Annotated in this window: 48 protein-coding genes (1 of these 48 cut by a window edge); 27 read left to right on the top strand and 21 right to left on the bottom strand. The window is 46.9% G+C overall.

Features of this window, described 5'->3' with window-relative positions:
* The first annotated feature begins 22 nt into the window (after positions 1-22).
* From ABIO93_RS25410 to ABIO93_RS25390, 5 genes are all read left to right on the top strand, one after another.
* Positions 23-367, top strand: coding sequence for a SymE family type I addiction module toxin (locus tag ABIO93_RS25410; RefSeq protein ID WP_348072808.1), 345 nt, complete (start codon positions 23-25; stop codon positions 365-367).
* Positions 368-949: 582 nt separating this feature from the next.
* A complete protein-coding gene (locus ABIO93_RS25405) occupies positions 950-2,644 on the top strand; it encodes a tetratricopeptide repeat protein (RefSeq protein ID WP_348072807.1) in 1,695 nt (564 codons plus the stop codon).
* 173 nt (positions 2,645-2,817) lie between these two features.
* On the top strand, positions 2,818-3,426 hold the full coding sequence (locus ABIO93_RS25400; protein ID WP_348072806.1) for a dihydrofolate reductase family protein: 609 nt from the start codon (positions 2,818-2,820) through the stop codon (positions 3,424-3,426).
* 97 nt (positions 3,427-3,523) lie between these two features.
* Complete coding sequence (locus tag ABIO93_RS25395; RefSeq protein WP_348072805.1) at positions 3,524-4,756, top strand: alpha/beta hydrolase-fold protein; 1,233 nt, start codon at positions 3,524-3,526, stop codon at positions 4,754-4,756.
* A gap of 100 nt (positions 4,757-4,856) precedes the next feature.
* Positions 4,857-5,807: a bifunctional helix-turn-helix transcriptional regulator/GNAT family N-acetyltransferase gene (locus tag ABIO93_RS25390; RefSeq protein WP_348072804.1), complete on the top strand. Its 951-nt coding sequence runs from the start codon at positions 4,857-4,859 to the stop codon at positions 5,805-5,807.
* A gap of 11 nt (positions 5,808-5,818) precedes the next feature.
* Here ABIO93_RS25390 and ABIO93_RS25385 read toward each other — a convergent pair whose 3' ends face one another.
* Positions 5,819-6,442 carry a helix-turn-helix domain-containing protein gene (locus tag ABIO93_RS25385; RefSeq protein ID WP_348072803.1) on the bottom strand — a complete coding sequence of 208 codons (624 nt, stop codon included), beginning with the start codon at positions 6,440-6,442 and terminating at the stop codon, positions 5,819-5,821.
* A gap of 145 nt (positions 6,443-6,587) precedes the next feature.
* Between ABIO93_RS25385 and ABIO93_RS25380 the strand changes: the two genes are divergently transcribed.
* The 11 genes from ABIO93_RS25380 to ABIO93_RS25330 all read left to right on the top strand — a co-directional run bounded on the left by ABIO93_RS25380 (position 6,588) and on the right by ABIO93_RS25330 (position 18,601).
* Positions 6,588-8,831, top strand: a complete 2,244-nt coding sequence (locus tag ABIO93_RS25380) for a transferrin receptor-like dimerization domain-containing protein (RefSeq protein WP_348072802.1) — start codon at positions 6,588-6,590, stop codon at positions 8,829-8,831.
* 100 nt (positions 8,832-8,931) lie between these two features.
* Entirely contained in the window at positions 8,932-9,675 is a 744-nt protein-coding gene (locus ABIO93_RS25375) for a hypothetical protein (RefSeq protein WP_348072801.1), read from the top strand.
* An 81-nt stretch (positions 9,676-9,756) separates the two neighbouring features.
* Positions 9,757-10,266, top strand: a complete 510-nt coding sequence (locus ABIO93_RS25370; RefSeq protein ID WP_348072800.1) for a sigma-70 family RNA polymerase sigma factor — start codon at positions 9,757-9,759, stop codon at positions 10,264-10,266.
* Positions 10,267-10,271: 5 nt separating this feature from the next.
* Positions 10,272-10,913, top strand: a complete 642-nt coding sequence (locus tag ABIO93_RS25365) for a hypothetical protein (protein ID WP_348072799.1) — start codon at positions 10,272-10,274, stop codon at positions 10,911-10,913.
* 169 nt (positions 10,914-11,082) lie between these two features.
* Positions 11,083-11,532, top strand: coding sequence for a YMGG-like glycine zipper-containing protein (locus tag ABIO93_RS25360; RefSeq protein WP_348072798.1), 450 nt, complete (start codon positions 11,083-11,085; stop codon positions 11,530-11,532).
* A gap of 208 nt (positions 11,533-11,740) precedes the next feature.
* Positions 11,741-12,319, top strand: coding sequence for a hypothetical protein (locus ABIO93_RS25355; protein ID WP_348072797.1), 579 nt, complete (start codon positions 11,741-11,743; stop codon positions 12,317-12,319).
* A gap of 73 nt (positions 12,320-12,392) precedes the next feature.
* The gene (locus ABIO93_RS25350) at positions 12,393-13,304 is read left to right on the top strand and encodes an alpha/beta hydrolase-fold protein (RefSeq protein WP_348072796.1); all 912 of its coding nucleotides are present in this window, start codon (positions 12,393-12,395) and stop codon (positions 13,302-13,304) included.
* 34 nt (positions 13,305-13,338) lie between these two features.
* On the top strand, positions 13,339-14,031 hold the full coding sequence (locus ABIO93_RS25345; RefSeq protein ID WP_348072795.1) for an aspartate/glutamate racemase family protein: 693 nt from the start codon (positions 13,339-13,341) through the stop codon (positions 14,029-14,031).
* A 70-nt stretch (positions 14,032-14,101) separates the two neighbouring features.
* Positions 14,102-15,646 carry a M81 family metallopeptidase gene (locus tag ABIO93_RS25340; protein WP_348072794.1) on the top strand — a complete coding sequence of 515 codons (1,545 nt, stop codon included), beginning with the start codon at positions 14,102-14,104 and terminating at the stop codon, positions 15,644-15,646.
* The gene (locus tag ABIO93_RS25335) at positions 15,643-17,181 is read left to right on the top strand and encodes a glycosyltransferase family 39 protein (RefSeq protein WP_348072793.1); all 1,539 of its coding nucleotides are present in this window, start codon (positions 15,643-15,645) and stop codon (positions 17,179-17,181) included. Before ABIO93_RS25340 ends, ABIO93_RS25335 begins: the two co-directional genes overlap by 4 nt.
* A gap of 55 nt (positions 17,182-17,236) precedes the next feature.
* Positions 17,237-18,601, top strand: a complete 1,365-nt coding sequence (locus tag ABIO93_RS25330) for a hypothetical protein (protein WP_348072792.1) — start codon at positions 17,237-17,239, stop codon at positions 18,599-18,601.
* Between the two features lie 25 nt (positions 18,602-18,626).
* Here the strand turns inward: ABIO93_RS25330 and ABIO93_RS25325 are convergent, their stop codons facing one another.
* Genes ABIO93_RS25325 through ABIO93_RS25310 form a run of 4 tightly spaced genes read right to left on the bottom strand, consistent with a single transcriptional unit; the run spans position 18,627 to position 23,606 of the window.
* On the bottom strand, positions 18,627-19,496 hold the full coding sequence (locus ABIO93_RS25325; protein ID WP_348072791.1) for a beta-1,6-N-acetylglucosaminyltransferase: 870 nt from the start codon (positions 19,494-19,496) through the stop codon (positions 18,627-18,629).
* 16 nt (positions 19,497-19,512) lie between these two features.
* Positions 19,513-20,415, bottom strand: a complete 903-nt coding sequence (locus ABIO93_RS25320) for a DUF6625 family protein (protein ID WP_348072790.1) — start codon at positions 20,413-20,415, stop codon at positions 19,513-19,515.
* A 20-nt stretch (positions 20,416-20,435) separates the two neighbouring features.
* On the bottom strand, positions 20,436-21,206 hold the full coding sequence (locus tag ABIO93_RS25315; RefSeq protein ID WP_348072789.1) for a glycosyltransferase family A protein: 771 nt from the start codon (positions 21,204-21,206) through the stop codon (positions 20,436-20,438).
* A 9-nt stretch (positions 21,207-21,215) separates the two neighbouring features.
* Entirely contained in the window at positions 21,216-23,606 is a 2,391-nt protein-coding gene (locus ABIO93_RS25310) for an outer membrane beta-barrel protein (protein ID WP_348072788.1), read from the bottom strand.
* A 243-nt stretch (positions 23,607-23,849) separates the two neighbouring features.
* Between ABIO93_RS25310 and ABIO93_RS25305 the strand changes: the two genes are divergently transcribed.
* On the top strand, positions 23,850-25,355 hold the full coding sequence (locus ABIO93_RS25305) for a DUF6734 family protein (RefSeq protein ID WP_348072787.1): 1,506 nt from the start codon (positions 23,850-23,852) through the stop codon (positions 25,353-25,355).
* On the opposite strand, the gene ABIO93_RS25300 is transcribed toward ABIO93_RS25305, so the two are convergent.
* The 13 genes from ABIO93_RS25300 to ABIO93_RS25240 form a co-directional block, all read right to left on the bottom strand.
* A complete protein-coding gene (locus ABIO93_RS25300) occupies positions 25,352-26,068 on the bottom strand; it encodes a hypothetical protein (RefSeq protein WP_348072786.1) in 717 nt (238 codons plus the stop codon). The genes ABIO93_RS25305 and ABIO93_RS25300 overlap by 4 nt on opposite strands.
* Positions 26,069-26,080: 12 nt before the next feature.
* Entirely contained in the window at positions 26,081-28,384 is a 2,304-nt protein-coding gene (locus tag ABIO93_RS25295) for a peptidase domain-containing ABC transporter (RefSeq protein WP_348072785.1), read from the bottom strand.
* Between the two features lie 8 nt (positions 28,385-28,392).
* Positions 28,393-29,601, bottom strand: a complete 1,209-nt coding sequence (locus ABIO93_RS25290) for a radical SAM protein (protein WP_348072784.1) — start codon at positions 29,599-29,601, stop codon at positions 28,393-28,395.
* A gap of 40 nt (positions 29,602-29,641) precedes the next feature.
* Entirely contained in the window at positions 29,642-29,815 is a 174-nt protein-coding gene (locus ABIO93_RS25285) for a hypothetical protein (protein ID WP_348072783.1), read from the bottom strand.
* Between the two features lie 14 nt (positions 29,816-29,829).
* Positions 29,830-30,042, bottom strand: a complete 213-nt coding sequence (locus tag ABIO93_RS25280) for a hypothetical protein (RefSeq protein WP_348072782.1) — start codon at positions 30,040-30,042, stop codon at positions 29,830-29,832.
* A gap of 199 nt (positions 30,043-30,241) precedes the next feature.
* On the bottom strand, positions 30,242-30,397 hold the full coding sequence (locus ABIO93_RS25275; RefSeq protein WP_348072781.1) for a hypothetical protein: 156 nt from the start codon (positions 30,395-30,397) through the stop codon (positions 30,242-30,244).
* A gap of 120 nt (positions 30,398-30,517) precedes the next feature.
* Entirely contained in the window at positions 30,518-31,660 is a 1,143-nt protein-coding gene (locus tag ABIO93_RS25270; RefSeq protein ID WP_348072780.1) for a histidine kinase, read from the bottom strand.
* An 11-nt stretch (positions 31,661-31,671) separates the two neighbouring features.
* Complete coding sequence (locus ABIO93_RS25265; RefSeq protein WP_348072779.1) at positions 31,672-32,514, bottom strand: response regulator transcription factor; 843 nt, start codon at positions 32,512-32,514, stop codon at positions 31,672-31,674.
* Between the two features lie 130 nt (positions 32,515-32,644).
* Positions 32,645-35,797, bottom strand: coding sequence for a lantibiotic dehydratase (locus ABIO93_RS25260; protein ID WP_348072778.1), 3,153 nt, complete (start codon positions 35,795-35,797; stop codon positions 32,645-32,647).
* A gap of 93 nt (positions 35,798-35,890) precedes the next feature.
* Positions 35,891-36,076, bottom strand: coding sequence for a class I lanthipeptide (locus ABIO93_RS25255; protein ID WP_348072777.1), 186 nt, complete (start codon positions 36,074-36,076; stop codon positions 35,891-35,893).
* A gap of 35 nt (positions 36,077-36,111) precedes the next feature.
* The gene (locus ABIO93_RS25250; protein WP_348072776.1) at positions 36,112-36,297 is read right to left on the bottom strand and encodes a class I lanthipeptide; all 186 of its coding nucleotides are present in this window, start codon (positions 36,295-36,297) and stop codon (positions 36,112-36,114) included.
* 77 nt (positions 36,298-36,374) lie between these two features.
* Positions 36,375-36,560, bottom strand: coding sequence for a class I lanthipeptide (locus ABIO93_RS25245; RefSeq protein ID WP_031529518.1), 186 nt, complete (start codon positions 36,558-36,560; stop codon positions 36,375-36,377).
* 300 nt (positions 36,561-36,860) lie between these two features.
* Positions 36,861-37,034, bottom strand: coding sequence for a hypothetical protein (locus ABIO93_RS25240; protein WP_348072775.1), 174 nt, complete (start codon positions 37,032-37,034; stop codon positions 36,861-36,863).
* Positions 37,035-37,289: 255 nt separating this feature from the next.
* Between ABIO93_RS25240 and ABIO93_RS25235 the strand changes: the two genes are divergently transcribed.
* Genes ABIO93_RS25235 through ABIO93_RS25210 form a run of 6 tightly spaced genes read left to right on the top strand, consistent with a single transcriptional unit; the run spans position 37,290 to position 46,043 of the window.
* Positions 37,290-38,486 carry a lanthionine synthetase LanC family protein gene (locus ABIO93_RS25235; protein ID WP_348072774.1) on the top strand — a complete coding sequence of 399 codons (1,197 nt, stop codon included), beginning with the start codon at positions 37,290-37,292 and terminating at the stop codon, positions 38,484-38,486.
* A 22-nt stretch (positions 38,487-38,508) separates the two neighbouring features.
* Entirely contained in the window at positions 38,509-39,735 is a 1,227-nt protein-coding gene (locus ABIO93_RS25230; RefSeq protein WP_348072842.1) for a lanthionine synthetase LanC family protein, read from the top strand.
* Positions 39,736-39,746: 11 nt separating this feature from the next.
* Complete coding sequence (locus ABIO93_RS25225; protein WP_348072773.1) at positions 39,747-40,667, top strand: LLM class flavin-dependent oxidoreductase; 921 nt, start codon at positions 39,747-39,749, stop codon at positions 40,665-40,667.
* Positions 40,668-40,687: 20 nt separating this feature from the next.
* Positions 40,688-41,590, top strand: coding sequence for an LLM class flavin-dependent oxidoreductase (locus ABIO93_RS25220; RefSeq protein ID WP_348072772.1), 903 nt, complete (start codon positions 40,688-40,690; stop codon positions 41,588-41,590).
* A 23-nt stretch (positions 41,591-41,613) separates the two neighbouring features.
* Complete coding sequence (locus ABIO93_RS25215) at positions 41,614-44,637, top strand: SusC/RagA family TonB-linked outer membrane protein (protein ID WP_348072771.1); 3,024 nt, start codon at positions 41,614-41,616, stop codon at positions 44,635-44,637.
* Between the two features lie 5 nt (positions 44,638-44,642).
* The gene (locus ABIO93_RS25210; protein ID WP_348072770.1) at positions 44,643-46,043 is read left to right on the top strand and encodes a RagB/SusD family nutrient uptake outer membrane protein; all 1,401 of its coding nucleotides are present in this window, start codon (positions 44,643-44,645) and stop codon (positions 46,041-46,043) included.
* Between the two features lie 750 nt (positions 46,044-46,793).
* Here the strand turns inward: ABIO93_RS25210 and ABIO93_RS25205 are convergent.
* A complete protein-coding gene (locus ABIO93_RS25205; protein ID WP_348072769.1) occupies positions 46,794-50,474 on the bottom strand; it encodes a T9SS type A sorting domain-containing protein in 3,681 nt (1,226 codons plus the stop codon).
* 92 nt (positions 50,475-50,566) lie between these two features.
* Between ABIO93_RS25205 and ABIO93_RS25200 the strand changes: the two genes are divergently transcribed.
* Positions 50,567-54,619: an ATP-binding protein gene (locus ABIO93_RS25200; protein WP_348072768.1), complete on the top strand. Its 4,053-nt coding sequence runs from the start codon at positions 50,567-50,569 to the stop codon at positions 54,617-54,619.
* 142 nt (positions 54,620-54,761) lie between these two features.
* Here ABIO93_RS25200 and ABIO93_RS25195 read toward each other — a convergent pair whose 3' ends face one another.
* Positions 54,762-55,169 carry an EthD family reductase gene (locus ABIO93_RS25195; RefSeq protein ID WP_348072767.1) on the bottom strand — a complete coding sequence of 136 codons (408 nt, stop codon included), beginning with the start codon at positions 55,167-55,169 and terminating at the stop codon, positions 54,762-54,764.
* A 124-nt stretch (positions 55,170-55,293) separates the two neighbouring features.
* Here ABIO93_RS25195 and ABIO93_RS25190 point away from each other — a divergent pair, with 124 nt between their 5' ends.
* Positions 55,294-56,166: a LysR family transcriptional regulator gene (locus tag ABIO93_RS25190; RefSeq protein WP_348072766.1), complete on the top strand. Its 873-nt coding sequence runs from the start codon at positions 55,294-55,296 to the stop codon at positions 56,164-56,166.
* Here ABIO93_RS25190 and ABIO93_RS25185 read toward each other — a convergent pair.
* The gene (locus ABIO93_RS25185) at positions 56,156-56,383 is read right to left on the bottom strand and encodes a GNAT family N-acetyltransferase (RefSeq protein WP_348072765.1); all 228 of its coding nucleotides are present in this window, start codon (positions 56,381-56,383) and stop codon (positions 56,156-56,158) included. The genes ABIO93_RS25190 and ABIO93_RS25185 overlap by 11 nt on opposite strands.
* A gap of 261 nt (positions 56,384-56,644) precedes the next feature.
* On the opposite strand from ABIO93_RS25185, the gene ABIO93_RS25180 reads away from it, so the two are divergent.
* Both ABIO93_RS25180 and ABIO93_RS25175 read left to right on the top strand, forming a co-directional pair.
* On the top strand, positions 56,645-57,073 hold the full coding sequence (locus tag ABIO93_RS25180) for a hypothetical protein (RefSeq protein ID WP_348072764.1): 429 nt from the start codon (positions 56,645-56,647) through the stop codon (positions 57,071-57,073).
* A gap of 221 nt (positions 57,074-57,294) precedes the next feature.
* On the top strand, positions 57,295-57,671 hold the 5' end (the start) of the coding sequence (locus ABIO93_RS25175; RefSeq protein WP_348072763.1) for a hypothetical protein. Its footprint extends 964 nt past the window's final position; 377 of the gene's 1,341 nt are visible here — the first part of the coding sequence; its start codon is at positions 57,295-57,297; the stop codon falls past the right edge of the window.

Genomic DNA, 57,671 nt, shown 5'->3' with positions numbered 1-57,671 from the left:
TATAGCAGTAAATTATGTTTTAATGCGTACTTATTTTGTTATTAGTATTTTTCGTAATACTATTGTAGCAAATAATTATGCTATGACACACCAAGAAAAAATTTCAAAATCAGGCGAAAAGCAACTAAAAATTTGCGAAAAGTACTATCAGCGGGAAAATTTCAAGGCCGTGTTTTTTCCGGAGATCAGGCTTGCCGGGAAGTGGCTGCAGGATTTGGGGTTTGAATGTGGGGAGGCGGTGACGGTAAAGTATTCTCAACATAAATTGGAGATTACTTTGGTGCCGCCGGTTGTTATTGAAGTTGTTCCGGTTCGGAAGAAGAGGGTTTCTAAGAAGGTTGGGTTTGTGGCGTTTGATGATAGGTAGGGTTGTTTTGGGCTGCCTGGTTGGTTGGTGTTAACTGGTTTATTGCTTTTTCTATCGCCTGCCTCCGGTTCTTTGTTCTTTTGTCTTGATACAAAAAGAACCGCGCGGCGACCGCCAAAAAATCAAGGCAAAATAATGCTTCCGCTCTCAGGGCCAGCGCGCACCCCGCTTTTTTGCCGGCCCCACGCACACATTATGCTTAAAGGAAGGTAGACTTTCTGTTTAATAGAGAATCAAGCAATCGAGTCACTGACAATAGAGCGTTGGCCTGGCGAAAAAGCGGGGGGAGCGTAAGGTATGAGCATGGAAGCTTTTTTTCGCCTTGATTTTTTTGCGGACGCCGCGCGGTTACTCTTTTGTATCAAGACAAAAAGTAAGGCAAAGAGAAAGTGGAATAAGCTATAAATTCTATTCAAAAGCAAAAAACCTTACTTCCCTCAAAACTACATTCATTATAAACAAACTAGATGAATGTGGATAACTGGCCTTGATCTGGGAACCAATTAATAAGAAGAAAATAGGAATTGACTGAAATACATTAAATTAGGAAACTAACTAAACGTACCTCGACTAATTCTTGAAATGAAAAAACTTCTCCTCTTCAGCCTCATGGCGGTGGCGACCGCCGGTTATTCCCAACACGACCATCACGTAGACGACAACAAAGCCAATCACAGCCATCTTGCCCATATGCAGGCGTCGCGGGCTACGACTTTTTACATTCACAACCTGCCTGCACCGAAACTGATGACCGGCATCGGGAAGTCGGCGATGAAGATTGTGACGACTTCTGAAAAAACGCAGGCTTACTACAACCAGGGGCTGAACCTGATGCATGATTTTTGGGATTTTGAGGCTTACCGGGCTTTCAAAGAGGCGATTGCGAATGATTCGGCTGCGGTAATGCCTTATGTCGGACTGGTGCAGGCGCTGGGGTCGGATGAAGACAGTGTACTCACGGCCCAGAAAAAGCTGGCGATCGGGAAGCTTAAAAGATTGGTCAAAAAAGCCAATGAGCACGAAAAGCTATACGCCGAAATTGCACTGCTGAGCGATTCGCTGAAAGACAAGGCTTATCCCGAAATGCTGAAAAAATACGAGGTTATCGTTCACAAATTCCCGGATGATATCGATGCTAAGTTAATGCTGGCCCTGGGTAAAATGGAGGGTTTCGATGATGATATGAACCCGAATGACGGGCAAATGTATGCAGAGTTTTTGTTGAAAGATGTCCAACGCATTGACCCACAAAATCACGCATTTAACCATTACTGGATCCATTTGATGGAGCATTGCTGTCCTGAACGGGCGCTCGAAAGTGCGGATGTGCTGGCGTCGCTCGCACCCGCTTCCGGGCACATCGTACACATGCCGGGGCACATATACAACCGGGTGGGGGATTACAAAAAGGCGCATGATGCATTTGTGGCGGCGGTGAAAACGGATTCGGCATATATGAAAAACGAGGGCGTGCAGGAGGTGGATAACTGGAACTACATTCACAACATCAACTACCTGATCAGCAACTGCGCCCACGACGGGAGGCATAATGAGGGGCTGTACTATGCCGAAAAATTGAAGAAAATGCCGATCACGAAGGAGCGCAAGAAGATTTATGACGGCACATTTTTCCGTCAGGGTATCCTGGCCCCGGCGCGGATGGAAATGGCTTTCGGGTATTGGGACAAGGCGGCGGCACAGCTGGAACTGATTGTGGACAAAGACTCGGTTTTCAACAATTCGAATATGGCTTTCAAGGACGCTATCCTGCAATTTGTAAAAGGCATGGACGCGATCAGCAAGGGAAAAACGGAGGAGGCTTTGCAGTATTCCAATGGCCTGGATGCGTTTTTGTGGCGCAATGAAAAGCAGGCCGGGAAGGATAGTATATTAAATAAAAGGAATCAAAGCATGCTCAATGTTTCGTCGCTGGAACTGCAGGGTTGCGTCAAAACTGCGCAGGGCAAATACGACGAGGCCATTAAGCTCCTCGAAAAAGCACAAAAAGGGGAGATCGCATTGGGTTACAGTGAGCCGCCAAATTACCCGCGCCCCGTGGCGATCAGTCTCGCTACGGCTTACGAAAAAGCCGGGAGACCGGATAAGGCCGTGGAGGTTTACGAAAGTGTTTTGAAAAGGTATCCGGGTAGCGGACTTGGATTGGCGGGACTGGTGAAGGTTTATACCAAAAAAGGTGACACCGCCAAGGCGAAGGAAAACGAGGTAAAGCTGAAAGAGGTGATGAAATTTGGGGATAAGGGGGTTTTTGGAAAGTAGTCAGGAGTTGTCAGGTATGGTCATTTGTTGTTCGGGATGGTTCGGCATTGTTTGGGAGATAAAATATTTGACGCAATTGGCCCATATGAATGTCGTTTTTACCACCTGTGGGTTTGTTAGAATGCATTTAGATTTGCATTATCAAACATTTACAAACTTTAACCAGCAACACAATGAGAAGGATCATCATCAATGAACATATAAGTCTGGACGGCGTGATACAGGCGCCGGGAGGACCTGACGAAGATACCACCGACGGTTTCAAACTGGGCGGTTGGAGCGCGAACTATGGGGACGATATATCAGGAAAAACGATCATTGATGCCATTCAAGAGGATTATGATCTACTTTTGGGGCGTGTTACCTATGACATTTGGGAGCCATATTGGCCATTTCAAACCGGCCCGATTGCGGACAAATTCAATGGTATCAAGAAGTACGTGGCTACCCGTACGTTGAAAGAATCCAGCTGGGAAGGCACTGTTTTGTTGAATGGCGATACCATCGAGCAAGTTAAAGAATTAAGAGCCAGCGACGGGATCGATTTGCATATGTGGGGTAGTGCCGATTTTATCCAATCCCTCTTCCAACATGGCCTGATCGATCAAATGAACCTCTGGATCTATCCGGTGGTGTTGGGTAAAGGCAAAAAACTATTCGCCGCGGGTACACTTCCGGGCGGTTTCAAATTGATTAAACATGCTATGGCTTCTACTGGGTTGATATTTGCCAGTTATGAAGCGAATGGAGAGGTGCAGGTTGGGCGCATCGGGGAAGAATAGGTTAACTGACAGGAAGTTTATTGGTTGAAAAAGGACAATTCCATATTGATCTGAAAATTGATAATTTAGGTCTTTCAATATATCCTTTCCGCCAGCCATGAAAAAAATTTTCTTTTTTATCCTTTTAACAACTTCCTACCTCGCTTCGGCGCAGGACAAAAACATCATCGCAATCGGCAAGATCGATAGCATTCAATCGAAAATATTGGGCGAAATGCGGAAGGTGTGGGTGCATGTGCCTGGTGGCGGACTTCATGGAAAAACACGCTACCCGGTGGTTTACTTGCTGGACGGCGATGCACATTTTACTTCGGTGGTGGGGATGATCCAGCAGTTGAGCTCGGTGAATGGCAATAACTTTTGCCCTGAAATGATCGTTGTGGCGATACCCAATACCGATCGCAGAAGGGATTTGACGCCGACGCATGTCGACAGTGACCCGCCATTTATGGATAGCACGTTTTCCAAAAATACCGGTGGAGGCAACAATTTCCTTTCTTTTATTGAAAAAGAACTCATCCCGCATATCGACTCATTGTATCCCACGGAACCCTATAAAATGCTCATTGGACACTCGTTTGGAGGTTTGGCGGTGATGAATGCATTAGTCAATCGTCCAAAGCTTTTCAATAGCTACATCTGCATTGACCCCAGCATGTGGTATGACCATATGAATTTTTTGAAAACGACGAAAAAAGCCCTCAGCACGCAAAAATTTGCGGGAACTTCGCTATACCTGGGCATTGCTAATACGATGAGCGAAGGAATGACGCTCGCCAAACTGCCGAAAGATACTACCGCCATGAACGGCCACATCCGCTCGATATTTGAGCTGGACAAACACGCGAAGGCCAATCCGCAAAACGGCTTGAGATATAAAAGCAAGTATTATCCCGACGACACCCACAGTTCCGCGCCGCTGATTACCGAATATGACGCGCTCCGGTTTATTTTCGATTTTTACCCGCTGAACCTGACCCAAAAGGATTTTAACGACAGTACCACTGCCCTCGCGGACAAATATCTGAAGCATTACACCCTGGTATCCAAACAGATGGGGCACAAAGTGGCGCCTCCCGAAAACGCAATCAATACAATGGGTTACCAGGCACTCGGCAGCAAACAATTCCGGAAAGCGGAGAGCTTGTTCAAACTCAACATCGCCAATTATCCTGAAAGCGGCAATGTCTATGATTCTTACGGGGATTATTTCGTAGCAAAAAAAGACAATGCTAGTGCCATTGCGCAATTTGAAAAAGCGCTGTCTGTCATGGAGAATGCGGATACCCGGAAGAAGCTGGATGAGCTGCGGACGAGGGGGGGGAAGTGATGTAAGCTCTATTGCCTGGAAGCTTCTGCCATTCAGAGCTTGTGTGGTAATTCTTTTTATTCTAAATTTGCATAACCAATTATGTAATTAGCTATACAAAATGAATTTCTTCAAAAAAACGGGCAAAATGGCGCTTGGGAGCCGTCTCAGGATGCTGACTGCGAAGATCACGGATGATGCGTCGTCGATTTACTATCTATATGGAATTGACATGCAGCCTAAATGGTTTCCGGTTTTTTACGTCCTTTCCGAGCAGGAAGATGTCACAATCACTGAAATCGCGACAGAGATCGGGCATTCGCAGCCTTCGGTGAGTAAGATCATCCGGGAAATGGCTGAGAAGGGGTTAGTGATTGAGAAGAAGGATCAAGCAGACGGGCGACGCAATGTGGTGCAGCTTTCGGACGCCGGGAAGGAAATTATCCTAAAAATTCAGTCGCAATATGATGATGTGAACAATGCGATAGAGGACATTTCGGCCCAGGCGAATCATGATTTATGGAAAGCGATTGAAGAATGGGAATTCCTATTGGAACAAAAATCATTGCTCCAGCGCGTGAAGGAGACGCGCAAGGCACGGGAAAGTGCTTATGTTGAAATTGTATCGTACGAGCCAAAATATCAGTCAGCGTTTAGGGAGTTGAATGTGGAATGGATCTCGACCTACTTTAAAATGGAGGAAGCGGACTATAAAACGCTCGATAATCCGCAACCGTATATCCTCGACCGTGGCGGAGACATTCTGGTAGCTTTGTATAAAAGTGAGCCGGTCGGTGTTTGCGCGCTGATCAGAATGGATGATCCTGAATTTGATTTTGAGTTGGCAAAAATGGCAGTTTCACCGAAAGCGCAGGGCATGAACATTGGCTGGCTGCTGGGTAATGCGGCCATTGAAAAAGCGAAATCAATGGGAGCCAGATCACTTTATCTTGAAAGTAATACCGTTCTGAAACCTGCGATCAGCTTGTATCATAAGCTGGGTTTTCAAAAAATAGCTGGCCGTGAGACGCCTTACGAGCGATCTAACATCCAGATGAAGCTGGTTTTGTAAATATTAAGGTTTTACTGAATAATCTTCAAACTAGTCGAATAAACGTCTTCCTCGCCTTTTGTGATTTTGAAGGTACTGGCAATAATAAAAATGCTGTTGGCAACATATAGGAATAAAATAATTTTCATGACCATCATCGCATCTATGAGATATCCATCAACAAGTAAAAGCCCCCACATCCCACCTAGCATGGTAAAAAACGCTAATCCGTAAACGATAATAGCCCAGGCAATCTGAACATTCAGGATGCGTTTTCCTAATTCTTTTACCCCTGCTATTTTATTTTTTCTATAAATCCAGAAACCCAGCGGAAGCAGAATGTTACCAAACGGAAAAACCCAAAACGATAGTGCGGAAAGGTTCATTAGTTTCAGAAATCCGAGATCTTCTTCAACGGGAACGTGTGGTTTCTCTATTAGTTCGGACAAGGAGTCTAGTTCAGACAATGATTCAATGGGTACTTCCAGCGCACGGGCAAGAAGTCTTACCGTTTCGCCTCTGGGTTCCGCATTTCCAGCCTCGATTCTTTGTAATGTGCGCAAGTTAATACCTGCTTGTTGAGCCAATGCTTCCTGCGAAAGGCCCTTACTCTTACGTAACGTACGGATTTGTTCGGCTATCGTTAGTTTGTTCATAGTGAAGTTTTTTTGAACAAATTTAATGTGAAATGTAATAAATGATAGCGGCGATTAGGCGGCATTGTCACGGCAATGAGGATTTTGTGATAAAATTTTTATCTTACACTGCCGCCACGATCCATAAAACACTCTTTCCTTTACTATGCTTCACATTTTCACAAAAACAACAACTTACATTGCCCTGTTTTGCCTGGTACTTTCAGGCGAAGTCGTCGCGCAGCAACTCATGGGTTTCAGCGTCGAAACTGCAAAAAAGGAACTGGATCTTGAAACAGCTTTCGACAAGCAGCTTCAAGCCAATAACCTTCGTGACTGGATGAAACACATGACGGCTTATCCACATCAGGTAGGGTCGGCCTATGGATTGAAGAATGCGCTCTTTATCAAAGACAAACTCACTTCGTGGGGATTTGAAACGCATATTGACACAGTCCATGTGCTTTTCCCGACTCCTAAAACCCGGATCGTTGAACTGACGGAGCCTACGAAATTCAAAGCTTCTTTAGTCGAAAAACCGTTTAAAGAAGATGCGACTTCGGCTCAGACAAAAGATGTTTTGCCGCCTTATCACGCTTATTCTGCCAATGGAGATGTTACCGCCGAACTGGTTTTTGTGAATTACGGCATCCCTGATGACTATGAAGAGCTTGCCAAGCTGGGTATTGATGTAAAAGGCAAGATTGTGATTGCCAAATACGGTAACTCGTGGCGTGGTATCAAGCCCAAAGTCGCTTACGAGCACGGGGCGATCGGCTGCATTATTTATTCAGATCCTAAGGAGGACGGTTATTTTCAGGGAGATGTTTATCCAAAAGGCGCTTTTAAAAACGAAACAGGTGCGCAGCGTGGCTCAGTCGTAGATCTGCCGCAAGCACCCGGCGATCCGCTGACCAATGGTTTTGTAGCGAGCGCGGAAAATAAGCGTTTATCTGTCGCAGATGCGCCTAGCATGATGAAAATTCCAGTTCTGCCTATCTCCTATTCGGATGCATTGCCTTTGTTAAAAGCATTGGGTGGCCAGGTAGCGCCAGCCGCCTGGCGTGGCGCTCTACCAATCACCTACCACATTGGCCCCGGACCGGCGAAGGTGCACTTGAAGCTGGAATTCAATTTCGACATTGTGCCATGCTATAATGTCATCGCAACATTAAAAGGTAGCGAATTTCCGGATCAATGGGTCGTGCGCGGTAACCACCACGATGCCTGGGTATTTGGCGCGGCCGATCCCGTGAGTGGCGCAGTGGCTGAGCTGGAAGAAGCGCGGGCATTGGGAGAACTTGTGAAAACCGGCTGGAAACCCAAAAGAACGATCATGTACTGCTGGTGGGATGGCGAAGAGCCCGGCCTGCTGGGCTCTACAGAATGGGTTGAGAAATATAAAACCACACTTTCGGAGAAAACCGTCGTGTACCTCAACACCGATGGCAACGGGCGCGGCTTCCTGAGCGCGGGCGGCTCCCATACATTGGAAAAATTCATCAATCAGGTTGGCCGCGATGTGGTCGACCCGGAAAAAGGAACCAGTGTGATAGAGCGCCTGCGTTCGCGCACCATCGTTAGCGGCAGCCCTACCGCTAAGTTGGAAGCCCGCAGCCGTGCAGACTTACGCATCGGAGCACTAGGTTCCGGTTCTGACTATACGCCATTCATTCAGCACTTGGGGATTGCTTCGCTGAACCTGGGCTATGGAGGCGAAGACGATGGGGGCGAGTACCATTCTATTTTTGATTCTTATGACGATTATGTCCGTTTCAAAGACGGCGATTTTGCGTACGGTGTGGCTCTGGCCAAAACAGTTGGGCGGTCGGTACTGCGGTTTGCCAATGCCGAAATCCTTCCTTTCGATTTCAGCAACTTCTCCAATACCGTTCAGATGTACGCGACGGATGTGAAAAAGCAACTGGAAACTGCCCGTACCACTGCGGAAGAGCACAACAAATTACTCGCAGAAGGCCGTTTTGAAGCAGTCTCTGACCCTAAGGAACCCAAACAGAGCATTGCGGCTCAACCAGTCGCGCCTTATCTGAACTTTGCTCCTTTGGATAACGCATTGATCACATTGCAGGAAAGTGCAAACGCCTACACCGCCGCTATCAACAAAGGCGGGAACATTCCGGCCGATAAACTTGCTCAGTTGAACCAAACGCTTTATAAAACAGAACGTTACCTGATCAATCCAGCAGGTCTTCCCCGCCGGCCATGGTACAAGCATCAGATTTACGCACCGGGTTATTACACAGGTTATGGCGTAAAGACGCTCCCCATGATCCGTGAAGCGATTGAACAGAAGAACTGGGCTGAGGCAGAACAAGGAATTTTAAGAGTTAGCGAGGTTTTGAAGGCGTTTAGTGGGGAGATTGATAAGGCTGTGGGGTTGGTGAAATAAGGATATATTTTCATAGATATTTTTCTTATTTGACTGTTTTTGGTAAAATAAGGTCGTAGAAAAAACCTTATTTTACCAAAAACAGGTGTTTAAGCTGATCGTGAGACCAATTCTTGTTATTCTGTTTTCGCTGTTGACTTTTGTCACCTCCGCGCAAGTCACCATTGTTTCCAAAAACAATTTCAACTTTGTCAAGGGAAATTATTCAGCAAAAAGCACAAATACTGAATTACTGGGTATCGCAGCCCAAACTATCCAGCCTCAAACAGAAACAGCTTCTACTGACTCTAATCTAGCTTTTTTGTTTCCTCCTAATGATGGCATTGTATTATTTAGTTCCAAAAACCTTACAAGAGAAAACATTTCTGGGAAATTGTCGGCAGCTTCTCTGGCGAGAATAGATACCATCTTCTACAATCAGGCATACCGCAGCGAAACCGGCTCGGCATTCACTTTTGATATCGTTTACGCTTACAGTATCAATCAAAAAACTTACTACACCGATTTTCGTCCTCACGACTTTGTTCCATTCAAATATCCATTGAAGGACCACAATCAGCTTTTGGTGCTAGCCGGGCAATCTACGGGCTACGATATGTATGCAGATAATGGCTATCCTGATCATTTTCATACCATCGTTTTTTCATATACAGGAAACTCTATAAGGCTGTTTTTTGAAAGCAAGAAACTCCCGTTTCATTATGAAGATGAATTTTGGGAAGAGGAAACGAGTATGAAATCTAGCTACCATTCCAGCAAAAAGGAGCTCTGCATTGAAATAAAAGGAAAGCCGCGCTACAAGGCCGTCTGGAATGGCCGCGAATTAAAAACACCGGATTTGTGACATTCCATTCCTTGCTGCGAATAATTACAAAAACAGTCTATTCTGCTTAAATTATTCGAACATGAGAAATCGAACAAACCAATGTCCCTGAACCGCGATGCACAGCATTTTCTGACTATTATTGAGGCCAACAAGGGCATTATTTATAAGGTGGCCAATGCTTATTGCCGCGACACGGAAAACAGGAAAGACCTAATTCAGGAAATAACCATTCAATTGTGGCTCGCGTTTCCGAAATACGACGAGTCATACCGGATCACAACATGGATGTACCGCATTGCTTTAAACGTCTCCATTTCGTTTTACAGAAAAGAAAACCACAGAAGCGGAATTGCCCAGCCTTTGCATCCCGAAATCATTTCTCTGCAAGAGGACAATGAGGTACCGGACCCAGACTCAGATATTACTTTACTCCACCGGTTTATCAAAGAGCTCAAAGAAATAGACCGGGCGATTATCCTTTTGTACCTGGAAGAAAACAGCCAGCAGGAAATCGCAGAAATGCTCGGTATCACTCCTACCAATGTTTCTACAAGGATTTTGAGGATAAAAGAACAGATCAGACTAAAATTTTCAGCATTAAAATCATAACTGCCATGGAAGACAAAGAATGGATTGCGCTTTGGAAGTCGTACGATCAAAAACTGGACAATAACCTGATCCTGAACCGGAAAAATGCCGAAGACATTACGCGAATCAAGATCAAGTCGCTGCTCGGTTCAATGAAACCTTTGAAAATCTTTACGATTGTCACGGGGATTTTGTGGGCCGTATTTGTGGATACGTTGATCGTGGCCACATTTCATTTTGCCAGCCCCTTTTTCCTTATTTCGGCGGCCATTCAGGTGTTATTGACTAAACTGGCCATCGGAATTTATCTGTACCAAATGGTCCTCATTTACCAAACAGACATCAGCGAACCGCTACTGGCCACGCAAGAAAGGATCGCACGTTTGCAATCTTCGACAATCTGGGTCACTCGTTTTCTCTTTCTTCAATTCCCGGTCTGGACCACCTTTTACATTGGCGACGGTCTGTTGAAAAACGGAGGTATAACCTGGTACGTCATCCAAGGCATTGTGACGCTAACATTTACAGGTTTAGCAGTCTGGTTTTTTGTGAATATAAAATATGAGAACCGCGAAAAGCAGTGGTTCAGACTGATTTTCAATGGAAAGGAGTGGGAGCCTGTGGTGAAAGCAATGGGGATGCTGCGGGAAATTGAGAGTTATAGGTAGGCGGATTCCGACCTTACATCCTTGTAAATCTAACACTGGATGTTATAATTGCAAGGATGAGAGTTCCCATCAAAAGTGAGAAAAGTTGGTTTGCCACGCGTATTGCCACATTCTCTACCACTGGCATGGTTTTCGCTAATAAACGACTATAACCATCCATCTATATAAGATGAAATCATTCGTTTCAATGTTACTTGCGATTGCACTTTTAAACGCTTGTAACAGCAGTTCTAACAAACAAGAAGCAGTTTTAAAAGCACAACAGGCTACCATCGACTCTATGAAAGTCGCTATGGAAAAGCAAGCAGTTGTGGACTCCATGAATGCCGTCGCAGCACAGCGTGAGGAGGAAAGAATCAAGGAAGAAAAGCAGCAGATTGTCGCAAATAGCAACAATGCACCAGTAGCGGCTACTAGTACGACCACCAAAAAGAAAAAATGGAGCCACACAGCCAAAGGAGCGGTGGTAGGCGCAGGTACCGGAGCGATAACCGGGGCGATTGTTAACAAAAAACATGCAGAAGGCGCATTGATCGGTAGTTTGATCGGTGCCGGAGTAGGTGCCGGAACAGGCGCAATCGTAGATCATTCGAAAAAGAAAAAAGAGAGACAGCAATAAAATAAGTCTGAACAAATTCATCATCCCTGCAAATCTTACTCAATGTTAGAATTGCGGGGATGATTTCTTTTTAATCAAACCCGAAAATCTGATGGCCTGGAATCCTGAAACGTACAATCAATTCAAAAATTTCTTGTGTTTTATCCACTCAAAAAGGTTATTTTAGAAGCAACGTTCCAGCTAACACAACCACTTCCCCAACATCGTCATGATTACATCTCTCCGTATCCGTCAGAGCCTGGTCTGGGTAATTCAATCTTTGCTATTCTTCAAAAAACACTACATGATTATTCTCGCGCTGGGCATGGTCGCAGCGCTGGGCAGGGCGGCGCAACTTCGTGCCTTTGGCCCTATTTCGCCTATTGCAGACAATGCATTGGAGGTAATTATTCAGTTTGCACGAATCATGGTCTTTGTTTATGCATTGGGACTAACGAATGTAAAAAAAGGCATCGCGAGGATAAAGCTCCTGCTCACCAGCAAAGCCACCTGGAAAGAAAACAGCCGCATTGCCTTTCAAAAATTCAAAAAAGACTGGCGATCCATTGTGGCCAATTTTGTGATATATCTGCTGATCGCGTTGCTTGTAAATAAACTGATCGACTATGCGGCCTATCAAACCTGCCTCTACGCCAAGTTGAAGACCCATTCCATTATTTCCGGTGACTCCTCCGAGTGGGTCATCATTCTGTTTTTCAAGAATCTCTCGGTCATCCCTTTTACATTGATTTTCAATGCCGTGTTTTTGCTTTGGGTTACCAATAAAATGACCATCGGCAAGGAGTAACATGCGGTGAAGTCGGTTATTTGCTCCGTAAACTGGTAAAGATTAGATAGTTTTAGGAAAATTTATCCTTAGCATGAAAAAAAGGCGTAGAACAGGTTTACAAGGCAGCTTCTCGATCTGTATCCTCAGTGTTCTATTACTCATTTTTTGCGCAGCCACTTCATTTGGACAAGCAGAAAAAGACAAAAATGCACCCGCCAGCAAACCTTTTGTGCTAGGCGAAATCATCGAAATCCAATCCACTGAGTTATCCGAGAAACGCACACTGAACATTTACCTGCCGGAAGGTTATAACCCAGCCGATACCGCGCGGTACCCGGTCGTATATCTGCTCGACGGCTCGGCAGATGAAGATTTTATCCACATTGTCGGGTTATTTCAATTCAACAACTTCTCCTGGATCAACCGTGTACCAAAATCCATCATTGTCGGGATCGCCAATGTAGACCGAAAACGGGACTTTACTTTTCCAACAACCATTGCCGCTGATCTGAAAAACAACCCTACTACGGGAAAATCCGACCGGTTTATCAGTTTTATACAAAAAGAATTACAACTCTATATCGCTCAGAAATACAAAACCAATGCGTCTAAAATGATCATCGGGCAGTCGCTAGGCGGCCTCCTTGCTACTGAGATTCTATTCAAAAAGCCTTCATTATTCAACAAATACATCATTATAAGCCCCAGCTTATGGTGGGACAATGGATCGCTTTTGAATGCAAAACCCGAATTGCTGGAAAAGACATTTAATCAAAAAACAGAAATCTACATTGGTGTGGGTAAAGAAGGGCTTGCACCGACCCAGATCCCGCATGTGATGGAGGTAGATGCTAATTTATTGGTGGAAAAAATCAAGGGTTCTGAAAGTAAAAATGTGAAGGTATACTATGACTACCTGCCCGAAGAAGATCACGCCACGGTCACACACCAGGCCGTTTTTAATGCATTAAGGATCTTATATCCGGTTCAAAAGGCAAACTAATAGCAATGATATAAACAGATAAAAATTCAAAACCATGAAAAAAATCGGACTTGTAGGCGGTATGAGCTGGGTATCGACCATTGATTATTACCGGTTTATCAACGAAGGCATCAACGGGAAACTCGGCGGGCTCCATTTCGCAGAATGCATAATCTATTCCGTCAATTTCAATGATTTTGTATCCAATAACATCGCCGGCAATTGGGATGCTACTTATGAAATTATTTTGAATGCTTGTGAAAATCTGGAAAAAGCCGGGGCGGAGGCGATCGTTTTATGTGCCAACACGGCCCATGCAATTGCCGATCGGTTGGAAGCCAATTTTGCACTTCCTGTCATTCACATTGTTACTGCGACGGCTGATGCGATCAAAAAAAAGGGACTGGAAAAAGTGGGTTTGCTGGGTACGAAATTTACCATGGAAATGGATTTTTACAAAGACAAACTCATTTCCCTCGGCATAGAACCAATGGTTCCTGAAAGCCAGGAAACGAGGGATTTTATTCAACAAACACTCAAAGATGAATTGGGGAAAGGCATTATTCTGGAAGAAACGAAGCAGCGTTACATCAGTATCATCAACGAACTGATCGCAAATGGCGCGGAAGGCATCATACTGGGCTGTACCGAAATCCCCATGATTATCAGTCAGAAAGACGTTTCAGTTCCTGTGTTTGATACTACTGAAATACACTCACAGGCCGCAGTGACCTTTTCATTATCGTGATCTGAGCGCTTTGTTCAAGTAAAAAATCAATTATTAGGCTTAAATTGTTAAGATAATTTAAAATACTCCTATGAAAATTGCGAAGTTATTGATCCTATCCTTTTGCCTCAGCTTCTCTCTTCAGGCCAAGCATATGCCGCGCGTTGCCATCGCAGGTCTTGGCATTGAATCGAGTACATTTTCGCCGGCATTGACGCTGGAAGAAGCTTTTCACGCCAAGTATGGTGATGACGTGTTCACCTCCTACCCTTTCTTTTCTAAGGACTCGTCGCTGCGGAAACAGGCAGAATGGCTTCCGGCATTGGTCGGAAAGTCACTTCCCGGTGGTGCCGTGACGAGAGAAGCCTATGAATCTCTCGTCAAACAAACCCTGGATCTGCTCAAAAAGAATGGCCCCTATGATGGTTTGTTCTTCGATATCCACGGTGCGATGAGCGTAGTGGGCCTGGACGATCCGGAAGGCGATTTCATTGTGCGTATCCGAAAAGTAATTGGAACAGAAACCCTCATTTCCACATCCATGGATTTACACGGGAATGTGTCGTGGCGACTGGCCCAAAACACGGACCTCATCACTTGCTACCGTATGGCCCCACACGAGGATGCCATGCAAACCAAAAAACGCGCTGTTGAAAATCTGCTGGAACGACTCGAAAGCGGACAGGGTAAGCCTGCCTACAAAGCGTGGATACCAATTCCTGTGCTGTTACCGGGCGAAAAAACAAGTACCCGCATTGAACCCGCCAAAACGATATATGCTGCCGTAACTCCCGCCTCCAAACAGAAGGGCATCATTGACGCGGCGATTTGGGTAGGATATGCCTGGGCCGACGAACCACGGAACCATGCCGTGGTAATGGTAACTGGCGACGATAAAGCAATAGTGACGAAGACGGCCGAGCAATTGGCCAAAAGCTTTTGGGATGCCCGAAAAGGGTTCGCATTTGTGGCGCCAACCGGTTCATTGCAAGAAGCTCTGGACAAAGCATTGGCTAGCAATAAGCATCCGTTTTTTATCAGCGATTCGGGCGACAACCCAACTGCCGGTGGCGCAGGTGACGTGACCTGGACATTGACCGAGATACTAAAACGTCCCGAATTCAAATCCGAAACGGGACCATCATTGATATATGCCTCCATTCCCGGGCCGGAGTTGGTGAAAAGCGCGATCGCCGCAGGAGTGGGTGGCAAGGTAGATGGCTATGCCGGTGGCAAGGTCGACGCCCGTTTTGCACCGCCTATCAGGCTGGTTGGCACTGTAATGTCTATCGAACAGGGTGACAGGAACGCAGAAACAGAGGTCGTGATCAAAGTAGGAAGCGTGAACGTGATCGTTACGGCGAAACGTAAACCTTACCACAAAGAGGCTGATTTTACAAGATTAGGCCTTAATCCACGGAAATCGGACATTGTGGTGGTGAAAATCGGGTACCTGGAACCTGAACTCTACGCCATGCGCGCAGACTGGATACTGTCGCTGACACCCGGCGGAGTAGACCAGAACCTGGAAAGGCTGCCGTACAAAAGGATCAAACGTCCGACGTTCCCGCTAGATAAAGACATGGCAGAGCCGGATTTGAAAGCGCAACTGGTACCAGCCTCCGATAAGAAATGACATTCCTTACTGGCCGGTTCCAGAAAACACTCGTTCTCTGGTTTTTCATTTTGGTTAAATTTGGGCTGCATTGTATCATCGTTGCACCGGAATATGATCTGCATCGTGACGAATACCTGCATTTGGATCAGGGAAAACACCTTGCCTGGGGCTATTTGTCGGTTCCGCCATTTACTTCCTGGACTTCATATATCATTCTGCTACTCGGCAATTCAGAATTCTGGGTGAAGTTCTTTCCTGCGCTCTTTGGTGTGTTAACGATGGTCGTAGTCTGGAAAGCCATTGAAGCGTTGGGCGGGAACCTATTCGCGCTGATACTGGGCGCTACGGCAATTACATTTTCAGTGTTACTGAGAATGAATATGCTCTACCAGCCCAATTCTGTAGACATTCTGGCCTGGACTTTTCTCTACTTTGCCATTTTGCAATACATTAAAACAGAGCAAAATAAATGGCTGTATTTCGCCGCCGCAGCATTGGGTTTTGGGTTTTTGAACAAATACAATGTCGTATTTCTGATCGCAGGACTCGTGCCTGCACTCCTGCTCACCAGCCAACGTAAGATATTCATAAACAAAAAGTTATACCTCGCAGCGATCATTACAGTTTTGATCATTTTGCCCAATCTGGTATGGCAGTACACCCATCACTTTCCGGTATTGTATCACATGAAACTCCTGGCGAAAACACAGCTGGTGAATGTAAACAGGCTGGATTTCCTGAAAGAACAGTTGCTTTTTTTCCTCGGATCAATGTTCGTGATCCTGGCCGCATTTGTCTCGTTCTTTGTGTATCCCGCTTTCAGAAAGTACCAGGCATTTTTCTGGTCATTTGTTTTCACCTTATCGCTTTTCACGTATCTGAAAGCGAAGGGATATTACGCCATTGGCCTCTACCCTATTTTCATCGCATTCGGCTCCGTCTATCTCGAATATTTGTTTACCAAAAAACTAATTTGGCTTCGATACGTGTCTATACTGGTCATGGCTGCATTATTTATACCGATTTACCAGGTTGCATTTCCTACCAAAACTCCTTCCACGATCGCGCAGAATTCGAAGCATTATCAAAAATTAGGCTTGCTGCGTTGGGAAGACGGGAAGGATCACGAGCTGCCGCAGGATTTTGCGGATATGCTGGGCTGGAAAGAACTGGCGGGGAAAGTAGATGCCGAATACGCGAAAATTGCTGATAAGGAACATACATTGGTGCTTTGCGACAACTACGGTCAGGCCGGGGCCATTAATTATTATTCCAAATACAAAAACATCGGCGCGGTCACCATGAATGCGGATTACATCGAATGGTTCCCGCTGGATGAAGAGATCAGGAATGTCATTTTGATCCAGAATGCTGACGACGACGATAAAGATCGAAAACGCGAACAGGCATTTTTTGAAAAAGTATCACTCACAGGCAAGATCGAAAACCCCTATGCCCGCGAGTACGGGGCCAGCATATATGTGCTTTTGAACTCGAAGGTTTCTGTCAACGAAATTCTGAAGAGCGAGATTGAAGAGAATAGATGGGAATAAGTTTGTTTTTTTTGTAACTTCCTCACTACAAACGATAACCAAACTATCGGTAGCCATGAAATATCTGTACTCAATCATTCTATTCTGCGCTATTACCAGCTGCGAAAGCGAATTACCGTCACAGCCTAAGTTCATTTTACCATCGGAAATACTGAAAATGCCCGGTAATATGCTGGCATTCGCCGTTGACGAAGTACCCAAAGAAAACATCCGGTTTATTAACCTGGATAAGTCATCCCCGAACTACAATCACATCGTAGTGACGCTCCCCAAGACATATACCAAGGGCGACAAAATTATAGCCCGTATCAAATTATCGGACGGGTATGGCCTTCGTAATCACTTGTTAAGAGAGTACGAAGCCCGGGAAGTAGAACTGGATTTCTCCAACACGAACGACATCCCGCTGCTTATTTACGACAAAAAAAACGATTTCAATGTGAGCTCGTTTCACATTTATGTCGATCCTACGGTACCGCTCACAGCTACCTCCGCTGGTAAGGATTACGAGCAAGTCCTGGAAGGTCAAGGTGTCTATTTTCATCTGCCTGTTGATCACCTGGGCACCGCTCAAACCATCACCGAAACAGATAGCGCAATTCACCAGGTGAGTGTCCTCATCAAAAACAAAAAAACGAATCTAACCACCATTGTGTCGGCCGATTACTCCCAGCCAAATGAAAGCAACGAACTGTTTGTGCATGTCCCGCCGGAAATCGAAGCAGGAGAATATGAACTGACCATTCAAAAGCAAGATCGCAAAGTAGTTGTTCCGGACGCACTGATCCTTAAATACGGGAGTCCGATCGTTCAATTTTGGCCGGTTACCTCCACAATCAAAGATGATGCTAAAACAATATCCTTCAATGGATACAACCTGATTCCAAACCACGAATATTTATTGGAACTGAAAAGCGATTTCAGTGAGACGCAACGACTGAAACTATCTCCCGCCAATCACCTGTCCATTCAATATAACTTCCCTGCATCTTTTCCAGCTGGAAACTATGAGGCGGCGCTTTTTATAGATGGTAAAGAATTACCGTCCTATATGTCATTCAACAGGAATGTTGTCATTGTAAAAAAGGAAAGTAGCCAACCCATGGTCACATTGCTTTCGAATTACGACAACGGCGTACCTGGTGAGGTGTTGCTATACAAAGCCATTACGACATTCAAGCGGAACCAAGTGATCATTGGCGATTTCCGCGACGGTGTTCGCGCTAATATGGTACTGCTTTTCAAAAACACCACAACAGGAAAACAGTACGAACTTCCCTATTCCGGCAGCACGCCTAATTTTATGTCATTCTCCTACTTCAATATTCCCGCCAATGTTCCAAATGGAAAGTATGAAGTACGGGTGCGTGAAGGTGACCGAGTAAGTGAGCGCTACCAGCGGGTTGTGACGATCGAGTAAAGGGGAATGCTACTATTAACCACAACTACCCTTCCATCACCGTCGCCATGTGCGTTTCCAGCCGGTCGAGGATAGCGTGATCGCGGGCGATATCGAATTTCCTGGCCCACAGCTTGCCGGAAGTAATTAGTGCTTCAAAATCACTTTCCTGCATTACATTCGGATGTGGCTTTCCACCTTCAAACACAATGTAGCGCAAATTGTCATTCACAACCTGGTCGCTGAACGGCGAGTTCAGCACGATCGTCTTGAAAAATGATTCGTCGGGAATGAGGGTAAGTTCGAAAAACTCCACGAAAATGGGGTTATCGGCTACAAAATCCAGGATGTAGCGAACACATTCACTGGTAAGGCACCACCATTGAGAGCCGCCATAGGGTGGAAAATCCTTGAAAAAAGGCCGTTCCATGTTGCTTTCGCGTTGAAATTTGCAAAAAACATCACTCTCGTACATACCAATCTTATCCACAAACCAGTAGTACTTGATTCGATCAAGCCCACCGTTAACCCAGTTTTTGTAAGGCATTTTCCAGTAATTCATAAACTGCTTCCCTTCGTGCTCCTGAAAAAATGAATAGATATTTTCTTTGGACCGCAATGGAAAATCCTGTCCGCTGAGCAGGATGCAATAACCCTCCCGTTTCCCGGCCAGGGCCGCTTTCATCAGGTTTAAGGTCGCCGATACCATCGTGAACCCGCCCCAACATACCGCAACCCTGTTTTTGATGATCCTTACCCGATTCGAAGAAGCGAACCTGTGGCGCCTGATCTCATCAGAGGGCACCCGTTTATCCACATGGATGTAAACGAAAATACGGTCGTCCAGCAGGTTATCAATGAGCCTGTCCACCTGTTCCAGATTTTTGTGTGCCAGTATTAAGTAGTTGATATACATACGGTTTTACTACTTTTTAAAACAATGCTTCAAACTCGGGGAGCCTGGTTGGCTCTTTTCGGAAAAATCCCTTCTCCGAAATATAAAAGCGCCCGGGTATTCTCGTCCAGGCGGGAATAGCGAACGAAGGTTCTTTTTTTAAAAAATGGAAATGAAATGAGAGGTATTCCCTGCCAGTACACGCGTCCCGCAGCATGCCACGCTCCCACACCAGCGTTTCCGATAGCGCTTCCAGGTCTCCTTGCTCGTCCCATTTGTCTTGTTCTAGCACGTGCGACTCGAAATAAGCACGGATCTCCCCCGCCGCAGCCAGCCTGCTCACTACATGCGACATGCTGTCTATCTGCGACCGTGTTTCAAGAATACTTTCTCCTGCCAGCAACTTCCACCACAAAAAATTGCATTCGTCGAATGCAAAGGAACGCGGACTCCAGAATATTTTCCGATAATCTGCGCTCTGCATAAATAGCCTGTTGATTTTCTCAATGTTGCGAAACAACGTGAAATGCCCGATTAGATATTCACGTTTGGCGGTGACGACATCGTAGTTTTGCAAAAGCTCGTCCGGGAAGAAATTTCGGATGTTTCCCAGGATCATATCCACGTCGCAGGTTCCCCAGAATGACGAGGTTTTTAGATAATCCTCAAAAATTATCCCGAATGCAGGTCGCAGGTCACAGATTTTGTAAGGACTTTCCAGTGATACCGGCATGTCTAATCTTTCGCTGGCCAGTACTTTCAAATCTGCCAGCGTCATTCTTACCACTTTCACATTCTTCCGCCGACCTTCGGGCATGACGTCCGAAAGGATCAGGAATGTAAAATCAGGATTGGCGTGACAGCTTTTCAGGAAAACCGGCATCCAGCGCGGTGTCGCGCCGAAATAAGGAATGATGAATGTAATGTCCCGCTTTTCCAAGTTTCAAATCGCTTTTTGATTTACCATAATAAAGGTTTCCAGCCCTTTTCATCAATGAAATACCGGATTACCTCAGCCCTCGTCGTGGTGAAACCGTCCTTCTTCCAGGAGGCAAATTCGTCGAGACTATAAGAAGGCCTGATGTTCCCGCTGTCTGATGGGCTTGTTTGCCTCGGGACTACCGTTCCGATCCCGCCCATAATCTGGCAGCTGGCAGCGAAATGAATGTCTTCCGCCGTTTCGAAGGTTACCGGCCAGATACCCCAAAAATACTGCAGCCATTCAGTTCTAAAAAAATAGCTGCTGCAAGGAAAATCGATCCTGGTATCTGCTTCACACAGGTTCACGGAATCCAGCGTGCGGCTGTCGCCCACAAAATACCGGTTTACATAGCCCGTACCTTTGACTCGCTCCGGATAGAAGTCACTCGGGGGAATGATTCTGCCGTTGCTGGCAACAATGGCATTATGCTGGCGGCAGGTTCGGATGCACATTTCTATCCACGGCGAAGCAGGGATGATGTCATCGTCGAGCACCCAGGCGTATTCCGTTTGCACGTGGATGCTGATACTGAAACGGGAGAAGTATTTGAGATCTTCGTCGGACTGAAAGTACTTCACCTGCGGGTAGTCACGCAGCACGTCCCTTACCTGCACATGCTGCATACATTGGATCACCCATATATGAGCAGGCGGGACCGTCTGGCTCAACATTGCCTCGATCTGCTCCCTAAGATTGTTGCGCTTCCATACCGTCAGTATAACGGTAACTGCTGCGTGATTTCCCATCATTGATCGTGCTCAGTTCGCGTTCATACGTCTCTTTTCCGCCTCATTACCCAGACTTTTGTTTTTAGCCTGCTTCACCGTTTTCTTTCCAAAATTGTAGGACAAAGAAACCCTCACGCGCTGATTATCCGAATAATACTGGCTCGAAATGTTCACAGGACCATACTCGGTTAGCAGCGTATTAACCTGGGTCCTGAAAATATCCTGGAAAGAAACCTTCATTGTGGCATCTTTGAAAACCTCCTTGGTCAGACTGACCGTCGCCCAGTACAGCGCCCTGTTCTTCCATATCGTGTAGCGATTCGGGGAATTATAAACCATGAACAGTTCCGCTTTGTAGCCTTTGGGCAATGAAAAGATATTGGTGCTGTAAAAAGAAAACCCATAGCCTCCTAATTTAACACCTGGCACATTGCCGATAAGCGACCGAGTTTGGGTACCCGATATGGTCAATGACGTATTGGTTTGCCACCATTTCATGATTTCTTGTCCCCAGTTGGCACCCACGTAAGCATCGTTGACGCTCCTAAGGTTGCCCATCGATTGGGTGTAAATCCGCGTTTCGAGGTCTGCAAACATCACATCGGAAATAAGGTTCTTCGTATGGGTGTAATTGGCGTAGAAAGAAAACGCGCCAATGGAGTAGTACGTGTCCATGGTATTGGCGAAGGAAGGTTTCAATCCCGGGTTGCTTTCGGACACCGTGTAAGGGTCCATCAGCGACCGGTAAGGAACGAGGTTGGACAAGGCAGGGCGTGAAATTTTACGGCTGTAAGAAATGCTGAAATTCGATTTGTTCTCAAATGCCTTAGTGATCCCCATACTAGGAAACAGTCCCGAGTATTTCCGTTGCAGGCTCGAACTTGCCAGTTCCTGGCTGGTATACTCGAACCGTAAACCGGCCTGTACCGACCACCCGCCTTTCAGGTCGTTACTGTAATTTCCATATCCCGCATAGCCGTACTCCTTATAAATCCCTGAGTTGCTGAAAGCTGTGTCGGGTAGGTATATTCCCTCGGTGGCGGTTTCCTGCATCAGTCTGTTGTTATTGCTGATGGACATATACCTCGCTCCCAGCTCCCAGCGCCCCGTTTTAGAGGGTAAGGTCAGGTCAGTTTGAGCGATGAGGCTTTGCTGGTCCCCCGGATTCAGTATTCTGACAGCGGTAGGGCTTCCGATCGCGATCCCGTCCGCATCCTGGCGCTGGTAGTAAAGATTTTGCACATTGGATTTATCCAAAAAGCTTTGCGTCACATTGACCGACAGCTCTTTCCCGGTACTGTCGAGCTTGCCTGTGTAATAAAGGTTCACATCGTAGGTTTCCGAATTTCCCCGGCGATTTTTGTCAACATGGAGCAAAGAATCGACTGCGCCGGAGGGACCGATGAACCTGGTATCCATATCGGTCAGGTAGCGGGTCTGGTTATGCCCCGTATTGAACCGCAACCCAATGGATTGGTTGCTATTGGGTGAAAAATCAATGCCGCTAAATGTGGAAACGCCTTTGGTTTTGTAAACGACTTCCAGTTCATTGTTCATGGCACCGCCCGGAAATTTTCTTTTCAAGACCTGGTCTTCCAGTGTATTTTCTACTTTCCCGCTCACGGAGGTGAAAAAATTCCATTTCGGTGTCCGGAAATTGAGGGAGCCGTCGGGATAAAACCTGCCCATGTGTCCCTGCGAATGGATCACGCTCAAACGTCCGTTCAGCCCGGTATTCAAGCTTTTTTTCGTAATGATATTGATCACCGCTCCGAACGACGCATCGTACTTGGCAGGTGGATTGGACAATACTTCTATTTTGAGAATTTCCTCCGCCGAAAAGTTCTGGAGGAAATTAGACAATGCGCTTTCGCTCGTCTGCCGTCCGTCCACCAGGATCAGCACGTTGCCCTTGTTGCCCACTTTAATGCCATTGGACGACATACGAACCAGGGGCGCGTATTTCAGAAGATCCTCCACCTTGTTACCCTTGGCGATGATACTATTCTCCACATTCAGGATCATACGGTCGCCTTTTTGCTCAACCAGGCTACGTTGCCCTTTCACGGTAATCTCCTGAAGATTCTGAGCGGCCTCTTCCAGGGCGATTCCGGAAAACTCGTGAGCAGCATGCGCGGAATCAAGTGTAAATTGCTCTGTCCATTTCTTCTGAAAACCCATGTACTGCACGGCGAGCAGATAGTTACCCTCCACAATGTTATCAATCACAAAAAGACCCTGATCATCGGATATGGCACCTTTGACGATGCTGGAATCTTTGCCGGAAACAAGTGCAATGGTGGCATACGGTGCTACTTCGCTATTTTTTTCCACAACCTTCCCTTTTACAACAAACTGCGCTGATAACTGGCCCGAGAGGCACATAACAAACGCTGCGAGCAGATATGATTTCCTTTTCATGACAATCCGAATTAAATGATAACGCCTTTTTTTGATACACAAAAGAGTCCATAAATCGGTTTTGCAGAAATTTTCTTATACCAATCCGCCGAAAATTACGACCGGACAAAAACCTCAGATTCGTCGATACCGTGACTCATTTCGTCGAAAAAAAGACTCGTACAACACGTCCATTTCCTTACTTCGTCAGTGCTCCGGCGGCCTTTACTGCTGTTCATACTTTCTCCCTCAAACACACTGCACATGAAGGCTATACAAACATTTTGGACGCAGCCAGGTCAGCCCATTCAACAGATTGCTGGTGGGTGGCTCGACCCGCGCTATCATTTTATGAGTTGGGCACTCAGTTCGTCACTCCTCGCCCGTCATTTCGAAAAAGTGGTACTCCATACTGATGTAAAAGGCCGCCAGATCCTTATCGACGAGCTGGGCTTGCCTTACTCGGAGGTGACTCTGGTGCAGGAAGGACTGGAAGAGAAATACCCGAAAAAATGGTGGGTTATGCGCAAAATACTGTCCTACGGCTTATCCGACGAACCTTTTATCCATGTCGATGGCGACGCTTTTCTCTGGAACGGCCTCGCCGAGCCACTGCGCAATGCCACTTTGATCGCACAGAACCGGCAAGACGGTTTCCTGTGCTATAATGTGGCCGTGAACCAGTTCAACAGCGCTGGTATTCCCCTGCCCGGCTTCATCAACCCTTCATTGGACCACTATCCGGCGGTCAATATGGGCATTACGGGTGGTACTGACCACGGCTTTTTCAAAAAGTATGTCGACACTGTGAGCACATTTTATGACGAGCACCTCCGCACACAGGAAGCTTCTCCGGAAATGACCAACACCGGCTATCTCAACACGCTGATCGAGGAATGCTTTTTTTCCGTCCTGGCCGCCTCGGAGAACCTGCCCATTACCACCCTCATTGACGAACAATTGGATGGCGGATATGCATCGCTCGCCAACTGCCTTGACAGGAGCTACCCGGTGACGCATCTGATCGGCGAGAACAAGCAGCGCATTTTCTACTGCAAGCAAGTGGAATTCTATCTTCGTAAACTCTTTCCCGACACCTTCCTCCGCGTTACCCGTTTTTTGGAAAAATACGATTTTCACCAAAGCCCTGTCCAGGATAAGCCCGCTGTCGACCCATTCATGCTCAGCAATGCGCTTTGCAAAAACAACGCTGAGTCTTCGGTTTTTACGCTCGAAAACTACCATACCCTGACCCGAAAATTCCAGAAGCAGAAAAAGGATAATATCTTAAAAATGAGCCTGTTTGAAATGGAAAAGAGCCGGATCATCCGCAGGTACCTCCGCGACAAGCCACGGTATGCAAAGCAACAGCAAAACCGATTTGCCCTGGTGGACCAGCTGATGACCTTACCGATTAGCGAGCGACTGGACGATATCCTGGCTTACAATGCGCACGCACCGATCCTGAGGGTAAGGTATCCCTCGCAGTCGACGGACAGCCATTGCACGCTGGTTTATGACTTTGATTTTCGCTACGAGCACATTACGCACCGGTCGCTGGATGACCTCAGCCTGCTCATCCTGCTGCACACTGAAAATGCGGTGCCCTACCGGGTTTTGATCGACCTGTTCCAAAACCGGACAAGGGCGGAACTCGATACTGACGCACCGACATCCGCCCTTGTCAAACTGGATCTCAAAATCAAAGAAATGGTTCTGATAGGCCTTCTCACTTACACGTTCTCGGGTAAAAAGACGCTGATCCGTTAGAGGATCCCACCGAAAACCTTATCGAAAACCGACAGGTTCTCAGTAATCACTTCGGCTTCCCCATTCAGCACCGCCTGTACCGGAATTTTCTGATTAATATTCGTCGTTAACCCGTTGGTAAGCGCAACTTTGACCCTGTAAAACCTATCGATCGGAACCAGAGGCCTGCTTGCCACCTTTCCGATCAGAAAACCGTATTTACTTTCGGGAAACTCATTAAGCCGTAAGATTACCTTCTGTCCTTTCCGAAGCTGGCCGGCCCCGTTAATGGGCACATGCAACTCCACATCATACGTCGTAAACTCGGGTACTACTATCAGCACCGATGCCCGGGGCATTTCCTCGGTGCCTTTGAAAATCGCTATCTTCCCATTGGTGGGAGCCGTGTAAAACCGTTTTTTACCTGTGGCTGAATTGCTCTCGACAAGAATAGTATCATTCTTCTGTACCGACATGCCGTCGGATACTTGCGGCAGATAGTCCACTGATGCATCTGTTTTCATCCATACCACCCTGAAATACTGCTCACGGGCATTCAAACTGGCCTTTGCCTTAATGGAGACCGGCAGGTACAAATATTTGGAAATCCCCACTACGATCAGCAGCAGGGCAAGAAAGACGGAAATGCCCCATCGGATAACCCAGCCAGGAACCTGGCCGATGATTTCCTGGATCTCCTCATTGGGTTGGTACTGATCAATGATCGTTGACATATTGGTTTCCTTTTAAGCTGCGTCCAATTCAAGTTGATTTTTCACCAGATTGTAATAGTAACCCTTGCTCTTGCACAACTCTTTGTGGTTACCGATTTCCTTGACCTCTCCACCGTCCAAAACGATAATCTGATCAGCATTTTTGACGGTACTGAGCCGGTGCGCGATTACGATGACGGTGCGACCCTGGAAGAATTTTTCCAGATTTTCCATAATGATGCGCTCGTTATTAGCGTCGAGTGCACTGGTAGCTTCGTCGAAGAACAGGTAACTAGGGTCTTTATATACCGATCTGGCAATAAAAATTCGTTGTCGCTGGCCACCGCTCAGGCCCGAACCTGCGCTGCCTACCTTGGTGGAAAAGCCGAGCGGTAACTTCCGCACATAGTCCTGAATATTGGCGGTCAGCACGGCTTCCAGCAGGCGGGTTTCATTGATTCTCTGTCCGTCCACAGCAATGTTCTTGGCCAGGGTATCGGAGAAAATAAACCCATCCTGCATGACCGTACCGCATCGGTTCCGCCAGCTGCTGGCCTGTATGTCCGTCATTTCGATGCCATCGATCAGGATTTCGCCTTCCTGTGGCGGGTAGAATTTCAGAAGCAGTTTGAGTAAGGTCGTTTTTCCACTGCCGCTAGCCCCCACAATCGCAGTCACTTTCCCTTTTGGAATATGAATATTGATATTTTTTAAAATCCAGGGAACATGTGGGCTACCATACCGGAAGGACAAATTGCGAATGGTAATACCCTCATCGAAGCCAGTTAGCAGGCTGTTGAAACGCATGTCGCTGACGGCGCCTTGCAAATCACTCTCGCTGTAGTTGGCGATTTCGCTGCGTTTGCCGAACATATATTCCTCATTCAGTTCCTCGTCTGGCTTGTTGTGTATCTCGCTTAGCCTGTCGAGGCTCATTTTGGAATCCTGCACGCTTTTGATGAACTCGATGATCTGGCTCAGCGGGCCATTTAGCTGCCCGATAATGTAGGAAATACTAAGCATGACCCCCAGTGATATTTCATTGTTGATTACCTGGGTGGCCGAAATGTAAGTGACGATGATGTTTTTAAGCTGTGTGAAAAACGACGACCCGATTTCCTGGTATTGTTCCAGGCTCAGGCTCTTCACATTGACCTTGAACAGCTTGGCCTGAATGCGTTCCCATTCCCATCGGCGCGCCCGTTCGCAATTGTTCAGCTTGATCTCCTGCATACCGGTGATCAGCTCAAATATGCTGCTCTGGTTCTCACGCATGCTCTGGAACCGCTTATAGTCAAGATCACGGCGCTGTTTCAGGAACAGAAAAACCCATGCAAACGAAAGAATGCTACCGACTACGAATACGAGCAGCAGCTCCATGCTGTAAAAAGCCAGTACCCCCGAAAAGATGATGATATTCAGTACCGAGAAAAGCGTGTTGATGGTCGTGCTGGTCAGAAAAGTCTCGATACGGTGGTGGTCGGCGAGCCGCTGTGTGATATCTCCTACATTCTTGCTTTCAAAAAAACTGATCGGCAACTTCATGAGTTTGATCAGGAAGTGCGAAATGATACTGAGACTGATCCTTGTATTAATATGCAGCAGGATCCAGTTCCGGATCATATCCACGCTCACCCCGCCAAGAAAGAGCATCAGCTGGGCGATCAGAATCAGGTGAATAAGGCTGATATTATGTTGGTGGATACCGTAATCAACGAGCGACTGCGTGAGAAATGGAAAAATCAGGCTCACAATACTTCCAAAGACCATTCCCAGGCATACCTGCATCAGGTATTTTTTGTACGGAGTAAGGTATTGAAACAAAAAGCCGAAACCCGTGTTCGGCTTCCGGTCACCCTCTGTTTCGGTCTGATGAAATTCGGGGGTAGGTTCAAGAAGTAGGGCCACGCCCACTTCCCTGGCGGGGTCACCCGCCCAGCAGCGCAAGAATACTTCCCGGTCGAGGGCAATCAGTCCGTGCCCGGGGTCGGCTATAATGTAACGGTCCTCGAACTTGCGTTTGCTGAACGAAAACTGCCTTTTTACGTCGTATAGCACCACATAATGCTCCTGGTTCCAATGCAAAATACAAGGATAAGGTGCTTCGTTACTAAGTTTTTGGCAATTAATCCGCACCATTAAGGTCTTGAAACCTATCTTCTCGGCAGCAAGGCTCAGGTTAGCCAGGCTCACACCCGACCGGGACACAAACGCATTGGACCTTAAAAAATCAATGGAATAATCCTTCCCAAAATATGCCGTCACCATTTTAAGGCAAGTAGGCCCACAGTCCATAAAATCCAGCTGTGCAAAAACTTTGTATTTATTTCCAGCCATGTCCGTCGTTATTTAACAATATTGATACTTTTCAAAGCGTCGGCATAAGTAGTCGGTGCGAGACCGGCCCCTTCAATGGTACCGGACGACAAGTGGCTGAGCAGCACGTTCTGTACGTGTGTCAGCAGCTTCATCAGGTCATAGCAATAAACAGACGCGTTTGCGAACTGACTCTCCGCGCTGAATCTGTGAGCCAGGTGTCCGCCTCCACATACCTGCCTGATCCTGCATTGACGACATACATGCGGTAAGATGCGATGGCTCTGTCGGTGCATATTGACTAACGGTGATGCATATACTTCCGAGAATTCGTGGTGCGCCAGGTGCATTCCTTCTTTTGTAAATCCATCGCCGCAAGCTTTCAGGTAATCCGAAGCCTCGATGCCGCCATCCGTTTCTACGATCAGGTAACGGTTTTCCTCCTGCCCAATACTCTCGAAGCCGGTATCAATGCCCAGGATCATGAAAATCAACTGGTTCAGAAACCTGATCCTGGGCTTGGCACCCCGGTCGGTAAACCAGCAATCGAAAAGCCTGATCCACCAGTCGCCGTAGGGTGTGTAAGCGGGCGTTGATGCCCGCTGTGCATACAAGGGCGGCGGTTTGTCGTGGTGATAATCCGGCCACAGGAAGTCCAGGTAATCGATACCAAGACCCTTAAAATAGGCGTACAATTCCAATGGGTCCGAGGCTGCGTCCATCACCGCCAGTATACCGAGTCGGCAATTGGCGAGCTGTGCAGCCTTTAATCCTGCGACGGTCCGGGCGTGAGAACCTAGTTGCCGGTGGTCTTTACGGAACCTGTCGTGCCAATGCGCAGGGCCATCGAGGCTGATACCAATGTGAAATGAAAGGTCGTTGAGCCATTCACACCAGGCTGCATCAAGCAGCACGCCGTTAGTCTGGACACCGAATTTCAATTTGACCCTGGTACCCAATGCGGCCCGCGCCTTTTCAACGAATTTCCTAAAAAACGGCTTCCCCGCCAGCAGCGGCTCTCCGCCATGCAGGATGAAATCAAATTCCGCGAGCTTGAATTCGTCACAATGCCTGCTCACCCTCTCCATTAACTGATCCACTTGCGCATAGGCCATGACCTTGGGCAGGAAACGATAGCTCTCGTCGCCCATCTGGTACATATAGCAATAGGAGCAGTTGATGTTACAACGACTCGCTATTTTGACTACCACGCCGCTCAGACCTTGTTGGGAAGGCATATTCATTCAGGTTAACTATCAGGGGCATTCCATTTCTAAATCAAAGTTTTTCTTTGTCTTCGTCGGTCGCTTTACCGCCACCAAACTGCAACCAACCTCCTTGCACGTCGTCTCCATCGATCTGATCCTTTCCGTCCTCTTTGAGTTCTTCCAGTGATTTTCTGGTGCTTTTCTTGTCGAGCTTGCTGATCGAAAATCTGTCTTTCTTTTTCATGATAACAAGGCGTTTTAGTGATTGTTCAGGCCCAGGTTTTCCAGCAGGTTTCCCGAGCGGATCTTAGCCCTGCCAGTGGTTGTTTCGTAAATGATCGGCATGTGAGGCCGGTCTCCGCCCCTCAGTTCTTCGCCGTCGTCTTTCGTAAGAATTTCAACATTCAACTTCTGGCCTATTTCATCGCCGTCGAGGAGTTCCATCCAAAACTGGTCAAAGTTCTTTCTCATAGCAGTAGTATTTTGGTAAAACTTGATAAACAAATGTGCCTGATTAGCCAGGGCATTCACAGCTTTATCGACGAATCTCACCTATTAATCGACCATGCAGCCGTCACGGACCATTCCTGATTTGTATGAGGTGAACCAGGAATGGTTCGTACGGATCTGTTCCTAGTAATAGAATACGAAAATGGTGGAATTCAATTGCTTAGAGCGTGAGTGCTTTGCAAACTATACTGGTGTTGACGGTGGTCTCCGAATCGGTCATATTCCTTTCGGTTTGATTGGATGCGAATCCGATCAGACGCGCCACTGTAAATTTTTTCAGAAACATTTTTGCCGAATTGGAAGATTGGTTTTTCATGTCGTATGTTAATTTTGGTTTGATTTACGACATGAAGTAAAACAAGAAAAAACATACTTTTTCTCTTTTTATACCAATATGAGCTAACGGTCGACCAAAGTCCTGAAACGTTCGCGGCGACTATTTCAACGGCAATTTGATCGATACTTTATACTCCTCGGCGGTAGTCGTCTTCTCTACCAAATGGTTATCCGGATAGTACATTTCGAGCCGCTTTTTCAGGTTTACCAACCCTATTCCACCTGATGTTTCCCGGTTTCCTTTCCGCATAGTAGGCACGTTGGGCTTGCTGTTGGTGATGCTGAATTCCAGTAGTTCGGGCGTGACACCGATGTGGATGTCCACATAGGAGTTGTGCCGTGTAGCATGCACCCCATGTTTGAATGCATTCTCGACCAGCGTGATCAGCAGGAATGTAGGGATTTGATGCGCGTCGTCGATCTCCCCGTGCTGCACGAGGTCAATCTTGCATCGGCGTGTGCTGCGGATCGATTCCAGCTCTACATAGTGTTTGATGTACTGGATCTCCTTGTCGAGCTTGATAAACTCATCATTGGCCTCGTACAATGCAAAACGCAAAATACCCGACGCCTTCTGAAGGTACTCGGCCGCATCCTCCGCCACCGGCAGGATCTTCGCATAGGCTGCATTAAGCACATTGAACACAAAGTGAGGATTGATCTGTGATTTCAGCACCTTTAACTCCATCGTCAGTGCTTCGTTCTGCAATTTTTGGCGCAGAATATTTTCTATCGCTGCATACTTGGCAACCTTGAACGCGGCAGGCAGCAGGAGTAGCTCGATTTCGGAAATGTCATAGGCAAATACCAGCCAGGAGCGCAGATTAAGAATATGAAAAGGGGATAAGTACATTCCCGCAACCAGCTTAAACCGTTCAGGCATGTTTTTCAGATCAAATGCATAGTCCACAAACAAAAACAGTAAGACTGAGAGCATATGCTTCAGCACAACGATCGTCAACAGCAGAACAATGGCCAGGGTTACGCCTTTCAGATACTTTCGGAGCAGGTTAAAAAGCGCTACACAGAGGTAATATTCAGGAATGACTTTCGAGAAATACAGGAAACTCGACACGGTAACGCGGGGGTCGGAAACCTGGGAAGCCAGCGTTGGGATGGCATAAGCGTAATGTAGCAGCAGGAACAGCACCCAGAAGCACACATGATAGAAAACCCGCAACGCAGGCGTTCGCGGGAAGAGCAGTCTGACAACAAACGAATTACCATTATCGATTTTATCCATCCACCAAGCGATTACTTTTCTGTCAGTTGTCTGAAAACTTCGTCTCTGGTTGGTGAAACGGCAATGGATACTTTCATACCATTGAGCATAGTAATCATATTGCCTTCGATGAGCTTGATGCAGTTCCTGTTTACAATGTAGGACCGGTGTGTTCTCACGAACGTCGGCGCCGGAAGCCGGCTCATCATGGAAGCCATTGATGCCAGCGTCACCAGCACGCCGCTGGAATGATATACCTTCACATAATCCTTTAAACCCTCAATGAAATATACTTCCTTGAACCACACACAATACATTTTGCGGTCGGCTCGGATCCACATATATTCTTCCTGTCCGCCGTTTTCCATTTTTTTGTCCGGCAACGGCGAAGAAATCTCGGATTCAACTAATGGAGTGGCCGCGGCCAGATCGCTATATCCTGAACTCATCGATTCCTCGCTGGCCTTGGGTTTTACGTCGTAGCCTTGTGCGCCCGCTACTAACCTGCGTGCCTTTGTGACGGCTTTCAGAAAGCGATCAAAGCCGATCGGTTTCAGCAAAAATGAGGTTACATCGAAGGTGAAGCCATCGACGGCGTATTCCGGGTAAGCGGTAGTCATGATCACCTGAGACAGCGGCGCATTCACAATGCTCAACAGATCGATTCCCGATAACTCCGGCATATTTACATCAAGAAAAATAATATCTGGCTGAGACTCCGGAATCACTTCCAGCGCTTCAACCGCATTGTAGCAACTTCCTGCATAGGTAAGCCACGGAATTTTGGCGATCAAAAACCGCAGTACTTCGTGGGCCGGCTCCTCATCATCAATGATCAGACAACTTATCTTTCGGGTGGTCGTAGTTGAACTCATCGGGGGTGTGGCTGGTAGTATGCTTGTTGAGGTTCGTTGATTCAAATCCTGCATTGAGGAGCCCGCAAATAACCAGTCTATCGGTTACATCTGACAAACAAATATAAGCTTTCTCATTTAAATTATAATATTAGTTTTGTGCCGCTACGGTTTTTTTACTGGGCGTTTTAGCCCTTGCGAGCGTCGATTCGTAGTATTTTTTTAGGTAATGGTACACTACGAGCTCATGTACGCGTTGCTTCGACACGAATAGGCGGTTCAGGAACATGTGGACCAGGCTCGCCGCGAGATTACTCCGACTTACTTCCAGGCCAGGCAGTAATGCACCCATCGACGCTCTGATCCTGGCGGAACGTTCGTTCAAAATAGATATGGCTTCGTTCATCTCATTAGCTTCGTCGTCGGCCGCATTCATGAAACTTGTAATGTCTCTCGTGTGAGCCCTGTACTTATTATTGAGCTGCACCGTGAGTTGGGTATTACCATTAAATTCCTTGAAAAACCTTTCCTGCAAAGCGTCCATCAGCTCTTTTTTCTCGGGAAGCGTAAAATCCATATCATCCAGAATCGAATGTACACTGCGCAGACCGATCAGCCAGCGATACCGTTCCCCCTCGTCACCGCCCAGCAGGTCGAGTAGGTTGATGGTGGCAACACTGTCTGCAAAAAACACCGATTCTATTTCCGGAAATGAATGTTGACCGTAGCGTTCCAGCTCCCGCTTGTAGGTATCTATCTGCAATTTCAGCACGATGCCATCCTCCAGGAGAGGCTGCAACAACTGATTGAGTTCGTTAAGTACTTCGTTCCAGAACCCTGGCCGGCTGCTGTGGTAAAACCGTATCCTCAAATGCTCTTCCGGGTCGGCATAACGGAGGTAAAACCATTTTTCAATGAGGCCTTTTTCCAAAAGCCGCTCGGTAAATGGCTTAATGGTCGACGTCAGCAAGCGGTCGGCTGTTTTTGTTCCCGCATAGATTTTGATATACAACCATTCACTACCGACCATAAACTGCCGACGGATCAGGTCGGGCTTGGCGATCGCAGGAGCCACGGCTTCCTTTTTTTCCTTTTTTTGCAAAAGAGGGATCAGCACTTCGTTGACATACCCACGGCCGTCCACATTCAGCATCGTTTTCCCTGGGGTATCCACAAATTCAGAAATGCCGATCTTGCCATATTTGCGCATGGCATCGCAGAGGATCTGGATCGAAATTTCCGACTCCCCATCGATCAGCAGTTCGTTGTCTCCTTGTCTGATGCACACCCATTGCGGGATGCCCCGCGCCTGCCGGAGCTGCTGCCATTCTTGTACGTAAGCGGGTTCTTTGGTGAGCAATGTCGCAAAATCTTCCTTTTCGAGGTTCCAGGTGGCCTTGGTTAGTATCCAATGCTTGTACTGTACACGCGGCAGGAAAGGATTGTTGCCCAGGAAACTCCAGTTCCAGTTGAAATACTGATTTCCATGCTGGTACGCCAGGTCGCATAAGAACCGGTAGACAGGAAGTCCGGCCGCGAAGTTATGCGCATTGGTCAGCCGGGGATAGACCCGCTTGTTTAAGCTTTTCGAGCGTAATACGATCTCTTTGCCACCTGGGACCGACACCATCAGGTCGCTGGGCAAGATCTGTTTTTCGGCAGGAAGAGAGGAGCCGGCCAGGTAAGGAATCTCATACTCCCGGAAATGCGGGCGCATCAGCACATTACCGACACGGGCTTCGGGCAAATGCGCGATTTCCGCAAAAATAGCATCAGGATCCAGCATTTCCTCCTCCCGCGAGGCCTCTCTTGTTAACTCGGTCAAAGCCGGATTTCCATGGCAAAACCTACCGATCAGTTTCAATCCAGAAGGGCCGCCCATGGCATGGAATGCAAACTGAAAATCGCCTTCATCCATCGCCTGCTGCGAGGGTGCGATCAGGCTACCAAACAGATAAAAGCTATCGGGGAGTGGATGTGCTACTGGTATGTCTTTTCGCAAAGCATTCAGCATATCGTCGGTCAGATGTACGCAATTGCTTCCTTCGGCGATGGCATTCTGGTAGATCTTTTCTTTGAATTTCACTACGGGAGTCCAGTCGGTCTGTCCCGGTTTCGACACGGAAGGCAAATACATTTCATCTAATAGCGGCAGGTTATCAGCCTTACCGGCGGTGATATGGCCATAGCCCACACCAGCCTCATTATCCAGGGCCATGAGCAGCGGTACCTCCCGCTCTTCGAAGCGCTCGTAAAATGCCCTGCGGAACTGATCTGTTTCCGGAAACTGGTTACGGTAGCCCAGGCAGGAAATGTTCGTAAATTCTTTGGTCAGTGTGTCTACTACCTGCTCATTGAGCACGCAGGATTCTGTTTCGTAAAAAAGGTCCGTCTGCACGAGGTCCTTGCTGCCGGTAGTAACAAAGTGCTCCGATATAATGGATTCGATCTGCCGGTATTTCGTAACACCTACTTCTTGTAATTTCAGCGATGAACCGATCTCACGCAGGTGACGTGTATCCTCCTCCGTTCCCTCCATACCTTCCAGCTTTTTCACCACCACATTAAAAAACTCATCGCCGGTAACGGTTGCGTCCATTTCGCTGACCAGGATCTGGGATTCGATAATCATATCAATGTACCGGGCTGCTTCTTCCAGTGTAATGTCCGGTGCCATCAGGCTGTCGGCCAGCTGGGCCACCGTAGCTCCACCTTTTGCGAGCTCAATTACTATGTCAAGATATTCGCTGGATTCGACAGCGGACAGTACATATTGTCTCTTCTTATTTTTCACGGAACCTTCCACGTAGCGGTAAGTGGTCCCGATTTTGTATAAACTGTTATTCGGATAGAATTTGAGTTGACTGTAAATATTACTTTTCTGTACCAGACCTGAAACCATTTCTGCTACATAGTTCATATCCAGGCGTGCGTGTGTATAGTATGGATCATCCTTGCGAAAGGCGATCCTTGTTTCCTGGCCCAGTTCTCCCAGGGCACACCCTGCAAAGAGGCCATAGGGCGTACTTCTGGCGGTCATCCTGACCAGGTATTTGTACAGCGACTTCATGAGCTTGTCAACGCCCGTCTTGACCCTGCCTTCCAGGACGCCTGTAAACGAATCGTACAGTTCCGGGGAGGCTACATAAATAGCTTCCAGAATAGCCGGCTGTGAAACAAACCGGATCATCTCCTCTTCGAACAGCTCTGGATGGCCATTGATCTTTTTATGAAATGCTTGAAAAACATCGAGGGATAGTTGCGGGCGCCTTAGCAAAAAAAAACCCTGAGAGGATATACGCATCTTTCTGTAAGTTGAACAGGTGAAATTAGTAACATCTTCAAAGAAGAAACCGGAGTGGTATTTTTCACTCCGGTTTTTCTTGTAAAAAAGCCTTTATTTAGCGCAGGATGTGTAGGTACTGGTAGCCCCTTCGCCGCAGCAGCTGGGTCCGCTGTCCCCACCGTTAGAAGCGCCTCCTTCAATTTCCAGGGTCTGATCTACCGAAAGCTGTTCAATATTCAGTCGTGCGATGGTTTCTTTGTCAAATGACAATTTCGAGGCTGCATCTCTTTTTTTCATGATTGAAATAGCGTTAAAATAGTCTGAATGGAAAGTTATTTCGCGCAGGATGTGTAGGTCGAAGTGTTGCCGACCCCGCAGCAGCTGGCACCATTGTCGCCAGCGCCTGTTGCGCCACCTTCTACTTCCTGTGTTTGCTCAGACGACAATTGTTCTTCGTTCAATCTGGCAATGGTCTCTTTATCAAGAGATAACTTCGTGTTCGTGGTTTTTTTCTTCATGATCTTGATTGAAATTGGAAGTGATTAAATAAAAAAAGGGATTAGTTACGATAATCGAACTAATCCCGGTGCATTGCTTAGCCTGCGCATGAAGTGTAGGTAGATGTTTTTCCAATACCACAGCAGCTTGGGCCATTGTCTCCGCCAGCTGTGGCACCGCCTTCCAGTTCCTGAGTTTGCTCGTTCGAAAGTTGTTCCTCGTTAAGACGTGCGATTGTTTCTTTGTCCAATGATAGTTTTGAAACTTCTGATTTCCTTTTCATAGAAAATAAATGGTTAAAGTGAAAAAATGAAACATGACGTTCTAATTGGGCCCGAACGAAATCGTTACAAACATGGTGGAGGGCCGGGCGGTGCCTAAATTATTTATACGAACCAGCCCTTATTATCGACGGAAAGCTTCCGTCCGAGAATCCGGCGTTTTTCATCTACAAAAGGGCTCGTCTATCATTTTCATAAACTCGTCTATCATTTTGGAACGGGATGGCCATATAAGGCGAATCGGGGCATACAAAAAGCACCGGCCTCGTAAAGCCGGTGCTCTCTCCATGCGTGCCTGCGCCTCATGCACAAGAAGTATACTTATACGGCCCGCAGCAGGTCGGGCCTTCCATAGTCGTGGTGGCCTTCCCGCCAAATACCTCCTGGCTGTTATCGGCAGAAAGTACATCGATACTCAACCGCGCCATTGTGTCCTTGTCCAGCACCAGTTTGGCAGATTCTCTTTTTTTCTTCATTGCTATGTGATTTAAAACGTTAAAAACAGGCAGCAAGCCCCCTGCATGCTACCATTGACCTGCGATATTTCCCAGGAAATAACGGCGCTCTAAATTATCTATACCAAAAACTGATTTTCATAGACCATGACGATGCCGCGCCCCCGCTGTCACGCATTATAGATTCGTCGAAATTATCCCGGGGTTAGTCTATATTCTTCGTTCCCGGCCTGCGCACCTACGCACATTTGTGCATTCACCTAAAATAGAATGACCATGACGTTATCAGGCACATCAGGAATTTCCGTTGAACTTGCCACCGGCAAGATCAACGAGATCTGTGAGATCGTCACCACACACCATGAACAACTCACCAGCTTCGGATTTTCAAGAGGCTATCTCGGGATTTCTGTTTTCAATTACATGTACGCCCAGCATTCGGGGGACAAAAATTATCTGAACAAAGCCAGGCTTGCCTTCGATCATGCCTGTGATATGATTGATGGCGACCCGGATAAGAGCTATCCTCAGGATTTTGCCGAACTCGGCGTCGTTGTCCATTACCTGTACAAAGCGGAGGTGATTGATCTCGAACCCAATATTTTCCTTGGTGATATAGATACCATTTTACTCCGCAAAATGCGCTTTGAACTCAGCCAACGGAACATCGGTGGCTTTGTGAATGGTGCATTGGGCTACGGCCTCTACTTTCTCCAGCGCTCCCGGTACGACTACGAACAGTTCCAGCCCATTGTGGCAGAGCTCGTTCAGGGTATCCTCCAATGCGCGGTCCATGTTGAAAGCGGCTGCTACTGGGCATCCCACCTCATGCCCCAAAAGGAAGCCACCTACCTGAGTATGCCACACGGCTCGGCAGCTATTTTGTTATTTCTGGCCAAAGCGGTTGAAATGAACCTCTTTTCTGCAGAACCCCTCAGGGATATCACCTGTAAGGCCATTGCCTATATCAAAGCACACGAAGCACACGACAAGCATTACCACTTCATCGATATCGTACAGGAGCCGAACAAAAGCCGCCTGGCACTATGCTATGGAGATATGGGGATCGGGTACATGCTTCTCCGGGCTGGTACCGCATTCGGGAACGAAGTATGGCGCCAGGAAGGGCTCGTGTTGCTCAGGAACTGTGCCGCCCGAAAAAGCCAGTCTGAAACGGGGGTATTGGATGCCAGTATTCTTTTCGGCGCTACCGGGCTTGCGTTGATGTTCGATCGCATCGGACAGATCACGGGCGAAACCACGATGACCGATGCAGCAGAATTCTGGTACAATGAAATTCTGAAGTATGGCAATGCGGAAGGGGGTTATGCGGGTTTCAAAGCTGCGTATAACCAATGGCATACCCATACTAACCTGGCATTCAGCGAGGGTATCATCGGCATCGGATGTGGGCTCATTAAAAGCCTTAATCCCCAAAAGGTAAGCTTTGACGATTTAATCTGGCTATTCTAATCCTCATACATCCTTGAAAACCATGCAAGCCATTCAGGAAGATAAGCTCACGAGCCGCATCACGGACCACATTCCGTCGCTGACCGCTCTGATCAACGATAACCCTACGCCTCACCTTAATGTGTCCCGGGGCGAGCTCGGTACGATCCTCTACTTTTTCTACCTCGAGCGCGTGACGGGTCAGGAGCAATGGGGCCAGGAAGCACATACGCGCCTGCAAAAATTACTGAAACTCCTGATGGACGATTCAGCCACGGACATGATGAACCCTACCCTCGCCAGCGGGCTTGCAGGCTTGGGTATGACGTTGGAGGTGCTGATCAACGAAGGATTTATAGCCGACCAGTATCATGATTTTCTCAAACGCCTGGATCAGTATGTCTTCGAACATGCACTGAAAAAAATCAAAAAGGGCAATACGGATCTCCTGCATGGAGGCACAGGTGGGTTTCATTACCTCTATTACCGCCTGGAACGTAATCCCGATGTACATAATTACCTCGTCGAGTATGTCCGCAGCTTGCCAGACATTACCCAACCATTCAGCGAAGGTGCATTCTTCCGGAATACTTACGTCAGCCACATATCCCTGCCCGGGGAGGTTAACCTGGGGCTTTCCCACGGGATGGCGGCAACGATTCTGGTGCTGCTCAATCTTTACGAAGCTGGCGTGGAAGAGAAGCTTACGGAACTGCTTATACGCAAATACATTGGATTTATTACCTATCATAAAAATGCAGGGAAATACGAGTCCGGCAAGCACGCCGTTTTCCCTAATACCGTCATTGTAAACGAGCGGGGGCATAGCGAAACTACCGAAGGCAGTTATCAGGGTGGCCTGCGCTGGTGCTATGGCGATATGAACATGACGCATTTGCTGTACAAAGCCGCTGCATTGCTTGGAGAGCCCGAGTGGTTTGAACTCGCCACGGAAACCGGCCTGGCAAGCCTGGCCATCACCGACTTTGCCCATGCCCGTTGCCATGGATCCTTGTTCTGTCACGGCGCTACCGGCATTGCTCATTACTACGATTACCTAGCGCGGATCTCGGGATTAGAAGAATACCGGGCAGGGTACCGCTACTGGATGGAGGCTGCCTTCGCAGAATTTAAGAAAGAGAAAGCCGATGGACTGTATATCGACATTTCGGCTTATTTCCTGGAAGGATCGGTAGGCTCGGGGCTGGTACTATTGAACGCGTTGCTGGACGAACCCGGCTATTGGGAAAAAATTTGGTTACTCTCTTAAGCTTTCATCACATGAAAAAGCCAACCTGCGGAATTTTAGATTTCGGTTTCCGTGAGAACGGACTAAACAGCCTGCTTAAACTGGACGACGTCGTCAACTCTGCGACCACCGCCGAGGCGTTGGGTTTTTCCCGATACTGGATCAGCGAGCATCATTTCTCCCAAAAATCACTGGCATGGTCCAATCCCCAGGCTGTGCTGCCGGTTCTGGCCTCTTCTACCAAAAAAATCAGGATTGGTGTAGCCGGCGTGCTTCTGAACCTCTATTCACCCTATCACATTGCTACTTTCTTCAAAATGCTCAACAATATCTACGGCAACCGCATTGACCTCGGCGTGGCCAATGGGAAACCGAGCATTCATGCGATCAAATACGCAACCGGCGATGAAAACCTGGGGAAAAGTGAGGTGTTCGAAGAAAAATTTGCTGCCCTCATTCATTACCTGCGCGACGACGAGGACCTGTATCAGGATGGAAAAGGCGTAGTGGTACCTCCCTACAAAGGCAATGTACCCGACGTTTGGGCACTTTCAAGCTCAGCCTACCGCAGCAATGAGCGTATCATCAACCTAAAAATCAACGTTTCCAGATCTATTTGCCATGAATATGCGGAGCAGGGTTTTGCCAAGGACCGCTTGTTGCAACTGCGGGAGGACTATTTCGCCGCGAATGGTTATTATCCTAAAACCAATCTCGTGGTAGGCTTCATTTGCGACAAAACGATGCAAAAAGCCCGGCAGACAGCGGAGAAATTCAAGTCTGCCGGCCCCTGCCTGAACCTGGTCGGATGCCCTAATTATTTTCAGGAAAAAATAGCAGAATATCAGGAGCTCTACGGCGTGGACGAATTCATCCTGTACAACTACAGTGTGGATTCCAAGGAAAGAAATCTCGCAATGCGCCTCATCAGCAAGGCCGTTCTTGCTGCATAACCTCATCCACAACGAGTCCTATGAAACCAATACGAATAGGGTTAATTGATTTTGGCCAGCGTGCGCCGCACCTGAACAGTATGCTGAAATTGCAGAACGTCATCGACTATGCGGTCGCCGGTGAAAAAATGGGGTTTGACAAATTCTGGCTGGGAGAACATCATATGCCCAAAGCGGCCCTTACTTACAGCAACCCAACCAATCTTGTCCCTATACTGGCTACACATACCAAAAAAATGAGCATTGGCACAGCTGGCACACTCATCTGCCTTCACAATCCTTATCACGTTGCTTCATCTTACAAGTTGTATAACAGCATTTTCCCAAACCGCATTGAGCTAGGTTTCGCAAATGGTATGCCTTACGAAAATATCGCCCTGCATTCAACTGGTAAGAAGAAAGAGGAGGCTTACCTGGACTTTGAAAAAAAAGTAGAAGAAACCGTGTCTCTGCTGCGGAAAGAAGAGGAACTATATCGCAATGAGGGCGTTGTTTTACCTCCGTACAAAGGTTTTATGCCCGAGCTCTGGACGCTTGGCAGTTCTGAAAACAGTTTCAGACGCGCATTATCGCTTGGTACCAACTTATGTATCTGGACTAGCAGGGAATTTAAAACGGAACAGAAAGACCAGCTGGACTCCTTCAAACAACGGTTCCTCGAGCTTCACGGGCGCCACCCACAGATCAGGTCGGTGGTGATCGGGATATGCCATCCTTCGTCCCGGACGGCCGCACGGATTGCGCGCGATCAACAAGACGAGGATAAGCTGCCCTATGGCGACGTCACTTCTTTTCATGACTTCATTCAGCAATACCGCTCCTTTTTTGACCTGCACGATTTCATGTTCTTCAACGGCATTCTTGATCCCAAGTACCGGATGCAGGGAGTCAGGCAGCTGAAACACTTATTAACCGGGTCCTGAATTTCAAAATTGATCTTTTCGAAATGTGTAAATGGTTACTTTTCATCGGGCTGATGCTATGGACGACGCAGCTACATGCGCAGGACATTGCTATTGCCGGTAGGGTAACCTCTGCCGAAGATGGAGCGCCAATTCCGGGTGTTGTGGTCCGCCTCAAAGGCATCAGCAACGGAAGTATAACAGACACATCAGGCCGGTACACGCTTTCGGCGCCCGACCGGAATGCAACCCTCATTTTCCGGGGCGTAGGATTGGTTACCCGGGAAGCATTGTTGCCAGCTAATCAGCAACAGCTCGATGTACAGCTGACAGCTGAGGTGACCGATCTGAAAGAAGTAGTGGTCACGGGTTACAGTTCTGCTTCGAGGGATAAAACCACCGGAGCATACGCGGTTGTCAAATCCAGGCAACTTGAAAACACCCCATTTATTTCATTGGATAAGGCATTGCAGGGGCTTGTACCCGGGCTGCAGTCAGCGGGAGGTTCAGGGTTACCGGGTTCTTTCCAGAGTATCCGCATTCGTGGTACCGGCTCTATCAATGCTGGGGCGGACCCATTGTATGTCATCAATGGCATTCCCGTCAACACGGGAGTACTTGCGCGTAACAACCCAAATGCCAACACATTGGCAGGCATTAGTGTAAATGATATCGAACAAATTACGGTATTGAAGGACGCGGTGGCCGCCTCAGCCTACGGATCACGGGCTGCCAATGGTGTGATCGTGATTACACTTAAAAAAGGGAAGCCCGGTAAGACTGTGTTTCGGTTCAGTACTGAGGCCGGATTGGTGAATCAGGCATTTTCGAGCCCGGCTAACCGGCCTTTGAGCACCACCGAATGGCGTGAACTAACCGCCGAAGGGGTTCATAACCGATTTCCTGATCAGTACCCGGATATAAACGCCGCTATGCAATTTGTAGATAAGACCTTTGGCGTGAATCCGGCAGTCAACACGAACTGGCTTAAAGAGGTAACCCAAACCGGCAAAACCGCTCAGCATCATTTCTCTGCTGCGGGAGGTAATGATAAAACCAACTTTTACATCAGTACCGGATATCTTTCCCAAACCGGAAATGTAATTGCCAGCGGCCTCAAGAGGTTTACCGGAAACCTGGCGCTGGAACATCTAGCGGGTAAGAAAATTACTTTGAGAACGTCCCTGATGATAGGTAACACCAGTCAGTACGGGCCTGATAATGGCGGTGCATTCTCCAATCCTGTGCTTGCCGCCTATTTTTTGCGACCTTCGCTGTCTCCCAAAACCTTGGAAGGGGATCCAAACATTTCGGCTCCCGATTTTCCTGCCGGTGGTCTTTACAATCCCCTGGCCATCGCCGAAATGGACCGGAGAAAAACCTCCAACCTAAAAGGTATCCTATCTTTTGCCGCTGATTACCGACTTTCAAAACAGCTGAAACTAACTTCAAGACTCGGAATTGACTATAATACATTGGAAGAGGATAGCTACAACAATCCTTTCTATGGTGATGCGATCAACGAAAACGGACTTTCGGCTCGGGGTTATGCAAGATATTTCAATTGGATATGGAGCAATCTGGCGGAGTACAACCGAAGTTTTTCCGGTAATGATTATGCATTGCACCTATCCGCTGGCTATGAAGCGCAGAAGTCTACACATTACTTCAACCGGACCGTTGTAATTGGCTTACCGCCCGACCTGGACATTCATGTTCCTTCCGCGGGCGCTGTGACGCAATCCGGTGAAGGAAGCAATAGCGACTATGCATTCATTTCTGCACTCGCATTGATGGATTTTTCGATTAAAAATAAATGGCTTATCTCAGGAAGTTTTCGACGCGACGGTTCCTCCCGGTTTGGTTCCGAACGGCGTCACGGCAACTTCTGGTCTGTGGGAATGGCCTGGCATTTGGATCGTGAGGATTTTTTCAAAGGTATCCCTTTCATCAATGAGTTGAAACTCAGAGGATCCTACGGTTTCAATGGCAATGCATCCATTGGAAACTATGATTGGCAAGCTGCCTATGCCTACGGTAAATCCTATAACTATCTGGGAAATACGGGAACCGCACCGGTAACCCCGGGCAACAATAACCTGACCTGGGAGCTTAATAAACCGCTCAATTTCGGTTTCGATATGTCTCTGTTGAAAGGCCGTCTCACATTTGTTTTGGATTGGTACAACAGGATCACTTCTAATCTGCTGATCGACGAGCCCTTATCGGGAACTTCGGGTTTTGCAACCTACAAAAACAATGCAGGCTCCATGCGTAACCGGGGCGTGGAAGTCGGGCTGTCGGGCAATGTGGTCCGGTCCGGTCCGTTTTTATGGGATATCTTTTTCAACATTGCCTGGAACAAAAACAGAATCTTGTCATTGCCTGATGATCGTGACATCGTTACAGGTGCATTCATCCGACGGGCAGGAGAAGATCTGCAATCGTTTTATCTGAAGCAATGGGCGGGTGTAAATCCCGAAACAGGTGTACCTCAATGGTATAAGGATGCTTCCCGGACGGAAACGGTAGCGTCATATAATGCCGCCGGACATGCTATTGCAGGTTCCGCATCGCCGCGTGCGTTCGGGAGTTTCGGCTCAGGCCTGAAATACAAGAATCTGAGCCTGGATTTTCAATTTTATTACAGCTACGGACAAATGGTACGGGATGCCTGGGCAAGCTACACGCAAAGCGATGGTTATAATCCCAATTTTAATGTAGTGTCATCACAGCTCGAAAGATGGCAGAAGCCCGGCGATATCACCAGTGTACCCAGGTATGTTTATGGCGGGGCCAATGCTTCTAATGCCGCTTCCAGTCGCTTCTTGTACAATGGCGATTACCTGCGGCTTCGCAACCTGACATTGGGATACAAAATCCCGCACACATTCCTCACACGCACCGGTGTGACAAGTGCGAGGTTGTATCTCAGAGGCGCCAATGTGCTTACCTGGGTCAGGGACAAAAAGCTTCCTTATGACCCTGAAACCAACCTCAACAGTACGGCCAATTTCGACGTTTTCATTCCAAAGACATTCACCGGTGGTGTTCAAATTGAATTTTGAAGAACATGAAAAAGACTAGGATATTTTCCATGGCAATTCTAATGGTACTCCTGCTTTTTGCTGGCTCGTGCCGTCAATCTTTCCTAGACCTTGATCCCTATACGCAAGTCCCGGCCGATGCGGCAATCCTAACAACCAGTGACCTTCGGGCTGCATTGAATGGATGCTATGCCCAACTCACCAGCCCCAATCTTTTCGGGCGATCGCTTCCTTTGATTGGAGATCTGGCTTCGGATAATGTCTATATTTCCACACGAAATTCAGGAAAATACATTGCCTTCGACCAAAATCTGATTACTACCAACAATGCCGAATATAAGGGTATATGGTTTGACGCGTATACCGCCATATTGAGAGCGAATAACATAATTAATGCCAATTTACCGCCTGATCAGAATGTAAAACAGATTAAAGGAGAAGCCTATGCACTGAGGGCGCTCATGTATTTTACTTTGGTCAAAACGTTTGCCAGACCATTCACAGACGACCCGTTACTCCCTGGTGTACCACTTGTCTTAACCTACAATCCTACTGCCACACCGCCCAGAAGTAGCATTAGTGAGGTATATCACCAGATTACTACGGACCTGGACTCCGCTGCAAGCTTGATCGTGGCTGACAATGGTTCCGCGCGTTTTTCCAGGCCCGCCGTCCTGGCTATCGCCGCGAAGGTAAATCTCTATCAGGCAGATTATGAAAAAGCATTTGTTTTGGCACAGGAAATCATAGAGGAAGGCCAGCATACATTACTTTCACGAGCTGATTTCCTTTCCTATTGGGCATCTCCCAAGCCGCACACCTCTGGCGAAAAACAGGAAACATTATTCGAAATATCAGCAGACGAATCGTCGAATGCCGGCTCCGATGAACTGGCCAATATGTATATGCAAGCCGGATATGGCGACCTGCTCGCCGGGGAATCGTTGGCTAAGCTTTATTCTCAAACCGACATTCGCGGGAAATTAATTACTGTCGGGAAAAGAGAAGCTGCTGAGAGCCCTGCATACATTGTTAATAAATATAGTCATTTGAATGCCGATCAAGACGACAAAAAAGTGATCCGGTTATCCGAAATTTATCTGATCGCCGCAGAATCCGCATTTCGCCTGCATCGTGAAGACAGGGCATTATTTTATCTGAATCAATTGGTGAAAGAGCGGGATCCCATTCACCAGTACAGCTCGTCCGGAAAAGCGCTTCTGGAAGACATCATTTTGGAACGGAGAAAAGAACTGGCATTTGAAGGAGATCGCTTTCACGACCTGAACCGTTTGCAAAGTGAGATCCAAAAGAAAGACGGTCAATTTAAAGCGACCATCCCATATAACCACCCCTTTCGGATCGGCCCTATTCCCGAGTCAGAGATGAATGAAAATCCAAATATTGGTCAAAATGTGGGGTATTGATTAACCGATTTGAAACAGTGAAACCGCAAAATTGACCACCAACTTAGTTGTCAGATTCAGATTGATTGTTCAGCAAATACATTTAGCCTCTCCCGCGGGTTCGAGCTCAGTCTAAAAAGAATAAGATACAGGCAGGCCGGATATATATGATGGAATAATCGATCCAGCGAAGCGCCCAGATGCCAATCCAAGTCGTTGGGTGTGGTAAGATAGATGGCAAAATAACCTAAAAGCATTAGACTAATCACCATGAATGGTAAAGTCATTACAAACGGAGTTCTATGTATTAACAGAACTGCAAATAGCACAAGCAAGATCCAATAGTAGCTGGTAGACACTATAAAAACGTGTTTTGCGATCAGTAGGTAGCGAGTCGGGTTTACAATCATCGCCAATAGGTCGGTGCCTCTACCTGAATTAATTAAATCATTCTCTGGCGCGAGCATTACTTTGAAATGTATCAGGATCAATATCGGCACTAAACCACCTACAATATAGCGTAAAACCATTGTTGGCTTCTTGTAATGAAAGAACATGAATGTGCCCGAAAAAAAGAATGATGCGAGCCAGAATTCTAGCCAGTCTAATACCGCAAGCAAAACTGCCTGAGGGTATCTACCAGGTATTGCTAAAAGGTAGGGGCGGCTTTATGACCAATACCAGGTTTGTGGTTGAAAATCAAAAACCCCGGCAGCGGTTGTTACCGCTGTCGGGGCTCAGGAGTTTAGGAATATGATACGAGAAGGTTTGTTATTGCTTCACAAATCGCTGACGATGCAACTGACCGTCATTCGTTTTAATCTCCACAATGTAGATTCCCGCTCCCAGGCTGCCTACGGAAAGCTTATTGGAAATATATTCCTGATGGAGCACTAAACGCCCGTTCGAGTCAAAGAGGTTTATTCCGACCAGAGTCTTACCAATATCGGCTGTAAAATGCAGCTCCTCTACGGCTGGATTTGGAAAAATGGCGAACAGCGTGTTTTCTCCAAATTGAAGACTACTGATCCTGCTGTATGCAAAGCTTCCGTCGGTGTCGATCATTTTGAGACGATATAGATTTTCACCGCTCGCAGGCTGGGTATGGATAAAATTATAGTCAATGGATACCGAACTTTCTCCTTTGGCGGATACAGTGCCAATCTGATACCATTTTTTTCCATCCAAGCTATGCTCAATTTCGAAAGCTGAGCTGGTGACCTCGCTCACTGTCTGCCAATCCAGGGAAGCCTGGCTCTCCCTTTTTGTAGCTTTAAAATAGGAGAGTTTGACTGGCAATGCGCCTTCCGACTGACCACTTACAAAGAACCCACTGAAACCCGTAATAGGGAAAGTCACTTTCCAGATGGTATTCCCCTCGATCGCCTCGACGGTTACATCGGTAATGACCACGGTGGAACCTGAGTAAGTTTCGGGGAGACCACTCGCACTGGTGCCGTGGTACTGCACGATTTTGAGGTTTGCCGGAAGGCTGGCATTATGGGCATTGCCATAGGCCGCATTATAGTTATCAAATTCCTGTTGAGTAAAAAACAATGTTATTTTGGCTGTCGCCTCCTCCTGCGTATCGGTTGGAGTAAGGTCCACATGACGGGTCAAAAAGTGCTTGTTGCCAGCTACCAGGGTTTGTCCGCTGGCTACGTACATTTTTGCTGTTACATATTGCTGAAACCAGGATTCACTACCAGTCGGTTCTATCAGAGCCAGGGTTTTGCAATCCTTGGGAAAGGAAGTCACGCCCGCAAAGACGGGAAGAACAACGGACTCTCCATCCAGCGGCATACCACCCGGGCCGGGTATGCTTTGCAATTCATAAGCCCCCATGTCAACTTGCCCGTTAAAGACCCGGTCAATTCCAGTGACATCTTTTGGATTATTTGGAAAATATTGCAGTGCGGATTCACTTCCCCGGTTTACTGCCGGTGAACAGCTTGTGAGGCTGAAATCTGACATAGCCGGGTTTGTAAATTGCGGATTTGTGGTTCCGCTGAGATTCTCATACTCGGTATTCGCCCCCATTTCCTGTACCAGACTGTTTGAGACATATGCCTCACTGTTGTTATTGTAGATACCGCTGCTGTTACCGTACAAAATGGAATTCATCATCAGCATATAGGACTCATGATTAAATACAGCTCCTCCGGTACCTGCGGTATTGTTGGAAAACGTGCTATTGAGTATGTATGGGCTGCAATTGTTACTATAAATTGCACCGCCTTCATTAGCTTCATTGTTGTAAAAAACACAATTGTAAATCCCCATCTCATTGGCATAAGCCAATACGCCCCCGCCTTGGCCGCTCAAACTCTTGTTCCCGCTAAACGTGCAGTTTTCGATTTTTACTGACGCATAATAGTTCATAATTCCTCCACCCCCCTCTTCGGCCACATTGTCTTTGAACGTACAATTGGAAATCGTTGGGGACGATCCTTCGTTATATATACCTCCCCCTTGCGAAGCCTGACCTCCAGTAATAGTAAAGCCGTCCAGTATGTCATTATTTGTCAGGTTGTTATAGTTGTTATGAATAACGCTCATGCCATTTCCCTTCAGAATACTGACACCCGGGGCGGTTCCCTTTGGCAAAGGATTTGGACGTTCCTCAAAGGTTGTTTCGCTCCCGTTGAAGCTTCCGTATATTTTCACACCTTTTACCATTGAAAAGGATTCGTCCGGATTGGGCTGATATTCCCCTTTGGCAACCCAGATCTGATCATCCGGCGTTACTATTGAAAGCGCCTGCTGCAATGTCGGGAACGCCGAGGGCCAGGTGCTACCATCCGGATTTGCTGCGGCACTGGCCGCACTGACTCGGTATATGACGGGAAGTTTGACCTCATAGATACCCAGATCAATTACATTATTTTCCACGCGCTTGTTGCCCTCAAATTCAATCGGCTGGTCATCTCCATTGACTGGAAAGATTGTCAGGTTTGTTGCCGGGCTACCCGCATTGATCCCCGGACTGTCATTATTTAAAGTGTAAACGTTATTCGCTGAGTCGGTAAATTTTGGGTCTGCGTCAATACTGTGATCCATGCCGGGATAACCTCCCTGGATGAGACTGTACGAGATCACCGGAGCGCCCGTGAACGTGCTTGTGTTACTAATACCGCTGACGGATCCAGAGAATGAGGCATCTGGGTTATTCCAGATGATGCTGTTAAGAACGGTTGGTGAAGAAGCATTGGCGTTACAAATCGCCCCACCATTTCCGGTGCTGCTGCTACCCGCTACTTCGTTGCCAGAGAAAGTACAGTTGGTGATGACAGGCGATGAATTGTCATTGTAAATTGCTCCGCCATATCCCTGACTGGTCCCTTTGGCTTTGTTGCCCACGAAAATACATTGTGTAATAATCGGGCTTGAGTTCACATTATAAATCCCGCCGCCTAGCCCTGTGACCTTGGTGTTATCCGTTTCATTGCCTTTGAAAAAACAGTTGACGATCGTAGGAGAGGAATTGGCATTGTAAATTCCCGCACCAGAGCTAGTACTGCCTGAGGGAAAGCCGAGCCCACCCGAGATATAGAAGCCATCAAGTAATGCTGTATTGTCAATGTTGCTGTTTTTGATCACGCTGCTTCCATTTCCCGATAGCACCGTTTTATTGGATGTAGGTTCGCGGTCGTTGACCTGCTCTTCGGATCCCGAAAATCCGCCGTAAACTTTTACTCCGTTTTTCAAGGCGAAAAACTCGCCGGCAGCTTCCGGTTTATATTCAGCCCTCGCCACCCATATCTGTTTGATATTGGCGTTGAGTTGTGCTGCCCTTAATGCGTAGCTCACTTCCTTTAATGCAGAATTCCAGGTACTGCCTGTTCCGGGTGTGCTCACAGTTTTATCTACAAATAAAACCCCATCCGGATTCGGCGCGGCTTCGTCTGCCGGATCGTAGGAAGATACCGACCCATTAATGACCAGGTCATCGATCGCCGAATAGTTTTGGTTATGCGTATCGCTATTGGTTACCGATATGGCAATGGTGACCTTGTTTCTGAGCTTGGATTCTGTCTTGGTACGGGTAATATTGATGAAATCGGTGGACGAGGTGAATGAACCGCCATAATTTTCTCCGTCTACCTTAATCTGAAACGTGGCTCCGTCCGATGAAAATCGTTTAAAGCTGATACTGGTAATTTCAGCCTGCCTACGCTCCGCCATGGTTAGTGTGAGTATGTAGGTATGATTATGACCAAGCAGCGCGGCGGCATAACTCGAGTGCGAAAAAAAGTACAGGTTACCTCCCGTGGAAGTCCAGGCCCCTGTGATGTTTGAATTGATCGAGGTCGGATTCTTGAAATTCTGATTATTGAAGTTATGACTGTATATTATTTCGGCAGATGCCGAAAAGGACACAGCAAGTTCCATAACCAGAAGAATGAAGAACATTCGCAGGCAAAAAGTGACTGGTAGAAGTTTTGTTTTCATAGTTTGAGCGTCGATGTGGTTTTGATGCAATATTCGCCGGAGAACACCGTAGACATTGTCATTTTTTCGTCAAAAACTGTTCATTTTTCGTCATGAAACTGGATTTTGAACCAGTTTTGTGGTATTTTTTCGGCATTAATTCCAACCTCACAGAAATCACACACGTGCTGGACAGATCGGATCAATTTCCCGGGTACCTGAAATTTCTCTTACTTATTGGTATACTGCTTATCCAGTCTTTCTATTTGGTTTTTGCGCAGTCGGTCATCTTCCCGCAACCGGAGACCATTGCCGCCAAACAAGGACTACCGCAGGGGTTTGTTCCCGGTATTCTTCAGGATGAGCGAGGTTTCATTTGGATGGCTACCCGCGACGGACTTTGCAGGTACGACGGTCATCATTTTAAGGTATATCACCCGGGTGACGGCGACGGTCCTTCACTCTCATCTCCCGGCCTGGAAAATCTGCAACTCGGACCCGACAAAAAAATCTGGATTACGTCGGATCAAAGTAATATAGATGTCTTTGATCCGATCAGAGAAACTTTTATGAATTATTCGCGACAGCCGTTCTTCAGGAAGGCATTCGGCAAAACCTTTATCAAGGGTATTTTCCCGGATCAGCAAAACCGTCTTTGGATTATCACCGATCAACCAGGAGTTGTTTCAATAGATTTGAATGGGAAACGCCTGCACCGTTATCAGAACCCGGTTGGAAAGGGTAGCATGTTAGGAAATACTGTTGTTCGGGATATGACTGAGGACAGGCAGGGAAACATATGGGCCGTGACTAGAAACGGAATTTACAGGCTTGGAAAAAACAGCAGCAAATTCGAAAGATACCGGTCCGGCAGCTCTGAATTCAATGCGAATGAAAGTAAGGTGTATGCGATGAAAGAAAGGCGCAATGGTGAATTGCTGTTGTTGTCGACGAACCGTCTGATCATACTCAAACCACTGACAGGCGAATGTCGTGGTTATGACTTGCCGGAAGACAAAAAGCCGGAGCTGAAACACATCATCACAGTGGACAGCAAGGGGAATGACTATTTTTACCGGATGGATGCGCTGTTTCGTTACAGTGACAACGAAGGTGTGCAGGTACTGCCGAAACAGCCTGATATAAAGGATTACAAAAGTGTGTTTGTGGATCGTTCGGACGTTCTCTGGGCCGGAACAGACGGCAATGGTGTCCGTAAATTCAACTTGCGTGCCGGCTACTTTAATACCGCTTCATATAGCATAGGGTTCATCAAGGATCTGCTGATCAGGTTTCTGAAAGTGCCTGAAAGTGAAGTTGCAGTATTACCCAAAGATATGTTCCCCTATAACTTCCGGTACACCTTTGACCGGGCGGGAGATATGTGGTTCAATGCCGGAGCGACGCCTTTTTACAAGCTGGAAATGAGAACGAAAAAGCTCCTCACCATTCCATTTCCGGTTACGATCAAAGATATCAAAAGGTCCGAGCTTTCGATATCTCTCGCCACAGACCCTGATGGGAAGATCTGGGCAGTACATGATACGCTGGTTCAATGGTATGAAAACGACCAGTGGAATACATTCATGCATCCGCTGAGGCCGCAGATAGAATCCGGAATACATCAAATAGTTGTAGACAGGCAGGCACTTTGGATCGCTACGACCGCGAGGGGACTATACCGGGTTGATAAAATCACGGGTGCCGTCAGACATTTTACCAACCAGGCAGGATCGCCTAATTCTCTGAGTAATAACAATTTGTACTGCCTCTCCGGCGATCCGCTTGACGACAATTTGCTTTGGGTCGGCACTTTCGGCGGTGGCCTGAACTGCTTTAACAAGCGTACGGGCCTGAGTCGGAGAATCACAAAAAAAGAGGGGCTTCCAAACGATGTAGTTTACGCGGCGATCCCTGATCGGTACGGGCATGTTTGGGTCGCTACCAACCAGGGGTTATGTCAAGTCGATAGGAAAACTTTCAAGACGCGTACCTACACACGGGAAGACGGGTTGATGGGTGAGGAATTTAATCGTTTTCACTTTTTACAACTTCCAACGGGCCCAATCTTCATGGGTGGGTTGGAAGGCATTACCGGATTTGACCCCAGCCGACCTAACGAAGATCATTATCAGCCGCCTGTTCATCTGACCTCGGTTTTCATCAATAACCAGGAACTGCTTCCAGGGACTTTGACAGGACGATTGCCGATCACTTCGATCAGTCAGCTAAAACTGGATTATAACCAAAATTTCGTGACCGTTGAATTTGCAGGCCTTCAGTATAACCGTAGCGACCGGATCAAATTCAGGTACCGGCTGGAAGGGCTTGAGCCAGAATGGACGGAGACCGAAAATCCCGTAACTGTGTACACCGACCTCAAACCAGGCAATTATGTACTCCGAATGAATGCCTCCAACACTGTCGGGAATTGGAGTAGTCACATTCGAACGCTTGAAATTGATATCAGTCCGCCGTGGTGGGCTACATGGTGGGCTTATGCAGGGTATGCCCTGGCTTTTATCGCCATTTGTTACTGGTTTATAAGCTTTTATATCAACCGGCTAAAAATGCGGCAAATAATTGCTTTCTCGGAGAAGGAAGTTGCACTTAAAGTGAAAGAGGCAACCCAGTTACGAGAAGTTGACGAGATCAAAACCCGTTTCTTTTCCAACATTACCCACGAGTTTCGTACGCCGCTGACGCTGATCCTGTCGCCAACCGAACAGATGCTCACCGAGTCGCGGGAAGGTAAGGATGTCAGCCGTTTGTCGCTTGTTAAACGCAATGCACATCAGCTCTTAAATCTGGTAAACCAGTTGCTGGACCTATCCAGGCTCGAATCAGGGCGCATGACGGTCAGGGAAGTGGAGGGTGATCTCGTCGATTTTATCGGGCAACTGGTGCAGGCGTTTAAACCCATTGCCGACGACAAGGGAATCGTACTGGAATTTGAGCATCTTCTGAACTCTGAAAATTATTGGTTTGATAAAGAAAAACTCGAACGGGTCCTGAACAACCTTTTGTCAAATGCAATCAAATTCACAAATAGTGGAGGAATGGCCCAGATCCGTTTAAAAGGCATGGAATCGGGTGTGGAAATCATAGTTGGGGACACTGGAATAGGCATTATGGCTGAGAATCTGCCTCACATTTTTGAACGATTCTACCGGATTGATGACAATGGAGAGGAGACGCAGACTGGGTCGGGGATCGGGCTTGCCATTGTAAAAGAGCTTGTTGAATTACAAGGCGGGACTGTATCAGTGCGTAACGACGATGAAAAACTCAGTACACTTTTTACATTGCATCTTCCTTTCCGGCAGGCTGGCCTGACGAAGGTTGGGTCATTGGCTGGATATCAGACAACCGGAGAGCGATTTGAAATTGCTGCTGACAATGGAAACGCATTGCGGGCGGATATTCTCCTGGTGGAAGATAATATTGAGCTGGGGGATTTTATCGCCGACAACCTGACCGGGCAGTACAACATTCACCGGGCTGCGAACGGCGCCGAAGGGCTGATTCTAGCTGCTCATTTAATGCCGGACCTGGTCATTAGCGATGTGATGATGCCCGTGATGGATGGATATACATTGTGCCAAAAATTAAAATCGGATTTGCACACCAGTCATATCCCTGTCATTCTTTTGACTGCAAAAGCCGCCGTGGAGAGCCGTATGAGCGGTTTGCAGTTTGGTGCGGACGACTATATTACCAAACCTTTTCATTTGCCGGAGGTGAAGCTGAGAGTCCGTAACCTCTTGCTGAGACAGCAACGATTTAACGATTGGCTTCGCATCAATTTAAGCCAGCCAGGCCCGTTAACTTCGATTCCGGAAAGTGAAATATTGGACCCGTTTTTGGAAAAGCTATATGCGATCCTTGATTCACAGCTTGACAACACAGACTTTGGCGTCAGCGAACTTGTCAAAGAAATCGGCATGAGTAGTTCAAGCCTGAACAGGAAATTGAAAATCCTCGCGAACCTGTCGGCTGTGGAATTGATACGGAATTACCGACTGAAAAAGGCAGCTGTATTTCTGAGCGGGGGCAAAACGGTATCTGAATCTGCCTACCTGGTCGGGTTCGACAACCTTTCTTATTTTGCCCGGTGCTTCCGCGACTTGTACCAGATGACCCCGACTGAATTTATTGAGAAATAACGGGTTCACGCAAAAGTCGAAAAGAGCTGCTCACCGAGTGCTCACCTGAAAGATTGCTCTGTAAAAACGTATGAAGGAGAAGAATGAAATGATTGAGCGGCTGGAAAGGTTGATAACCAGCCGCTAAATGGTTATGCAGCTTTTACTTCACCACCTCACTCACTAGGATAACGGGGCTGACATTAGTATAATTTGTAAAATCGGCACGAATGGCGTCTCTATTCGGCGCAATCGCCGCTTGATATTCGCTCAGGTTTTTTACATAAAATGTACCGATAGCCATAAAAGGCAGTGGTTGGTTAGGAATACCACTGGCAACTCCTTTTTCAATGGTGTATTTAACCAGATTTGATCCCAAAAACGCGGCTACCATAGGCATGTGCTTGGTTTCATAATACTCCATATTGAAGGTTTTACCCTCAGCAAAGGGGTACATGACGGATATTTTGGTTAAGCCTTTTTCAACAGCAGCCGTGTTCTGCTTTTCCTGACTAAACGCTGCGAAACAAGTGGTCAAAAGGATGAACGATACAAATAGTTTTAATTTCATGACTAAGTTTTTTAAGTGAAATAATGTTCATTTTGAAAGATTATCCTACAAATATTAAAACTACGCCTTAATTTGCAAAACGCTATTTTTCGATGAAAATAATCGAAAAAACCGATTTAGAAATATGGAATTAAGGCAGCTCAAATATTTTTTAAAAGCGAAGGAGTTATTGAATTTTACGGAAGCCGCAAGGGCTTTGAATATTAGCCAAAGTACTTTATCACAGCAAATTAAGCAGCTAGAAGATGAGTTAACGGTGCCTATGTTTAACCGTATAGGAAAAAGAATTACACTTACCGAAGCTGGTAAACTGTTTAGTGAATATGCTTTGCAAAGTATAAATAGAGCTAGTGAAGGGCTATTGCTTTTGCAGGATTTGAAAAATCTGAATACAGGCAAAGTGACGATCGGTGTGATTTACTCCATGCGAATCCTTTTTGCCAGAACACTGATACAGTTTGCAACGCAGTATCCAAATGTCAAAATCCAGGTTGTATTTGGCACAACGAAAGACCTTATGGAAAGACTTAATCTGCATCAATTTGACTTTATCTTGACATTCCATGAAGAATCCAGAGAACCCCACCTAAAATATCAGACACTTTTAAAAGCAAATATGGTGTTGGTAACTTCCAGCAATTCATCATTAGCCCAAAAGACCAATATATCACTTTACGAAGTAGCCGAGCTGCCCCTGGCCTTACCTTTCAGCGGTAGCAGTACGATACAGTTTTTTGAGGAATCATTCGGTCAAAAAAATCTGGTCCCGAACATTTGCATGGAAATAAATGATATCCCTACGCTATTTGAAATTGTAAAAACAGGGCATTGGCACACCATACTGAGTGAGACCAGCGTAAACGACCCCGATGTAGTGGGTATTCCCATTGATGGAAAAAATATGAGGCGAACGATCATGATTATTTCTCTCAGAGAAGCCTATGAAAAGAAGGCCGTGAAAAAGTTTTATGAGATGCTCTCCTTTCTCAGTCATTAATGCCCAACCGCATGGCGGTAAGATGCTTTGTGAAACCCGTTTTTTCGTAGGCTTTAATGGCTGCAATATTTGCTTCATACACATCGAGACGCAACTCCGTAATGTTTTGAGATATAGCCCATTGCCTTAGTGTCCCGATAACTTTCTGATTGACTCCTTTTCCACGATAAGCCGGTTCTACATACATAAAACCAAGACAGTGTAGCCGTTCTGACAAGGATTTCTGACATCTACTGGGAGAATTAAATGTTATAAAACGCGTAGCGGATTTTGAGTTGTAAACGGCTAAATCTAGGGAAAAAGTCGCTCCTTTTGAACCAGGTCTATGAAAATGTCCCCGAGGCAGTAAGATTGCGAAGCAGAAATAAAAATCACATCCGATTTATTCCCTGGCCAAGCCATGGTATATTGCTAATTTCCCGCTTTTTAATGAACAATAATAATCTGGTTGCGGAAGAAAAGTTAACCAAGGAAACCCATGAACATGATCAACAGCACATTTTTATTGCGATTTGCGGTTATAGTAATCCTGTTGGCGCACAGCGTGCCGGGTATGTTCGATAATGGCATCAACGATTTTGGAAACCTATATTTGAATCAGGTAGGCTTCGCACCGGCCGGGGTACCCATTGCCTGGGCCATCAAGCTATCCCATGTATTGTGCGCACTTTGCCTGCTGTTTCAAAAATATGTCAAATGGGCAGGCGGAATTACCATACTGATCCTGCTTGCCGGTATTGTAATGGTACATTTCAAAGAAGGGTGGTTTGTAGTTGGCGGCGGGCGGAATGGTGTTGAGTTCAATTTCCTGCTCATATTCGTATTGCTAACGATCATGTTTTCTACCGAGTTATCCAACCGGGTTTCCAACCGGGTTTCCAACCGGGTTTCCAACCGGGTTAAATAAATACAGTCGTGACAAATGAGTGACCCGGCTTATTTCAGCAGGCTGTTTTTCTCTATCAATCTCAACCGCACAACGCTTTGTAACTATTTGTTGATTTCTTTTCTATTTTGAATTGAAAGGATTAATTTGGATTGAAAATAAGCCATTGAAAAAATGAAAAAACTTCGGCATTCACACATATCCCGAACGATTCCATTGTAAGGCTACAAACCAATCCAGCTATGAAAAAACTGATCATACTATTCATTTTTCTAACCTTTTTTTCTTGTAAAAAAAACAAGTCGGCGGATCCGCAGCCGACTATCCAGGATGCTTCCTTTGCATTCCAAGAGTTTAAGGTGGAAGGCGTAAGTCAGGAAAATATTTCTTTCGTTGATAGGATCATATTTGTCAGATTGCCTCTGGATTATGCGCACGGCAAAATCATATTGCCATCCGTTAAAATGAATAAAGGTTTTAATCTTGAAACTGATATCAGCAAAGGTATCCGATATGAATCCAAAGACTTTTCCCTGCACGTTAGTAGCGAAAAGTATGGAGATCAATCCTTTGGGATCTGTGTTATTCCTGCGGTTCCGTTGGATGTGGAAGGAGATAC

The sequence above is a fragment of the Dyadobacter sp. genome, assembly GCF_039919315.1.
Classification (GTDB): Bacteria; Bacteroidota; Bacteroidia; order Cytophagales; family Spirosomataceae; genus Dyadobacter.
The sequence above is the reverse complement of the archived record's forward strand: the minus strand, read 5'-3'. Positions and strand labels throughout refer to the sequence as shown.

Bases quoted from the DNA above. Each gene is read 5' to 3' on its own strand.
- ABIO93_RS25410 (WP_348072808.1), top strand. From the start codon at position 23: ATGCGTACTTATTTTGTTATTAGTATTTTTCGTAATACTATTGTAGCA.
- ABIO93_RS25405 (WP_348072807.1), top strand. From the start codon at position 950: ATGAAAAAACTTCTCCTCTTCAGCCTCATGGCGGTGGCGACCGCCGGT.
- ABIO93_RS25400 (WP_348072806.1), top strand. From the start codon at position 2,818: ATGAGAAGGATCATCATCAATGAACATATAAGTCTGGACGGCGTGATA.
- ABIO93_RS25395 (WP_348072805.1), top strand. From the start codon at position 3,524: ATGAAAAAAATTTTCTTTTTTATCCTTTTAACAACTTCCTACCTCGCT.
- ABIO93_RS25390 (WP_348072804.1), top strand. From the start codon at position 4,857: ATGAATTTCTTCAAAAAAACGGGCAAAATGGCGCTTGGGAGCCGTCTC.
- ABIO93_RS25385 (WP_348072803.1), bottom strand. From the start codon at position 6,442: ATGAACAAACTAACGATAGCCGAACAAATCCGTACGTTACGTAAGAGT.
- ABIO93_RS25380 (WP_348072802.1), top strand. From the start codon at position 6,588: ATGCTTCACATTTTCACAAAAACAACAACTTACATTGCCCTGTTTTGC.
- ABIO93_RS25370 (WP_348072800.1), top strand. From the start codon at position 9,757: ATGTCCCTGAACCGCGATGCACAGCATTTTCTGACTATTATTGAGGCC.
- ABIO93_RS25365 (WP_348072799.1), top strand. From the start codon at position 10,272: ATGGAAGACAAAGAATGGATTGCGCTTTGGAAGTCGTACGATCAAAAA.
- ABIO93_RS25360 (WP_348072798.1), top strand. From the start codon at position 11,083: ATGAAATCATTCGTTTCAATGTTACTTGCGATTGCACTTTTAAACGCT.
- ABIO93_RS25355 (WP_348072797.1), top strand. From the start codon at position 11,741: ATGATTACATCTCTCCGTATCCGTCAGAGCCTGGTCTGGGTAATTCAA.
- ABIO93_RS25350 (WP_348072796.1), top strand. From the start codon at position 12,393: ATGAAAAAAAGGCGTAGAACAGGTTTACAAGGCAGCTTCTCGATCTGT.
- ABIO93_RS25345 (WP_348072795.1), top strand. From the start codon at position 13,339: ATGAAAAAAATCGGACTTGTAGGCGGTATGAGCTGGGTATCGACCATT.
- ABIO93_RS25340 (WP_348072794.1), top strand. From the start codon at position 14,102: ATGAAAATTGCGAAGTTATTGATCCTATCCTTTTGCCTCAGCTTCTCT.
- ABIO93_RS25335 (WP_348072793.1), top strand. From the start codon at position 15,643: ATGACATTCCTTACTGGCCGGTTCCAGAAAACACTCGTTCTCTGGTTT.
- ABIO93_RS25330 (WP_348072792.1), top strand. From the start codon at position 17,237: ATGAAATATCTGTACTCAATCATTCTATTCTGCGCTATTACCAGCTGC.
- ABIO93_RS25325 (WP_348072791.1), bottom strand. From the start codon at position 19,496: ATGTATATCAACTACTTAATACTGGCACACAAAAATCTGGAACAGGTG.
- ABIO93_RS25315 (WP_348072789.1), bottom strand. From the start codon at position 21,206: ATGATGGGAAATCACGCAGCAGTTACCGTTATACTGACGGTATGGAAG.
- ABIO93_RS25310 (WP_348072788.1), bottom strand. From the start codon at position 23,606: ATGAAAAGGAAATCATATCTGCTCGCAGCGTTTGTTATGTGCCTCTCG.
- ABIO93_RS25305 (WP_348072787.1), top strand. From the start codon at position 23,850: ATGAAGGCTATACAAACATTTTGGACGCAGCCAGGTCAGCCCATTCAA.
- ABIO93_RS25300 (WP_348072786.1), bottom strand. From the start codon at position 26,068: ATGTCAACGATCATTGATCAGTACCAACCCAATGAGGAGATCCAGGAA.
- ABIO93_RS25295 (WP_348072785.1), bottom strand. From the start codon at position 28,384: ATGGCTGGAAATAAATACAAAGTTTTTGCACAGCTGGATTTTATGGAC.
- ABIO93_RS25290 (WP_348072784.1), bottom strand. From the start codon at position 29,601: ATGCCTTCCCAACAAGGTCTGAGCGGCGTGGTAGTCAAAATAGCGAGT.
- ABIO93_RS25285 (WP_348072783.1), bottom strand. From the start codon at position 29,815: ATGAAAAAGAAAGACAGATTTTCGATCAGCAAGCTCGACAAGAAAAGC.
- ABIO93_RS25280 (WP_348072782.1), bottom strand. From the start codon at position 30,042: ATGAGAAAGAACTTTGACCAGTTTTGGATGGAACTCCTCGACGGCGAT.
- ABIO93_RS25275 (WP_348072781.1), bottom strand. From the start codon at position 30,397: ATGAAAAACCAATCTTCCAATTCGGCAAAAATGTTTCTGAAAAAATTT.
- ABIO93_RS25270 (WP_348072780.1), bottom strand. From the start codon at position 31,660: ATGGATAAAATCGATAATGGTAATTCGTTTGTTGTCAGACTGCTCTTC.
- ABIO93_RS25265 (WP_348072779.1), bottom strand. From the start codon at position 32,514: ATGAGTTCAACTACGACCACCCGAAAGATAAGTTGTCTGATCATTGAT.
- ABIO93_RS25260 (WP_348072778.1), bottom strand. From the start codon at position 35,797: ATGCGTATATCCTCTCAGGGTTTTTTTTTGCTAAGGCGCCCGCAACTA.
- ABIO93_RS25255 (WP_348072777.1), bottom strand. From the start codon at position 36,076: ATGAAAAAAAGAGATGCAGCCTCGAAATTGTCATTTGACAAAGAAACC.
- ABIO93_RS25250 (WP_348072776.1), bottom strand. From the start codon at position 36,297: ATGAAGAAAAAAACCACGAACACGAAGTTATCTCTTGATAAAGAGACC.
- ABIO93_RS25245 (WP_031529518.1), bottom strand. From the start codon at position 36,560: ATGAAAAGGAAATCAGAAGTTTCAAAACTATCATTGGACAAAGAAACA.
- ABIO93_RS25240 (WP_348072775.1), bottom strand. From the start codon at position 37,034: ATGAAGAAAAAAAGAGAATCTGCCAAACTGGTGCTGGACAAGGACACA.
- ABIO93_RS25235 (WP_348072774.1), top strand. From the start codon at position 37,290: ATGACGTTATCAGGCACATCAGGAATTTCCGTTGAACTTGCCACCGGC.
- ABIO93_RS25230 (WP_348072842.1), top strand. From the start codon at position 38,509: ATGCAAGCCATTCAGGAAGATAAGCTCACGAGCCGCATCACGGACCAC.
- ABIO93_RS25225 (WP_348072773.1), top strand. From the start codon at position 39,747: ATGAAAAAGCCAACCTGCGGAATTTTAGATTTCGGTTTCCGTGAGAAC.
- ABIO93_RS25220 (WP_348072772.1), top strand. From the start codon at position 40,688: ATGAAACCAATACGAATAGGGTTAATTGATTTTGGCCAGCGTGCGCCG.
- ABIO93_RS25215 (WP_348072771.1), top strand. From the start codon at position 41,614: ATGTGTAAATGGTTACTTTTCATCGGGCTGATGCTATGGACGACGCAG.
- ABIO93_RS25210 (WP_348072770.1), top strand. From the start codon at position 44,643: ATGAAAAAGACTAGGATATTTTCCATGGCAATTCTAATGGTACTCCTG.
- ABIO93_RS25205 (WP_348072769.1), bottom strand. From the start codon at position 50,474: ATGAAAACAAAACTTCTACCAGTCACTTTTTGCCTGCGAATGTTCTTC.
- ABIO93_RS25200 (WP_348072768.1), top strand. From the start codon at position 50,567: ATGAAACTGGATTTTGAACCAGTTTTGTGGTATTTTTTCGGCATTAAT.
- ABIO93_RS25195 (WP_348072767.1), bottom strand. From the start codon at position 55,169: ATGAAATTAAAACTATTTGTATCGTTCATCCTTTTGACCACTTGTTTC.
- ABIO93_RS25190 (WP_348072766.1), top strand. From the start codon at position 55,294: ATGGAATTAAGGCAGCTCAAATATTTTTTAAAAGCGAAGGAGTTATTG.
- ABIO93_RS25180 (WP_348072764.1), top strand. From the start codon at position 56,645: ATGAACATGATCAACAGCACATTTTTATTGCGATTTGCGGTTATAGTA.